General features: G+C 68.4%; 50 protein-coding genes (2 of these 50 running past the window's edge). 22 read left to right on the top strand and 28 right to left on the bottom strand.

The annotated features are described in order from the left end of the window. Positions 1–448 carry the 3' portion of a S1 family peptidase gene (locus J2126_RS17145; protein ID WP_245327407.1) on the top strand. 299 nt of this gene lie to the left of the window's left edge, so 448 of the gene's 747 nt are visible here — the last part of the coding sequence; its start codon lies off the left edge, out of view; its stop codon occupies positions 446–448. A 37-nt stretch (positions 449–485) separates the two neighbouring features. Further along, on the top strand, positions 486–1313 hold the full coding sequence (locus J2126_RS17140; RefSeq protein WP_348634328.1) for a lytic transglycosylase domain-containing protein: 828 nt from the start codon (positions 486–488) through the stop codon (positions 1311–1313). Between the two features lie 239 nt (positions 1314–1552). On the opposite strand, the gene J2126_RS17135 is transcribed toward J2126_RS17140, so the two are convergent. Genes J2126_RS17135 through J2126_RS17120 form a run of 4 tightly spaced genes read right to left on the bottom strand, consistent with a single transcriptional unit; the run spans position 1553 to position 3804 of the window. Further along, the gene (locus J2126_RS17135) at positions 1553–2809 is read right to left on the bottom strand and encodes a phage major capsid protein (RefSeq protein ID WP_209488082.1); all 1257 of its coding nucleotides are present in this window, start codon (positions 2807–2809) and stop codon (positions 1553–1555) included. A gap of 26 nt (positions 2810–2835) precedes the next feature. Continuing rightward, positions 2836–3387 carry an HK97 family phage prohead protease gene (locus J2126_RS17130; protein ID WP_209488081.1) on the bottom strand — a complete coding sequence of 184 codons (552 nt, stop codon included), beginning with the start codon at positions 3385–3387 and terminating at the stop codon, positions 2836–2838. 3 nt (positions 3388–3390) lie between these two features. Beyond that, positions 3391–3588, bottom strand: coding sequence for a hypothetical protein (locus J2126_RS17125; RefSeq protein ID WP_168459202.1), 198 nt, complete (start codon positions 3586–3588; stop codon positions 3391–3393). A 27-nt stretch (positions 3589–3615) separates the two neighbouring features. Further along, positions 3616–3804 (bottom strand): hypothetical protein, encoded by a 189-nt coding sequence (locus J2126_RS17120; RefSeq protein ID WP_029555135.1) that lies wholly within the window; start codon positions 3802–3804, stop codon positions 3616–3618. Between the two features lie 99 nt (positions 3805–3903). Between J2126_RS17120 and J2126_RS17115 the strand changes: the two genes are divergently transcribed. Then, the gene (locus tag J2126_RS17115; RefSeq protein WP_209488080.1) at positions 3904–4401 is read left to right on the top strand and encodes a hypothetical protein; all 498 of its coding nucleotides are present in this window, start codon (positions 3904–3906) and stop codon (positions 4399–4401) included. Next, a complete protein-coding gene (locus J2126_RS17110) occupies positions 4398–5186 on the top strand; it encodes a hypothetical protein (protein WP_209488079.1) in 789 nt (262 codons plus the stop codon). Before J2126_RS17115 ends, J2126_RS17110 begins: the two co-directional genes overlap by 4 nt. A 6-nt stretch (positions 5187–5192) precedes the next feature. Here J2126_RS17110 and J2126_RS17105 read toward each other — a convergent pair whose 3' ends face one another. Both J2126_RS17105 and J2126_RS17100 read right to left on the bottom strand, forming a co-directional pair. Then, positions 5193–6356 carry a phage portal protein gene (locus J2126_RS17105; protein ID WP_209488078.1) on the bottom strand — a complete coding sequence of 388 codons (1164 nt, stop codon included), beginning with the start codon at positions 6354–6356 and terminating at the stop codon, positions 5193–5195. A gap of 184 nt (positions 6357–6540) precedes the next feature. Further along, on the bottom strand, positions 6541–6954 hold the full coding sequence (locus J2126_RS17100) for an HPP family protein (protein WP_348634327.1): 414 nt from the start codon (positions 6952–6954) through the stop codon (positions 6541–6543). Positions 6955–7260: 306 nt separating this feature from the next. Between J2126_RS17100 and J2126_RS17095 the strand changes: the two genes are divergently transcribed. Beyond that, positions 7261–7536 (top strand): hypothetical protein, encoded by a 276-nt coding sequence (locus J2126_RS17095; protein ID WP_029555138.1) that lies wholly within the window; start codon positions 7261–7263, stop codon positions 7534–7536. A 4-nt stretch (positions 7537–7540) separates the two neighbouring features. Here the strand turns inward: J2126_RS17095 and J2126_RS17090 are convergent, their stop codons facing one another. From J2126_RS17090 to J2126_RS17075, 4 genes are all read right to left on the bottom strand, one after another. Then, positions 7541–8911, bottom strand: coding sequence for a terminase large subunit domain-containing protein (locus J2126_RS17090; protein WP_209488076.1), 1371 nt, complete (start codon positions 8909–8911; stop codon positions 7541–7543). Further along, positions 8817–9401, bottom strand: coding sequence for a terminase gpP N-terminus-related DNA-binding protein (locus J2126_RS17085; protein WP_209488075.1), 585 nt, complete (start codon positions 9399–9401; stop codon positions 8817–8819). Before J2126_RS17085 ends, J2126_RS17090 begins: the two co-directional genes overlap by 95 nt. A gap of 307 nt (positions 9402–9708) precedes the next feature. Then, positions 9709–10644 (bottom strand): sensor domain-containing diguanylate cyclase, encoded by a 936-nt coding sequence (locus J2126_RS17080; RefSeq protein WP_209488074.1) that lies wholly within the window; start codon positions 10642–10644, stop codon positions 9709–9711. Positions 10645–10758: 114 nt separating this feature from the next. Beyond that, the gene (locus tag J2126_RS17075) at positions 10759–11685 is read right to left on the bottom strand and encodes a GGDEF domain-containing protein (RefSeq protein WP_209488073.1); all 927 of its coding nucleotides are present in this window, start codon (positions 11683–11685) and stop codon (positions 10759–10761) included. 111 nt (positions 11686–11796) lie between these two features. On the opposite strand from J2126_RS17075, the gene J2126_RS17070 reads away from it, so the two are divergent. Continuing rightward, the gene (locus J2126_RS17070; RefSeq protein ID WP_209488072.1) at positions 11797–12543 is read left to right on the top strand and encodes a hypothetical protein; all 747 of its coding nucleotides are present in this window, start codon (positions 11797–11799) and stop codon (positions 12541–12543) included. Positions 12544–12624: 81 nt separating this feature from the next. Here J2126_RS17070 and J2126_RS17065 read toward each other — a convergent pair whose 3' ends face one another. Beyond that, on the bottom strand, positions 12625–14904 hold the full coding sequence (locus J2126_RS17065) for an NADP-dependent malic enzyme (RefSeq protein WP_245327405.1): 2280 nt from the start codon (positions 14902–14904) through the stop codon (positions 12625–12627). Between the two features lie 264 nt (positions 14905–15168). On the opposite strand from J2126_RS17065, the gene J2126_RS17060 reads away from it, so the two are divergent. Then, complete coding sequence (locus J2126_RS17060; RefSeq protein ID WP_209488071.1) at positions 15169–17196, top strand: hypothetical protein; 2028 nt, start codon at positions 15169–15171, stop codon at positions 17194–17196. A gap of 12 nt (positions 17197–17208) precedes the next feature. Here the strand turns inward: J2126_RS17060 and J2126_RS17055 are convergent, their stop codons facing one another. Continuing rightward, a complete protein-coding gene (locus J2126_RS17055; RefSeq protein WP_209488070.1) occupies positions 17209–17655 on the bottom strand; it encodes a DUF2059 domain-containing protein in 447 nt (148 codons plus the stop codon). Positions 17656–17763: 108 nt separating this feature from the next. After that, a complete protein-coding gene (aspS, locus tag J2126_RS17050) occupies positions 17764–19536 on the bottom strand; it encodes an aspartate--tRNA ligase (RefSeq protein ID WP_209488069.1) in 1773 nt (590 codons plus the stop codon). 302 nt (positions 19537–19838) lie between these two features. Here aspS and J2126_RS17045 point away from each other — a divergent pair, with 302 nt between their 5' ends. Both J2126_RS17045 and rnd read left to right on the top strand, forming a co-directional pair. Beyond that, positions 19839–22142, top strand: coding sequence for a bifunctional diguanylate cyclase/phosphodiesterase (locus tag J2126_RS17045; RefSeq protein WP_209488068.1), 2304 nt, complete (start codon positions 19839–19841; stop codon positions 22140–22142). Between the two features lie 66 nt (positions 22143–22208). Next, positions 22209–23357, top strand: coding sequence for a ribonuclease D (gene rnd, locus J2126_RS17040; protein WP_209488067.1), 1149 nt, complete (start codon positions 22209–22211; stop codon positions 23355–23357). A gap of 14 nt (positions 23358–23371) precedes the next feature. Here the strand turns inward: rnd and gmk are convergent, their stop codons facing one another. The 5 genes from gmk to J2126_RS17015 form a co-directional block, all read right to left on the bottom strand. Then, entirely contained in the window at positions 23372–24067 is a 696-nt protein-coding gene (gene gmk / locus J2126_RS17035) for a guanylate kinase (protein WP_394028934.1), read from the bottom strand. 11 nt (positions 24068–24078) lie between these two features. Further along, positions 24079–24948 (bottom strand): YicC/YloC family endoribonuclease, encoded by an 870-nt coding sequence (locus J2126_RS17030; RefSeq protein ID WP_209490257.1) that lies wholly within the window; start codon positions 24946–24948, stop codon positions 24079–24081. Positions 24949–25041: 93 nt separating this feature from the next. Continuing rightward, positions 25042–26394 carry an endolytic transglycosylase MltG gene (gene mltG / locus J2126_RS17025; protein ID WP_245327403.1) on the bottom strand — a complete coding sequence of 451 codons (1353 nt, stop codon included), beginning with the start codon at positions 26392–26394 and terminating at the stop codon, positions 25042–25044. Positions 26395–26543: 149 nt separating this feature from the next. Next, positions 26544–27806, bottom strand: coding sequence for a beta-ketoacyl-ACP synthase II (fabF, locus tag J2126_RS17020; protein ID WP_209488066.1), 1263 nt, complete (start codon positions 27804–27806; stop codon positions 26544–26546). 109 nt (positions 27807–27915) lie between these two features. Then, positions 27916–28152 (bottom strand): acyl carrier protein, encoded by a 237-nt coding sequence (locus tag J2126_RS17015; protein ID WP_012115109.1) that lies wholly within the window; start codon positions 28150–28152, stop codon positions 27916–27918. A 596-nt stretch (positions 28153–28748) separates the two neighbouring features. Here J2126_RS17015 and murA point away from each other — a divergent pair. From murA to J2126_RS16980, 7 genes are all read left to right on the top strand, one after another. After that, positions 28749–30038: a UDP-N-acetylglucosamine 1-carboxyvinyltransferase gene (murA, locus tag J2126_RS17010; RefSeq protein ID WP_209488065.1), complete on the top strand. Its 1290-nt coding sequence runs from the start codon at positions 28749–28751 to the stop codon at positions 30036–30038. 74 nt (positions 30039–30112) lie between these two features. Further along, complete coding sequence (locus J2126_RS17005; RefSeq protein ID WP_209488064.1) at positions 30113–30643, top strand: CDP-alcohol phosphatidyltransferase family protein; 531 nt, start codon at positions 30113–30115, stop codon at positions 30641–30643. A gap of 57 nt (positions 30644–30700) precedes the next feature. Then, the gene (locus J2126_RS17000; RefSeq protein WP_245327401.1) at positions 30701–31915 is read left to right on the top strand and encodes an AI-2E family transporter; all 1215 of its coding nucleotides are present in this window, start codon (positions 30701–30703) and stop codon (positions 31913–31915) included. 4 nt (positions 31916–31919) lie between these two features. Continuing rightward, complete coding sequence (locus J2126_RS16995; RefSeq protein WP_245327399.1) at positions 31920–32672, top strand: HdaA/DnaA family protein; 753 nt, start codon at positions 31920–31922, stop codon at positions 32670–32672. 106 nt (positions 32673–32778) lie between these two features. Further along, positions 32779–34965: an RNA degradosome polyphosphate kinase gene (locus J2126_RS16990; protein WP_209488063.1), complete on the top strand. Its 2187-nt coding sequence runs from the start codon at positions 32779–32781 to the stop codon at positions 34963–34965. 1 nt (position 34966) lies between these two features. Further along, the gene (gene ppx / locus J2126_RS16985) at positions 34967–36493 is read left to right on the top strand and encodes an exopolyphosphatase (RefSeq protein ID WP_209488062.1); all 1527 of its coding nucleotides are present in this window, start codon (positions 34967–34969) and stop codon (positions 36491–36493) included. Positions 36494–36601: 108 nt separating this feature from the next. Further along, on the top strand, positions 36602–36901 hold the full coding sequence (locus J2126_RS16980; protein WP_209488061.1) for a hypothetical protein: 300 nt from the start codon (positions 36602–36604) through the stop codon (positions 36899–36901). Here the strand turns inward: J2126_RS16980 and J2126_RS16975 are convergent. Then, positions 36832–37683: a sulfotransferase family protein gene (locus J2126_RS16975; protein WP_209488060.1), complete on the bottom strand. Its 852-nt coding sequence runs from the start codon at positions 37681–37683 to the stop codon at positions 36832–36834. The two genes, J2126_RS16980 and J2126_RS16975, sit on opposite strands and share 70 nt — an antisense overlap. 270 nt (positions 37684–37953) lie before the next feature. Here J2126_RS16975 and J2126_RS16970 point away from each other — a divergent pair, with 270 nt between their 5' ends. After that, on the top strand, positions 37954–38415 hold the full coding sequence (locus J2126_RS16970; RefSeq protein ID WP_209488059.1) for an ion channel: 462 nt from the start codon (positions 37954–37956) through the stop codon (positions 38413–38415). A gap of 29 nt (positions 38416–38444) precedes the next feature. On the opposite strand, the gene guaB is transcribed toward J2126_RS16970, so the two are convergent. Further along, positions 38445–39971 carry an IMP dehydrogenase gene (guaB, locus tag J2126_RS16965; RefSeq protein WP_209488058.1) on the bottom strand — a complete coding sequence of 509 codons (1527 nt, stop codon included), beginning with the start codon at positions 39969–39971 and terminating at the stop codon, positions 38445–38447. A gap of 219 nt (positions 39972–40190) precedes the next feature. Further along, the gene (locus J2126_RS16960; RefSeq protein WP_348634326.1) at positions 40191–40694 is read right to left on the bottom strand and encodes a L,D-transpeptidase; all 504 of its coding nucleotides are present in this window, start codon (positions 40692–40694) and stop codon (positions 40191–40193) included. Between the two features lie 176 nt (positions 40695–40870). Here J2126_RS16960 and J2126_RS16955 point away from each other — a divergent pair, with 176 nt between their 5' ends. The 4 genes from J2126_RS16955 to J2126_RS16940 all read left to right on the top strand — a co-directional run bounded on the left by J2126_RS16955 (position 40871) and on the right by J2126_RS16940 (position 44443). Continuing rightward, positions 40871–41437: an NnrU family protein gene (locus J2126_RS16955; protein WP_209488057.1), complete on the top strand. Its 567-nt coding sequence runs from the start codon at positions 40871–40873 to the stop codon at positions 41435–41437. 124 nt (positions 41438–41561) lie between these two features. After that, positions 41562–42404 (top strand): 3-methyl-2-oxobutanoate hydroxymethyltransferase, encoded by an 843-nt coding sequence (gene panB, locus J2126_RS16950; RefSeq protein WP_209488056.1) that lies wholly within the window; start codon positions 41562–41564, stop codon positions 42402–42404. Then, positions 42404–43252 (top strand): class D beta-lactamase, encoded by an 849-nt coding sequence (locus J2126_RS16945; RefSeq protein WP_209488055.1) that lies wholly within the window; start codon positions 42404–42406, stop codon positions 43250–43252. The genes panB and J2126_RS16945 overlap by 1 nt, the downstream gene beginning before the upstream one ends. A gap of 45 nt (positions 43253–43297) precedes the next feature. Next, on the top strand, positions 43298–44443 hold the full coding sequence (locus tag J2126_RS16940) for a benzoate/H(+) symporter BenE family transporter (protein ID WP_209488054.1): 1146 nt from the start codon (positions 43298–43300) through the stop codon (positions 44441–44443). A gap of 223 nt (positions 44444–44666) precedes the next feature. Here the strand turns inward: J2126_RS16940 and J2126_RS16935 are convergent, their stop codons facing one another. From J2126_RS16935 to J2126_RS16910, 6 genes are all read right to left on the bottom strand, one after another. Beyond that, positions 44667–45656, bottom strand: coding sequence for a branched-chain amino acid ABC transporter permease (locus J2126_RS16935; RefSeq protein ID WP_209488053.1), 990 nt, complete (start codon positions 45654–45656; stop codon positions 44667–44669). Positions 45657–45666: 10 nt separating this feature from the next. Then, on the bottom strand, positions 45667–46548 hold the full coding sequence (locus J2126_RS16930; RefSeq protein ID WP_209488052.1) for a branched-chain amino acid ABC transporter permease: 882 nt from the start codon (positions 46546–46548) through the stop codon (positions 45667–45669). Positions 46549–46667: 119 nt separating this feature from the next. Continuing rightward, complete coding sequence (locus J2126_RS16925) at positions 46668–47876, bottom strand: ABC transporter substrate-binding protein (protein ID WP_209488051.1); 1209 nt, start codon at positions 47874–47876, stop codon at positions 46668–46670. A gap of 55 nt (positions 47877–47931) precedes the next feature. After that, entirely contained in the window at positions 47932–48645 is a 714-nt protein-coding gene (locus J2126_RS16920; RefSeq protein WP_209488050.1) for an ABC transporter ATP-binding protein, read from the bottom strand. Between the two features lies 1 nt (position 48646). After that, positions 48647–49417: an ABC transporter ATP-binding protein gene (locus tag J2126_RS16915; RefSeq protein ID WP_209488049.1), complete on the bottom strand. Its 771-nt coding sequence runs from the start codon at positions 49415–49417 to the stop codon at positions 48647–48649. 330 nt (positions 49418–49747) lie between these two features. Continuing rightward, positions 49748–50308 (bottom strand): peroxidase-related enzyme, encoded by a 561-nt coding sequence (locus tag J2126_RS16910; protein WP_209490251.1) that lies wholly within the window; start codon positions 50306–50308, stop codon positions 49748–49750. A 300-nt stretch (positions 50309–50608) separates the two neighbouring features. Here J2126_RS16910 and J2126_RS16905 point away from each other — a divergent pair, with 300 nt between their 5' ends. Then, positions 50609–55435, top strand: coding sequence for an NAD-glutamate dehydrogenase (locus tag J2126_RS16905; protein WP_209488048.1), 4827 nt, complete (start codon positions 50609–50611; stop codon positions 55433–55435). 30 nt (positions 55436–55465) lie between these two features. On the opposite strand, the gene J2126_RS16900 is transcribed toward J2126_RS16905, so the two are convergent. Continuing rightward, positions 55466–56515 carry the 3' portion of an AI-2E family transporter gene (locus J2126_RS16900; RefSeq protein WP_209488047.1) on the bottom strand. Its footprint extends 804 nt past the window's final position, so the window shows 1050 of its 1854 coding nt (coding positions 805–1854); its start codon lies off the right edge, out of view; the stop codon is at positions 55466–55468.

Genomic DNA, 56515 nt, shown 5'->3' with positions numbered 1-56515 from the left:
GACCCGCCGGCCGACGCCGGACCTCGCCCTGGTGAAGCTCGCCGAGCCTTTGCCCGCGCGCTTCCGCACGGCGCGGCTCAGCCCGGCCACGGGACTGCCGGAGAAGGGCGCCACCTTCCGGATCGCCGGCTATGGCGTGACCGCCGATGGCGCCATGAAGAGCGCGGGCACGCTGCGCAGCGTCGCCCTGCCCTCCATCGGCAGCACCGGGGGCATCATGGTGCGGCTGTCCGCGCCAGAGGGCGCGGCCGGGGCCTGCACCGGGGATTCCGGCGGGCCGGCCTTCCTCGACGGCGCGGTGGCCGGCGTGGTCGGCTGGGCGACCGCCGCGGGCGGCGCGCGCGGCTGCGGCGGCGTCACAGGCGTCACCCTGGTGTCGCTGCATCGCGACTGGATCACCAGCACCGCCAAGATGCTGGGGAGCCCCCTCCCCGCGACCGGGCTCTGACGTGCGCGCCGCCCTGCAGCATGCATGGCGCGGCTTCGTGGTCCTTCTCGCGCTCGCGGCCCCCGCGCACGCCCAATCCCCCGGCGGCGAGACCGTCGATCACGCCATTTGCCGGCTCATCGACGGGGCAGCGGCGAAGGAGGGGCTGCCCGCCTCCTTCCTCACCCGCCTCATCTGGCAGGAAAGCTCGTTCCGCCCGGACGTGGTGAGCCGCGCGGGCGCGCAGGGCATCGCCCAATTCATGCCGGGCACGGCGAAGGAGCGCGGGCTCACAGATCCGTTCGATCCGGAGGCGGCGATCCCCGCCTCTGCCGCCTTGATCGCCGATCTCAACCGGCGGTTCGGCAATCTCGGCCTCGCGGCAGCCGCCTACAATGCCGGGCCGGGGCGGGTGAACGGGTTCCTCGGCGGCGGCGGACTGCCCAACGAGACGCGCGCCTATGTGCGCATCATCACCGGCCGCACGGCGGAGGATTGGGCCGGGCTGAAGAAGCAGGGCACGGCCGCCTTCGGCCCGGCGGATTTTCCGCCCGAGCCGTGCCTCGCCACTGTCGCGAGCCTGCGCAAGGGTGCGCCGGCGCCGGCGGCGGGCCAGCCGGCGAATGCGCTGTTCGCGCCCTGGGGCGTGCAGATCTCCGGCAATTATTCGCGCGACATTGCGCTGGCCTCCTTCCGGCGCGAGGCGCAGCGCGCGCCGCAGGTGTTCGCGGACCTCGTGCCGGTCATCATCTCCACGCGGGTGGGCGGGCGCGGCCCGCGCACCTTCTATCGCGTGCGCCTGCCGGCCCAGTCCAAGGCCGAGGGCATGAAGATGTGCGAGCGCCTCCGCAAGGCCGGCGGCGCCTGCCTGGTGCTGCCGAACTGAGGGGGTCATTTTTCCCTCTCCCCTTTGCGGGAGAGGGTGGATCGCGGCGCAGCCGCGAGACGGGTGAGGGGGCTGGTGCCGCGCAAGGCCGCAGCCGGACGGTTGGCGCTGAACACCCCTCACCCCCGGCCCCTCTCCCGCAAGGGGAGAGGGGAGAGCGCGCCCGCTTCGCGGCACTTTTGCGCTGGCCCCCGGATCGGCGCGCCGGCTTTCGCCGTCGCTGGTCCGGGGAACAGCCCTCAGCTCGCGGCGAACTTCATGAGCTTCGCGGCGTCGAAGTCCTGCACGCCGCCGCCCACGCGCTTGGTGGTGTAGAACAGCACGTAAGGCTTGGCCGAATACGGGTCGCGCAGCACCCGCACCCCGGCGCGGTCCACCACCAGATAGAAGCGGCGGAAGTCGCCGAAGGCGATGGCGTGGGCGTCCGCAGCGATGTCCGGCATGGCCTCGCTCTCGGCGACCGGGAAGCCGAGGAGGCTCGCCGGCTGGCCGACGCCTGCGGGGGGCGCCCAGAGATAATTGCCGTTCTCGTCCTTCAGCTTGCGCACGGCGCCTTGCGTCTTGCGGTTCATCACGAAGGTGGCGTTCTGGCGGTAGCCGCCCTTCAGCGCATAGACGAGATCGAGGAGCGGATCAGCCGGCGTCGCGGAGGGGAAGGCGCCGGCCGCGCCGGTGGCAACAAACCCCACCTTGTCCCAGGTCCAGGCGCTCTCGGCGACCTTGGTATAGGCCAGGAAGCCCTTGGGCTTGGCCACCCCGTCGCCGGTGACGAAGGCGGTGCCCTCCTGCTCGGCGAAGGCGGCGTCCACCTCCTGCGCCAGCCAGTCCTCGATGTTCACCTGCGCATCGTCGAGCAGCGCCTGCGTCGCCGCCGGCATGGCGTAAAGCTCCATGGCGGGGAAGGCGAGCTCGGCGAGGACCGGACTGTCCGTCTGCGGGCGGGCCGCCGTCTCGGCCGCCCAGCCGGAGGCGGGGCCTGAGGTCATGAAGGGCTTGCGATAGGTGCCGGCGCCGATCACCCGCACCGTGGCGAGCGCGCGGATGGGCGACAGGGCGGCGAGCCGCCGGCCGATCTCCTGCTCCGCCTCGTAGGGCACGAGATAGCCGCCGTCCGCGCCGGTGCCGGCGGAGAGGGCCTTCGCCTCCAGCGCCTTCAGGCCGCCGGCCTCGCCATGGCGGGCATAGGTGTCGAACGCCGCGCCGTGCTGGGAGGCATCCGCGGTGCGCTCGGGCGCCGCGCCCAGCGCCGGGCGGCGGGCCTTGGTGGCGAGGGCATCGAGCCGCGCCTGGTGGGCGTCGAGGGCCGCATCGATGCGGGCCAGCTGCTCGGTGGTGAGCACGTCCGCGCCGCGGCGCTCCATCTGGGCAAGGCGCGCGTCGTTGGTTTCCTTGTAGGCCTCGAAGGCGGACAGGAAATCGGCGACCGCGATGCGCTGCTCGGCGCCGGCCACCTTGGTTTCGGGCGCACCCTCGTGAGTGCCAGTATTCAGCGACATGGGAAGAACCTTCTGTTGAGCGGAGATCAGGCGCTGGCGGCGGCGCGCAGGCGGGCGGCCGCGGCGGTGAGCAAAGCGGCCGGGGACGGGGCCGGGCGCCGGATGCGGGCGTCGTCGGTTTTGCGCGCAATGCGGGCGTCGTCGGTTTTGCGCGCAATGCGCGCTTGCGGCTGCATGGGAAAGGTGACGACGGACACCTCCCACAGATCGATGCGGGCGATGCGGCGCAGGCGCGTGCGCGGATCGGTGCGGGCCGTCACCGCCTTGAAGCCGATGGAGAGGCCGTCCAGCGCGCCGTCGCGGACCAGCGCCGCCACCTCCCGTGCGCGGGCGACGAAGGGCGAGAGCCGGCCGCGCACATAGAGGCCGCGCCCGTCCTCGATCACATCGGTCCACACGCCGATGGGCTCGGCCGGATCGTGCTGGTAGAGCATGCGCACGCCGCCCGCGCCCTGGCGGGCGAGGCTCGCCGCGAAGGCGCCGCGCTCGACGAGATCGCGGCCGAGGTCCGGCACGTCGAACAGGCAGGCATAGCCCTCGATGGCGTAGCCGTCGGTTGGGGGGTCAGAGGCCGCCATGGCTCAGGCGCCCCCTGCGGGCGGGGCCGGCTTCTTGCGGCGGCGGCTCTTCTCGATGCGCTCCAGCGTCGCCACGAACTCGCGGAAGACCGTGCCGGCAGCGGCGGGAGGGGCCGGCGGCGTGGCGCGGGCCTTGGTTTTGGGCCCGCCGGTGAGCGCGCGGATGCGCGGCGCGGACGCCTTCTGGAATGGCGATCGCATGGGTGTCTCCGAGGATGTGTTGGGGGGTCAGGAGAGGTCGTCGAAACGCGCGTTGAAGCGGGCCAGCTCGCGCACCAGCGCGTCCATCCGCGCATTGGCACGGGCCAGCTCGGTGAGCGTCCGCCACAGGCCGGCGGTGGCCGCCAGCGCCCACAGCAGCAGCGCCAGATGCGCGAGATCGCCCCGCTCGGCGAAGGTGCGGATGAGGGTATCCATGGGGGGCTCGCGAAGGGGGAGCGAAAGCGGAGCAGGTTGTTGCCCGCAGATGAATTATCGTTTAAGTTGTATTTTGACGCGATACACGCTTAAGCCCATATGCCGACCAACCAGGACGAGGCATTGATTTCGCTGCCCCTTTCTTTGTCCGATAACCTGAAAAAGAATAAGAGCATCATCCACGCGTTGATAAGATGCGGCAGGAACCGTGCGAATGGCGCCCTCCGGCGCGGCGAGGTCGTTTACCTCATCCAGTCGCCAGAGCGAGAACGTCGCCGGAAGATCATCGGCTTCGTTCGCGACATTAGCGACCACGGCTCCGCCTACCTGAATATCTACGACGATCATACGGATAGTTGCCCTATCGACGAACTCTACAGAATTCGGCTTACCAACGTGTCGGACTGGACGATCGTGCCCTCCATGCGGTCGCGGGATTTTGAGCACGAGATCTACGAGTGGGATCCTCTCACCGGCCGTGCCCTTGCCCCCCGGGGGCGCCTGCTGACGAAGCAATGGGAGCCCCTGGATGCCAAGGGGCATCCCCACAAAGCCCAAGATCGCACCGCCAGCATCATTCGCGTCGAAGTGCCGTGACCGAAGACGTCCCTGAGGATGAGGCAAAGACCTACGATGATCGCTTCCTTTGCTTTATCGACATCTTAGGCTTCTCAGCCTACGTGATGCAACATGCAGAAAATGCCAAGTCCGTCATCTCAAACGTCAAAAAAATACACCAGACTTCAAAGGACAAGATAACAAATATACATGGCGGCGAACTGGAACTGTCCGTGTTTTCGGACAGCATCATCATATCCACCGCTGCATGTTCCCATGCCGAAGACAATATGAGTCGATTGTGCGATCTTGCATGGAGCGTCAACAGTATCTGCATCGCGTTGCTGCGGGCGGGCTTTCTGACGCGCGGCGCTCTTGTACGCGGCGATCTCCTTCACCGCGATGGCACCGTGCTCGGCCCAGCGCTCGTACGCGCGTATCAGCTGGAGACTCAGTCTGCCATCTTCCCCCGCATCATCGTACAGAAGCCCGCACGGGTGCTCCTCGAGGCGAGCGGCACCCGGTGGGTCATCCCTGCCGGGGACGGCCCCTATTTTATCCATACCCTTAAAGACTTCGAGGAACGTGCAAAGGCGAGCCATACCATCGGATGGGCCAAATTTTCGACATCAGAGCCATTCCGATACATACGCGCATGCCGTGACATCATCGCACAGCTCTTAGAAGACTCGCGGGAAAACCATAAACACTATTCGTACAACAAATGGTTTGCCAAATATTTCGATCGCTACGTTACCAGATTTGGCCCTGCGAACGAGGCGGGCTGGATCAGTCCCATCGTCGAAAGCGACGAACTGACCTGAGTCGCCCTACCCCTGATACCCCACCGCCGCCCGCTTCTCCGCGTCGCTCAGGAAGTCCGCCGCGCCCACCCGCGCCCACAGTTCCGAGCGCTCGGCGGAAAGCGCCTCGATCTGGTCGAGGTCGGGCACCAGGGTGAGGCCGCCGCCATAGGCCGGGGCGAGCCACAGAGCGAGGGCGTCGCACACGCGGCGCACCAGTGGCACGACGCTCTGGCGCCAGAGCGCGCGGTTCGCCTCGGCGTAGTTGGCATAGGTGTTGTCGCCGGGGATGCCGAGCAGCATGGGCGGCACGCCAACGGCCAGCGCGATCTCCCGCGCGGCGGAATTGCGGGCGGCCTCGAAGTCCATGTCCTTGGGCGAGAGGGAGAGCGGGCGCCAGTCGAGCCCGCCTTCCAGCAGCAGCGGGCGGCCGGCATTCACCGCGCCCTGGAAGGAGGCTTCCAGCTCGCCCTTCAGCCGCTCGAACTGCTCCTCCGTCAACGCGCCCGTGCCGCCATAGACGAGGGCGCCGGAGGGCCGGGCGGCATTGTCGATGAGCGCCTTGTTCCAGGCGCTGGCGGCGTTGTGGAGATCGAGCGCCTGCTGCGCGGCCGCCAGCGGGGCGAAGCCGTAATGGTCGTCCAGCGGGTTGAAGGCGGAGAGATGCAGGATGGGCGGCACGTCGGCGCCGGGCACCAAAGTGTCCTGCGCGATGCGCACGGTCTCGCTGCCCAGCGTGTAGTCGAATGCCTCGGGCCAGCCGTCCGGCCCCGGCACCACGCGCACCCGGTCGGGGCGCAGCAGATGCAGCTCGCGCGGCGCGCCATCGAGCGCCACCGCCTCCACATAGGCGTTGCCGGCCACCAGCAAATGGCAGCAGATGGCCTCGAACAAGGCCGCCCGGGTGAGGCGCGGGTTGGGCCGGGCGAGGAGATCGAGGAAGGGGTGGGTGTCGTGCTCGCGCCCGTTCACCGTGAGCACCAAGGGCACGGTCGCCGCCGCCTCACCGATGAGCCGCACGGCGCGGTAGGCGATGGCGTTGCGGGCATAGCCCTCGCGGGCCAGCGAAGCGTAATCGCGCGGGGTCCAGCGCGGCCTGCCGGCGGAGAGGAGTGCGATGAGGCGCCCGGTGCGGCTCGCCTTGGCCTCCTCGGGCGCGCGGCGGAAGGGGGCGAGGAAGCTTGCCAGCATGCGGGGGCTCCGAAATGAAATCGGCCGCCCCCTGAGGCCGTTCCTTCGCGCAGCTCGGGGCGTCTGCGGAAGGATCGGATCAAGGAGCGGCCGGAGGTTGCACACCGGCGAACCGGCTGCAGGCCACAGGGGCGCCGGCGCGGCGGCCGGCGTTAAAGCGTGCGGAACGGGTGACGGCTCGGTTTCAGCCCGCCCGACGTGGGTACTCGTGGTGACGCGGCGGCAGCCGGTGGTAGAGGCTCGCCACCGCCACGAGGCAGACGGCACCGGCGATGACGATGCCGGACAGTTCAAACGGGTCGATGGGCGAGGCCGCCATCAGCACCGGCACGGCGCCGGCGGGCGGATGCGACACGCGCAAGAGCAGCATGGCGAGGATGGCGAGGCCCACCCCCAGCGCCGCCGCCCACCAGGCGCCGGGAAACAGCAGGGTGAAGACGATGCCCACCGTGACCGACAGGGCATAGCCGCCGATGACATTGGCCGGCTGCGCCAGCGGCGAGGAGGGATGGCCGAACAGCAGCACCGCGCTCGCGCCGAACGGCGCGATGAGCAGCGGAAGGCTGGTGAAGGCCGCGGCGCCACCGACAAGGCCCATGCCCAGCATCCCGCCCGCGCCGGACTTCAGCCCGACCTGGACGGAGCCGCAATGGGGCTCATGACGTGCGAAAAATGCTTTCCAATGATGTCTCATGGCTCCAGACGGGGCAGAGAGGGCCAAGGGAAGGCAAATGTCTGCACACAACGCTGTCATGCAGCCTCATTTGTAGGCACATGATGGACGTATTCTGGATGCCACGCAAGCGTCGTCGCCAAAAACGCGCCAACAAACCGGTTCGCGCTGGGGCAGCACAGGCGTAGAATGATTGCGGGTCGTGGGTTGGGAGCAGATCGGGAGGGCGTCATGCTCTATGCCCTGGTCCTCATCGTCACGACCACCACGGTCCAGCCCGCAGCGACGTCCGCCATGGGCTATGCGGGCGGCCCCTATGCCGGCGCCCGGTTCGTCACCACCGAGACCTCGCAGCAGATCGTCGGCTATTTCCGCAGCGAACGCGGCTGTCTCGGCGCCAGCCTGAAACGCAACGAAAGATGGCCGGACTTCGCGCCCGGACAGAGCGTCACCGGCCTGTGCGTGCAGGTGGAGATTCCCGTGGGCGGCGTCGTGGTCGGCAGCTGACGGCCTAAAGCCCCCGCACCCGCGGCGCGCCGGCCTTCGCGCCCAGCGCCAGCGCCGTCACCGCCCACACCAGCGCGTCGAGGCGGTCGGGCGAGCGGCCGGAGGAGAGGCCATCGGTGCCGAAGTCGCACATCTCGTCTTCCAGCTCCGGGAAGGCGCCGGCGTGGCGGACGCGGGCCTGTTCGTAGAGGGCGGCCACCGGCTCGGCGCGCAGGAATTTGCCGCGCGTGGCGCGCACCTGCTCCACCGGAACGGCGGGGTCCACCTCGGCGATGACGGCGCGCACCATCTCGCCGCCCTGGTTCACCTCGGCGACGATGCGGTCGGCGGAAAAGCGGTGGAACAGCGCCACCGCCTTGGCCGCCCATTGCGCCGGGCGCAGGCCCTGCTCGGTGGCATCCGCCAGCACATGCACCACCCCCGCCGCGTCGATGCCCGCCGCCACCAGCCCGCATGAGTCGGCGCCGGCGCGGGAGGAGGCGGGCGGGTCCACCGCCACCACGATGCGGGCGAGCGGCGGGGCCTCTTGCTCGCGCAGCGCCTCCAATTGGGGGCGGGAGAAGAGCGCGTCCGGCCGGTCCTCGATGATCTCGCCGTCCAGCTCCTGCCGGCCGAGGCGGGTGCCGCCATAGCGCGACATCACCTGCCCGAGGAAGGTGGGCGCGAGGTGAAAGGCATTGTCCGCCGTCTTCGCCCGGCTCACCGCCGTGGCGGGATCGGCGAGCAGACGACGCAGCAGCGCGGTGGGGCGCGGCGTGGTCGTCACCATCTGGCGCGGCTGGGCGCCGAGGCGCAGCGCGAATTGCAGCATGTCGAAGGTGGCCTCCGCACGCTTCCACTTGGCGAGTTCGTCCAGCCAGGCGGCGGCGAATTGCGGGCCGCGCAGGCTTTCGGGGTCTTCCGCCGAAAAGCCCTGCGCCACCGCGCCATTGGGCCAGACGATGCGGCGGCGGGTCGGCTCCCAGCGCGGACGCTCGCCGCGCGGATGGACGGCGAGGACGCCGGAGACGCCCTCCACCATCACCTCGCGCACATCGGCCATGGTCTCGGCGATGAGCGCGATGGGACTCACCGGGGCCGCCGCGAAGGGGGCCGCGCCGGAGGCGAGGCCCCGCACCCATTCGGCGCCGGCCCGCGTCTTGCCGGCCCCGCGCCCGCCCAGCACCAGCCAGGTGGACCACGGCCCGCCGCCTTGCGCCTCGGCGGGGGGAAGCTGGTCCGGCCGCGCCCACAGCGCCCAGTCGGCGAGGAGGCGGCCGGCGTCCTCCTCGGGCAGAGCCTCAAGGAACGCCCGCGCCGTCCCCGCCTTCGCGCAGGCGATCAAGGCGGCGCGCAAGCTCGCGGCGGAAGGTGTCGAGGTCGCGGACGGTTCCATCTTGGTCCTTCGCCTTGCGCCGCTTGCGGGTCTCCGCCTCGAGCGCAGTCAGCTCCCGCAGGGTGCGCGCCAGCACCGCCAGCGCCCGGGCGTCCTTCTCGGGCTCGGGGCGGGGCGCCTCGTCGCCGGGTTCGGCGGTGCGGGCGAGGCGGCCCTCAATCTCGTCGATCTGCCGCTCCGCCGCCCGCCACAGCCGCTTGAGCAGGCCGCGCCGGTCCGGCTTGCCGGGGGCGTTCGCGGGGACCTTGGCGTCGCGCGCCTTCGCCGGCCGGCCGCCCACGGGATGGGCGGTGCGGCGCGGGACGGGATTGAAGAGGAAGGTGCCGTCCGGCCCCCTCTCGCGGTCGATCCAGTAATAGACGGTGGCGCTGGAGAGGCCGGTCTGCCGGCGGATCTCCGCCATGCTGGCCCCCTCCAGATAAAGCCGCCGCGCCAGCGCCCCCCGCGCCGGACGCGCGGACGGCACGGCGCTGCCGTGAGGCTGATCCATGGGCGGACCTCTGCGGTGAGGAGGAAACGAAAGGCGCGGGGCCAAGAAGAGCACCCCCTGCCCCCGCACCGCCGTCGCCCTCCGGCTCGACCGGAGGGCCCATGCTGCCGCGAGCGAAGGCCTTGGGCGGCCGGTGCGAATGGTGCCATGGGTGGTCCGGTCAAGCCGGACCACGACGACGGTTCCTTGAGGAAGAGCGCTCGCTCGCGGCGTTTCGGCCTCGGCCGTCAGGCACACGTCTCGAACATGGGGAAAAGATACCCAGGCAGCGCACCGCTGTCAAGGACTAAAATCCCAAAATCCCCCATCACCCCAACATCACCCGGTCCCGCCCCGCCAGCTTCGCCAGATAGAGCGCGCGGTCGGCGCGGCCGTAGGCTTCGGAGAAGGTGTCGCCGGGGGGTGTGAAGGTGAGCCCGGCGGAGAAGGTGTAGGTGAAGTCCGGCAAGGCGGGCAGCGGACGGGAGGCGCGCACGCGGGCGAGGAGGTCGCAAACGCGGCGCTCGGCGGCCACGAGGTCGGTCTGCGGCAGCACCAGCATGAACTCCTCGCCCCCCACCCGGCCGAAGCAGTCGGCGCGGCCGATGGCGGCGGCCATCAGGGCGCAATAGGCGCGCAGCAAATCGTCGCCGGTCTGGTGGCCGAAGCGGTCGTTCACAGGCTTGAAATTGTCGAGATCGATGACGCAGAGCGCGCCGCCGGGGCCGTCGGGTGCCATCATCTCGTTGGCGCGGTGGATGGCGAAGCGGCGGTTGGCGACGCCGGTCAGCTCGTCCGTGTGGGCGGCGCGGAGCGCGTGGTCGCGGGCCTGCCGGATGTCGCGGGTGTCGACGCGGAAGGAGGTGACATCCACTCCCACGGTGAGCATCCAGCCGTCCGCATCCAGGGTCTCGTTCACCAACAGCCAGCGGCCGTCCCTGAGATCGCTCTCGAAGCTGCGGAAGCGCACCTTGCCGCGACGCGACTTGGCGGAGGCGAGCCAGGTCTCGAAATCCGGTGCCGTGATGATGATGCCGGTCCCCGCCGCATGACTGCGCCGGACCAGTTCCTCCCAGGTGGGGAGATCGCCCTCCGGAATGCCGAAGGTGGCCCGCAGGGCCGGGTTGGCATAACGCAGCCGGTCGGTGGGATCGTAAAGGCCGACAAGCAGCGGCGTCGCCTCGTAGAGGGCGCGGATGCGGGTCAGGAGGCCGGGCGTGCCGTCTTCGGCGCCCGCGTTTCCGAAGTCACGGATGTCAAACATGGCCCGGTCGAGCATACCTCAAGTGGAGACCCGACGGGCACAGGATTTGTAACGCCCGCCTCCTGCTTTCGGAGGAGACGGGAGCGCGCGTTCCGTCCCCCGCCCCGTGCTGCCCTAGCCGCGTGCCGCCATCACCGCGGGCGGCGCCTCGCCGTCCACCTGGATGCGGTTGCGGCCGCTCATCTTGGCCATGTAGAGCGCGCGGTCGGCCCGGCCGAACAGATCGGAGAAGGTGGTGCCCGGCCCGCCCGTGGCGATGCCGGCGGAGAAGGTGTAGGCGAAGTCCGGCCATTGCGGCAGCGGTCGCGACTGGCGCACCACCGACAGCATCCGCTCGACGATGAGCACCGCCTCCTCCGGCGAGGTCTGCGGCAGCACCAGCACGAACTCCTCGCCACCCACGCGGCCGAAGCAATCCTTGCGGCGGATCAGGCCGTTGATGCGCGCGGCGAAGTCGCGGAGCACCGTGTCGCCCGCGAGGTGGCCGACGAGGTCATTGATATATTTGAAGTTATCGAGATCCAGAACGCACAGTGTTCCGCCCAGCGCACCCGGCGCGAGCATGTCGTCCACCCGCGCGGTGATGAAGCGGCGGTTGGCGATGCCGGTGAGGTCGTCGGTCTGCGCCTCCCTGATGGCGCGGTCGCGGGCCTGCCGCACATCCCGGCCGTCCGCCTTGAGGGCGGTGATGTCGCTGGCGATGCAGAGCATCCACCCCGCCGCCGAGACACTCTCGGTCATCAGCAGCCAGCGGCCGTCGTAGAGGTCGGTCTCAAACGAGCGGTAGGGCACCTTGCCACGGCGCGAAAGGGTGGAGACGAGCCAGGCGTCGAAATCGGCGGCTGTGATGATGGTGCCCCGCCGCGCGGCATGGTTGCGCCGCATGATCTCCGCCCAGGTGAGTTCCTCGCCCGGCCCGAGGACAAAGGCGGCCCGGAACGCGGGGTTGGCATAGCGCAGCCGGTCGAAGCAATCATAAGCCGCCACTAGCACTTGCGTGCTGTCGTAGAGGTCGGCGAGGTGGTCGGGCAGGAAGGTCATTCGTCGTGCATCATAGCCCATTTGCCTGCGTTTTCGCATGTCTGGTCGCGGGTTTTGCTGCGTGCTGCTGTCTCAGGGCCTGAGCGTGGCGGGACCGGGCGGATGCCCGCCATGGCAAGCGGCTTCGCGCTGCGGTATGGAGTGGGGCGGCGCGCTGGCGCGTCGCTCTGGAGGGTGCGCGATCCCATGTTTCCGCCCGGCTTCCCGTCTGGCCTGCCGATGCTGGTGCCGCTGATGCTGGCCGCCTGCCTCATGGTGCCGGCCCACGCGCTGGAGACCCGGTGGCCGGACACTCCCGCCGCCCGGCAGCAGGCCCAGGAACTGGTCGAGGCGCTGAACGCCGATCTCCTCGCCCATGCGAGCGCCACCGCGACCCTGGAACGCTGGTGCGCCACCCGTGGCATCTCCGATCCCTCCCGGGTGGTGGCCGAGCGGGTCTACGAGCGGGAGGGCGCCGCCCCCCCGGAGGTGCGCGCGCTGCTCGGCGCCGGACCCGACACGCCGGTGCGGCATCGCCGGGTGCGCCTCGTGTGCGGACCCACGGTTTTGTCGGAGGCGGATAACTTTTATCTGCCGGAAAAGCTGACAGCCGACATGAACCAGGTGCTGGACAGCACCGATACCCCGTTCGGCAAGGTGGTGCGACCGCTCGATTTCCGGCGGAAAACCCTCGACTCGACAGTGCTGTGGATGCCGGCGGACGAGACCGGGTTCAAGCCGGCCCCCGGCGCCGCGCTCCCCCTGCCCGCCTTCGTGCTGAGCCACCGGGCGGCGCTCACCCTGCCCGACGGCACCCCCTTCAGCGCCCTGATCGAGCGCTACACGGCAGGCATCCTCGGCCCCCCGCCGTCGCGCTGAGACCGGGGCGGCAAAGGCGGTTGGCGAAGGCCTCCCTCTCCCGCGCGGGGAGAGGGACTATTCCGTGTTTCCAGAGACTTGTCAGTCCGTCTGCGCCTCGGCGACGGCAACGGCTGTCATGTTGACGACGCCGCGCGTCGTCACCGACGGGCCGAGGATATGGGCGGGCTTGGCGGTGCCCATCAGGATGGGACCGACCGGCAGGGCATCGCCCAGCACCTTGATCATGTTGAAGGCGATATCGGCCGCGTCGAGGTCCGGCATCACCAGCACGTTGGCCACCCCGGAGAGGCTGGAGTGGGGGAAGGACTTGCGGCGCACATCTTCCATAAGTGCCGCATCCGCCTGCATTTCTCCGTCGACCTGAAGGTTCGGGTCGCGCTCGCGGATGATGGCGAGGGCGGAGCGGACGCGCTTGGCCGAGAGCGTCTCGTGGCTGCCGAAATTGGAGTGCGACAGCAGCGCCACCCGGGGCTCCAGACCGAAGCGGCGGACGTGGGCGGCGGCCAGCACCGTCATCTCGGCGAGGTCGGCGGCGGTGGGCTCGGTCTGGATCTGCGTGTCGCAGATGAAGAAATTGCCCTTGGAGGTGATGAGCAGCGAGAGCGCCGCCAGTTCCTTGACGCCGGGGGCGAGGCCGATGATGTCGCGCACCTGCCTGAGGTGGCGCACGAACCGCCCCTCGATGCCGCAGAGCATCGCATCCGCCTCGCCACGATGGACGGCAAGGGCCGCGATCACCGTGGGATGGGTGCGGACCAGCGTGCGCGCGGCGTCCGGCGTCACGCCCCGGCGGCCGGCCACCTCGACGTAATCGCGCACGTAGTCGCGGTAGCGCGGATCATCCTCGGGATTGATGAGGTCGAAGTCGCGGCCGGGCTGGATGGAGAGGCCGAAGCGCTTCAAGCGGGTGTCCACCACGCTCGGGCGGGCGACGATGATGGGCCGGGCGATGCCTTCCTCGACCACCGCCTGAACGGCGCGCAGAACGCGCTCGTCCTCGCCCTCGGCATAGATCACCCGCTTGATGGACTGCTTCGCCTTGGCGAACAGCGGCCGCATGATGAAGCCGGAGCGGAACACGAAGGTGTCCAGCCGGTCGATATAGGCGTCCATGTCGGCGATGGGACGCGTCGCGACGCCGGTGTCCATGGCCGCCTTCGCCACCGCCGGCGCGATGCGCAGGATGAGGCGCGGATCGAACGGCGAGGGGATGAGCGAGTCGGCGCCGAAGGTGCGGCTTTCACCGCCATAGGCGCGGGCCACCACGTCCGACGGAGTCTCGCGGGCAAGCGCGGCGAGGGCTTCCACCGCCGCCATCTTCATCTCGGCGTTGATGTCGGTGGCACCGACATCCAGCGCGCCGCGGAAGATGTAGGGGAAGCACAGGACGTTGTTGACCTGGTTCGGGAAGTCCGAACGACCGGTGCAGATCATGGCATCCGGGCGCGCCTCGCGGGCGGCCTCTGGCATGATCTCCGGCATGGGATTGGCGAGGGCGAGGATGAGCGGCTTGTCCGCCATCTTCTTCACCATCTCCGGCTTCAGCACGCCGCCGGCCGACAGGCCGAGGAAGATGTGCGCGCCGTCGATCACCTCGTCGAGGGTGCGCTTGTCGGTCTTCTGGGCATAGATCTCCTTGTAGGGATCCATGAGGGTGTTGCGGCCGTCATAGACCACGCCCTCGATGTCGGTGACCCAGATGTTCTCCTTCTTCGCGCCGAGCGTGACGAGGAGGCCGAGGCAGGCGAGCGCGGCAGCGCCGGCGCCCGAAGTGACGATCTTGAGATCCTCGATCTTGCGATTGCCGATCTCCAGCGCGTTGCGCACCGCCGCAGCGACGATGATGGCCGTGCCGTGCTGGTCGTCGTGGAAGACCGGGATCTTCATGCGCTGGCGCAGCTGGGCTTCCACCTCGAAGCACTCGGGCGCCTTGATGTCTTCCAGATTGATGCCGCCGAAGGTGGGCTCCAGCGCGCTCACCACGTCCACCATGCGCTCGACGGTGAGCGCATCGATCTCGATGTCGAACACGTCAATGCCAGCGAACTTCTTGAACAGGACGGCCTTGCCTTCCATCACCGGCTTGCCGGCGAGGGGACCGATGTTGCCGAGGCCCAGCACGGCTGTGCCGTTCGAGACGACGCCCACGAGATTCGAACGGATGGTCAGCTCAGCTGCCTGCAGGGGATCGGCGGCTATGGCCTCGCACGCGGCGGCGACGCCGGGAGAATAAGCGAGGGCGAGATCGCGCTGGTTCCCGAGGGGTTTGGTGGCCTGGATCTCAAGCTTTCCCGGCCGCGGCGTGCGATGGTAATAGAGCGCGCCCGAACGCAGATCCTCGGAAATGTTGGACGCCATACCCCTTCCCCCTTGGTGAATAACAAACGCCGCAGAAAATCGGCCGGCAACCTAGCGGCCACGCATGCTTATGTCACGGTGGACCGCGCAAATTAGGTTATGTTGCGCCCGCCTGAATGCATTAAGGCGGCGCATGTGGCGCGATCGTGGGCGCGTTTGAGTGGGCGCCCAGAATCTGGGCGAGCGATTGGGGCGAATCTGCTGCGGCCGATCGGCTGCATGCTGGGCGGATCTGATGCGGGCGGAGGCCCGGAAGGAATGACCATGAGCGAGGGGAAGGCGAAGCGTGGGCTTTGGACGAAGGTTGCCGTAGCGGTCGGCATCGTGGCCGTTCTGGCCGTGGGCGGCTGGTTCGGCTTCGCCTCCTGGTCGCGGGGCAAGGTGAGGGCCGAGGTGGAGCAGGCCTTCGCCGGCATCCGTGCCGCCGGCAGCAAGGCATCCTTCACCGATGCCGGCTTCGATCCCGCCGACCGCGCCGTGACCGTGTCCGGTATCGCCATCGCCTCGGCCGACGGCAGCGCCGCGGTGAAGATTGCGCGACTGGTCGCGCGGGGCAGCGAAAAGCCCATCGACCGGCGGGTGACCCTCGACGCGCTCGACCTCGACGGCGTGGAAGTGACGCTCTCCGGCGACGCCGCGCAGGGCGGCACCATCACCTATGCCATGCCGCAGGTGATGATCGACCGGTACAACGGCCCCATGACGCTGATCGCCGCCGGCGAGGGTGGCGGCGCCTATGGCGCTTTGCGTGTGGCCCTGCGCCAGCTCGCGGCGACGACCGCCGCCAAGGTGACCATTCCCGAGACCCGCGTCCGCATGGCACCGGCCGGCGCGCCGGCCATGGAAGCCACCTACACCAATTTTGCCGCCGAGGGCATCAACGCCGGCGGCGTGCGTAGCCTGATCATCGATCGCTCGACCGCCTCCTACGTGCTGCCCGCCGAGGGGCAGGCCCCGCCGGCGCGGTTCACTCTGCGCATCGAGGGACTGGTGGCCGCGCAGATCGACACGGCGCCCATCCTGCTGATGACCCAGCCCGGTGGTCCTACGGGCAAGGCCGCGGACGCGTACGGACGCATTTACGGCAAGGTGGTGACCGGCCCCTATGTCATCTCGCAGGAGGGCGGCCCCACCCAGGGCGGCGCCTCCATGCTGATGGAGAATTTCGCCATCCGTCCCTCGGCCTTCGATGCGGCCCGGCTGGCCAAGTTCCAGGCCCTGGTGACGAAGCCGCCGCTCAATCCTTCGGCCGAGGAGAGCCGCCGCGCGGCCGAGCTGGTGCGCGACACCATCGCCGGCCTCTCCTTCACGACGGTCGCGATCACGGACGCCTACACAAAGGACAAGGGCGAGACGGGGCACATCGGCCTGATGCGCATGGATGGCCTTGCCAATGGCGTGCTCGATGGCTTCACGCTTGAGCGGGCGGACGGCACGACGCCCGACGGCGGGACCGGCAAGATCGGTCGCATCGCCGTGCGCCAGCTGGATTTCAATCAGCTCGCAGCGCTCGCCGCCGAGGCGCAGAGCCCCTCCCCCACGACCGCGCTGGTGCTGTTCCGGGTGATCTCGGGCATCGAGGTCAAGAATCTGGAAGTGCCTTATGGCGAAGGCGACGCGAAGAACGAGCCGGTGAAGATCGGCAATTTCTCTCTGTCGTGGGGCGGCTCGCTCGGGGTCTTGCCCTCCTACGTGGACTTCGCGCTGACCGATGTCTCCGGCCCGATCCGGCCGGAGGATGGCGAGCCCTTCACCTATCTCATCAACGCCGGCATGAAGCGGGCCACCGTCTCGCTGGGTGCCAAGGCGTTCTACGACGTCAACGAGAGCACCCTGACGCTGGCGCCCATCACGACCGAGGTGAAGGACGCCTTCCGTGTCGTCATCGAGACCAAGCTGTCCGACGTGCCCCAATCCGCCTTCGCGGACGCCGGCGGGTTCGTCAACGGACTGCCGGCCATCGGCGCCGGACCGGTGACGGTGACGCTGACGGACCTGGGGCTCGCCAAGCTGATGTATGCCCAGTTCGCCAAGGCGGCCGGTGTGAGCGAGGCGGATTATCGCGAGCAGGTCGTGGCGCTGGCCGAGGGCTTCGCCGCCGAGATGGAGGAAGGCATGCCCGAGATGGCGCCCGTCGGCGCCGCCCTGGTGTCCTTCCTGCGCAATCCGGGAACGCTGAAGGTGACGGTGAAACCCAAGGGCTTCGTGCCACTCGTCGCCCTCGCAGCAGCCGGCGATCCGACCGTTCTGCTGGAGACCTTCAGCTTCGAGGCGACCGCCTCCGCCCCGTGATCCGGCGGGCCGCTATTTCGGCCCGTTGATCAGCACCACCAGCTTGATGATGTACTGCTGAATGGCGGCATTCACCTCGGCGGGCTTGGCTTCCTCGACCTGCACCAGCTTGCGACCGGCGGGGCTGGAATAGAAGCCGTGGATGTCCTTCAGCTCCGCAAGGCTGAGGGCAGAGGCGTAATAGGTCGCGAACTCGCCGAGCAGGTCGGCGCGGATGGGCGCCGCCGCCTTTTCGGCATCTGCGCGGAAGGGGGCCTGCCTGTCGGCCGGCTGCTTCGCGGCGGCCTCGGCGATCATGCGCGCCACGCGGCCGTCGATACCGGGCGCGACGGCCAGGTCCACCACCTGCCGCGCGAGGGCGACCTTGTCGGACGCCTCGTCGGCTGCGGCGGCGGCCGGAAAGGTGAGCGTGTGGACCGCCAGGGCGGCGGCCATGAGCATTGGATAGGCGAACCGCATCTGTTTCCTCCCCGGGAGCGCCCGCAGCTTGGGCGCGCGGCAGCGTCCCGGAGAGAATCTATATCGGCTTCGGCATGGTCGCGCTGCTCCCCCAACTGGGGGAATGCGTCATTTCTGCTGTGGCGCCGGCCGGATGTGCAGCTCGCGCAGCTGCTTCGGGCTTGCCTCGTTGGGGGCGCCCATGAGCAGGTCGAGGGCCTGCTGGTTCATGGGGAAGATGGAGATCTCGCGCAGGTTGGTGGTGCCGCACAGGAGCATGACGATGCGGTCCACGCCCGCCGCCATGCCACCATGGGGCGGCGCGCCATACTGGAACGCGCGATACATGCCGCCGAAGCGCTCCACCACGGTCGCCTCGTCATAGCCGGCCAGCTCGAACGCCTTCACCATGGCCTCGGGGCGATGGTTACGGATGCCGCCGGAGGCGATCTCGTAGCCATTGCAGGCGATGTCGTACTGGAACGCCTTGATGGTCAGCGGGTCCTGCGTGTTCAGCGCCTCGAGCCCGCCCTGCGGCATGGAGAAGGGATTGTGGGAGAAGTCGATCTTCTTCTCCTCCTCCGAATATTCGTAGAAGGGGAAGTCCACGATCCAGGCCAGCTCGAAGCGGTCCTTGTCGATGAGGTTCAGTTCCTCACCCACCTTGGTGCGGGCGAGGCCGGCGAACTTCACGAACTTGTCGGGGTCGCCCGCGACGAAGAAGGCGGCATCGCCGGCCTTGAGGCCGAGCTGGGCGCGGATCGCCTCGGTGCGCTCGGGGCCGATGTTGTTCGCGAGCGGGCCGGCGCCCTCGCCCCCTTCGCGCCACATGATGTAGCCGAGGCCAGGCTGGCCCTCGCCCTGGGCCCAGGAGTTCATGCGGTCGCAGAAGGCGCGGGAGCCGCCGCCGGGGGCGGGGATGGCCCACACCTCGTTCTTCTCCACCTCCAGCATGCGGGCGAACACCTTGAAGCCCGAGCCGCGGAAGTGGTCGGAGACGTTCTGCATGACGAGCGGATTGCGCAGGTCCGGCTTGTCGGTGCCGTACTTGCGCAGGGATTCCGCATAGGGGATGCGCGGCCAGTTCTTCGTCACCGGCTTGCCGCCGGAAAACTCCTCGAACACGCCGGTGATGACCGGCTCCATGGCGGCGAACACGTCTTCCTGCTCGACGAAGCTCATCTCCAGGTCGAGCTGGTAGAACTCGCCGGGCAGGCGGTCGGCGCGGGGGTCCTCGTCGCGGAAGCAGGGGGCGATCTGGAAGTAGCGGTCGAAGCCGCTCATCATGATGAGCTGCTTGTACTGCTGGGGCGCCTGCGGCAGCGCGTAGAACTTCCCGGGATGCAGGCGCGAGGGCACGAGGAAGTCGCGCGCGCCTTCCGGCGAGGAGGCGGTGAGGATGGGCGTCTGGAACTCGAAGAAGCCCTGATCCTTCATGCGCCGGCGCATGGCGTCGATGATGGCGCCGCGAGTCATGATGTTGCGGTGGAGCTTCTCGCGGCGCAGGTCGAGGAAGCGGTACTTGAGCCGCGTCTCTTCCGGATACTCCACGTCGCCGAACACCGGCAGCGGCAGCTCGGCGGCCGGGCCGAGCACTTCGAGCTCGGTGGCATAGACCTCTATGGCGCCGGTGGTGAGGTCCGCATTCTCCGTGCCCTCGGGGCGCAGGCGGACCTTGCCATCGATGCGGATGACCCACTCGGACCGCGCCTTCTCGGCGTCCTTGAAGGCCGGGCTGTCGGGGTCCACCACCACCTGGGTGAGGCCGTAATGGTCGCGCAGGTCGATGAAGAGCACGCCGCCATGGTCGCGGATGCGGTGGCACCAGCCGGACAGGCGGACGATCTGGCCCACCTCGGCGGTCGAAAGCGCGCCGCAGGTATGTGAGCGGTAACGGTGCATGGGGTCGCCCTTTCAAGGCTGATCAGGGAAGACACGGGGCGAAAGGCCCTGCTGCCCGGGCGTCCGCGCGCAGGCCGTTGGCGCGCACCGGACGCCCAAGGCGCCGCTTGCGCGCCGGGCGCCGCGTCACCGCGCGCCACGGCTCGAAAGTCCGCGTCTGAGGCGGGGCGAAGGTGCATGCGTTCCGCCGCGTGTCAAGCACGCAGTCTTGTTGAGCCCTGCGCGAAGGTTGTAGGTTCGGGTTAGCCGTGTCTCCATCGACAGGTCTTTCGGGTGAGAGCGTGACAAGGAGCGAGGCCGGCATGGAGACGCCGAACGGGCGCGAAACCGGACCGCTGGACGCGAACCGCCCCGGCGCGCGAGGGCCCCTCTGGCTGGCCTTCGTCGCAGCGACGCTCATCGTCTGCGTCATCTGCGCGGCCACCCTACTGGTGAGAAGCCTCTGGCAGGACGGTGCCGCGGACCGCGCGCGCGAGCTCGAGAACATGGCGGTCACGCTGTCCGAGCAGACGGCCCGCGCCTTCCAGAGCGTCGGCCTCATCCAGGACGACCTCATTGGACACGTGCGCGAGAAGGGTATCCAGACACGGATCCAGCTCGTCGATGCCATGTCGACGGAGGACGTCCATTCCCGGCTGCGGGAGAAAATCTCCGGCCTGCCCTTCATCGATGCCATCACCGTCATCGATGAGACGGGGCAATTGCTCAACTTTTCACGCTATTGGCCTATCCCTAACGTGAACGTGTCCGACCGCGATTATTTCCTGGCGCTCGAAGGCATGCGGGGACCGGACATATTTCTGGGCGAGCCGGTGCCAAACCGCGGGAGCGGCACCGTCACCATCTATCTCGCCAAGCGGTTCGCCAACAGCTCTGGGCGCTTCCTCGGCCTTGTGCTCGGCGCCATGGAGCAATCCTATTTCGAGCGCTTCTACAGCGGGCTCCGGCTCGGACGCGACGGGATGATCGCGCTGATCCGTTCGGACGGCGCGCTGCTCGCCCGCCATCCCGGCTCAGCCGGCCAGTCGCCACGCGATTCCGCGGTTCGGGCACGCACAGCGGCGGCGGTGTTCGCGACCGGGCAGATGCCGCAACTCCCCGCCGGGACGCTGGACGAGAAAGCCCGCATCGCCGCCGTCCATCGGGTGGGCGATCTGCCGGTGGCGGTGGTGGTCAGCGAAAGCATCGCCGCCCTGGACGCCCTGATGTGGCAGCGGGCGACGCCGCTGATCGTCGCCGCCGGGCTGCTTTGCCTCACCATCGCGCTCGTAGCCTGGGGCGTCGGCCGGCATCTGCGGGACGAGCGTGCCTTCGCCGTGGCCCAGCACGGCATGGCGCGGATCGACGTGCTGACGGGCCTGCCCAACCGCCTTGCCTTCGCCGAGCGTCTGAATGCGCTCCTGAAAGCCCGCGGCGGGGGAACACCGCTCGCCCTGCTCTATCTCGACCTCGATTACTTCAAGGCCGTCAACGACACACTCGGCCACGACGCCGGCGACACCATGCTGATCGAACTGGCCGAGCGCATCCGGGCCCTCGTTGGGCCGGATGATTTCGCCGCACGTCTCGGTGGCGACGAATTCGCCGTTGTGGTGTCGGGTGTGAATCACGAGAGCGAGGCCGCCGAATTCGCGCAGCGCCTGATCCATACCCTGCGGTCGCCGTTGCATCTCGGCCTGCACAGGATCGTCAGCGGCTGCAGCATCGGCATCGTCATGGCACCACGCGATGGCACCGGTGTTGCGGAACTGCTCAAGAACGCGGACCTCGCCCTCTACCGCGCCAAGGCCGACGGCCGCGGCATCGCCCGGGTTTTCGTCGAGGAGATGGAGCGCCTCGTGCGCGAGCGCCGCGAGATGGAGGTCGCCCTTCAAACCGCATGGCGGGAGAAACAGTTCTTCCTGCTCTACCAGCCCATCGTGGAAGCCGAATCGGGCCGCGTCGCCGGCTTCGAGGCCCTGCTTCGCTGGCAGCATCCCGAGCGCGGGCTGGTCAACCCGACCAGTTTCATCCCGATCGCGGAGGAAACCGGCCTCATCCTGCCGCTGGGCGCATGGGTGCTGGCCGAGGCGTGCGCCGCGGCCACAACATGGCCCGAGGACCTGTTCGTCTCGGTCAACCTCTCCCCCGTTCAGTTCCGCGGCGCGGAAGCCTTCCGGCAAGTGCGGAACGCGCTGGAAAGCTCGGGCCTTGCCCCGTCGCGTCTGGAGGTGGAGATCACCGAAAGCACCCTGCTGCAGGAAGGCCCCATGGTGCGGGCCACGCTGGAACAGTTCAGCGAGGAGGGAATCACGGTCGCGCTCGATGATTTCGGCACGGGCTATTCCTCCCTTGGGTATCTGAGGACCCTCAGCATCGGCCGGATCAAGATGGACCGCTCGTTTATCGATCAGGTCGAGACCTCGCCGCAGAGCCTCGCCATCGTGCGGGCTGTCGTCGGCCTCGCCCGCACGCTGGGGCTGCGCTGCACGGCCGAAGGCGTTGAGACGGAAGGCCAGAGACGGCTGCTCACGGCGGAGGGCTGCTCCCATCTTCAGGGCTACCTGCTAGGCCGCCCAGGCTCCGCTGAGGAAGCCCTTCGGCGCACCCGCACCTCGGCCGCCTGACGCCTTTCCGACAAGATCGCGCCACATTCCCTTTGCCGAACGCATCGGCGTGGGTATGTTTGAAGCATGGATCCCATCACCTCGACTGAGGCGCTGGCAGCTGCCTGCGAGCGTCTTGCGCGACACCCCTTCGTCACTGTCGACACCGAATTCCTGCGAGAAAGCACCTTCTGGCCGAAGCTGTGCGTGGTGCAGGTCGCATCGCCCGAGGAAGCCATCCTCATCGATGCGCTTTCGGAAGGCCTGGACCTCGCGCCCTTCTATCGGCTCATGGGCAATGAGCGGGTGATGAAGGTGTTCCATGCCGGGCGGCAGGACATCGAGATCATCTGGCATCAGGCCCGGCTGATTCCCCACCCCGTGTTCGACACGCAGGTGGCGGCCATGGTGCTGGGATACGGCGACAGCATCTCGTACGACCAGTTGGTCCAGCGCACGGTGGGCCACAGCCTGGACAAGTCCTCGCGCTTCACCGACTGGTCGCGGCGGCCGCTGAGCCAGGCGCAGATCGCCTACGCCATCGCCGACGTCACCCACCTGCGGGACATCTACATCAAGCTGACGGCGGATCTCGATGCCCGCGGCCGCGGCGAGTGGGTCGGCGAGGAGATGCACGTCCTCACCTCACCCGCCACCTATGAGCAGCATCCCGAACAGGCGTGGGAGCGGCTGAAGTCCCGCGTGCGCAAGCCGCGCGAGCTGGCGGTTCTCGTGGAGGTCGCTGCCTGGCGCGAGCGCGAGGCCCAGACGCGCGACCTGCCGCGCGGCCGCGTCATCAAGGATGAAGTGATCGGCGAGATCGCGGTGCAGCAGCCGCAGACGCCCGAGAAGCTGGCCGAGTTGCGCTCGCTGCCCAAGGGTTTCGAGCGCTCACGCTATGGCGAAGCGGTTCTGGAAGCCGTGAAGCGCGGCGTCGCCCGCGACCCGAAGACGCTGCCCCGCATCGAGCGGGACAAGCCCCTGCCCAATGGCGCCAATGCAACGGTTGAGCTTCTGAAGGTGTTGCTGCGCATGACAGCGGAGCAGAACGCGGTCGCCGCCAAGGTGATCGCCACGACCGAGGATTTGGAGCGCATCGCGGTGAGCGACGAGGCCGACGTGCCAGCGCTGAAGGGCTGGCGGCGCGAGCTGTTCGGGGTCCACGCCCTCGCGCTCAAGGCCGGGCAGCTCGCCCTAGCCGTGGACAAGGGCAAGGTAGTAGCGGTCCAGAAATAGCAGGACCGCATCCTTCAGAGGTTGTCGCGCAGGCCCTTCACGAAGCTGGACAATCCGGTCAGCCGGCGCCGCTTCAGCCGCTCGGCCTGCAGGATGGCGGTGAGCTTGGCGAGGCTGTCCTCCACGTCGTGATTGATGATGATGTAGTCGTATTCGGTGTAGTGGCTGATCTCGTCCGAGGCCTTGGCCATGCGCTGGTGAACGACCTCTTCCGAATCCTGCGCCCGTGACCGCAACCGCTGCTCCAGGTCGGCGGCGGACGGCGGCAGGATGAAGACCTTCACCAGATCCTGCTGCGCGCTCTCGCCCAACTGCTGGGTGCCCTGCCAATCGATATCGAACAGCACGTCCCGCCCGGCAGACAACGCCTGCTCCACGGCCCCGCGTGGCGTGCCATAGAGATTCTCGAACACGGTGGCATGTTCCAGAAGCTCACCCTCGTCGCGCATCCGGTGGAAGGTGTCGCGATCGACGAAGAAATAGTCCTTGCCGTGCTCCTCGCCCGGTCGCGGTGCGCGGGTGGTGACCGAGACCGACATGGTGATGCGGTCATCGCTCTTGAGCAGCAGGCGGGAGAGCGTGGTCTTGCCCGCCCCAGATGGCGAGGAGAGCACCAGCATCAGTCCGCGGCGGGCAAGCACACCGGCTCCCGGCTTCCAGCCCGGCAGCGCGAAGTGCGAGGACACGGAAGGGGGTGCTGAATTGGGCATCGCGGCGGACTTCACTCTAGGTTCTGAATCTGCTCGCGGAACTGATCCACGAGCAGCTTGAGGTCAAGCCCGATCTGCGTCAGCGCCACGGAATTGGACTTGGAGCACAGGGTATTCGCCTCGCGATTGAACTCCTGCGCGAGGAAATCGAGCCGCCGCCCGACAGGGCCGCCGGCGGCCATCAGGTCTCGCGCCTGAGCGATGTGGGCGACAAGGCGGTCCAGTTCCTCGCGCACGTCGGCCTTGGTGACGGCCAGAATCGCCTCCTGGTGGAGACGCTCGGGATCGAGGGAGGCGGCCTCCATCAGCACCCGGAGCTGATCGGCGATGCGTGCCCGCACCGCCTCCACGGACCGCTCCGGCAGGCGCTCGGCCCGGGAGACGAGGCCGGTGATGGCATCGAGGCGCTCTGTGAGGATGGCGTTGAGCGCGCTGCCTTCCCGCTCCCGCATGGCGCCGAGTTCGGCCAGCGCCCGGTCGAAGGCGTCGAGAACGGCAGCTATGAGCGCGCCGCGCTCCGCCTCGCTGTCCTCGGCCTCGGTGATCTCCACCATGCCCTTCACGGCGAGGAGCGAATCAAGGGTGGGCGCGGCGGCCCCGAGGCGGCGCGCGCTCTCGGACATGGCGCGGTAGAGGGCCTCCAGCGCCCCCTGGTTGACGCGGACGGCGGAGGCCTCGCCCTCGCGTGAGGCCGTCAGGTTGGCGGCGACGGAGCCCCGCGACAGCACCTGCCCGGTGCGGCTGCGCACGTCGGATTCAAGCGCCTCGAAGCCGGGCGGCAGGCGCAGGCGCAGATCGAGGCCCTTGCCGTTCACCGAACGCACCTCCCAGCCGAACCGCCACGGACCGTGCGAGCCCGAGACGCGCGCGAAGCCGGTCATGCTCGCGAGCGGCGTCCGCGGCTCCACCTTCCCAGCCGAGACGGCTGCGCGCTTGATGATCGGTCCCGCGGCCATGGCCGTCTCCGTGTTCGTTCAGCGGCCTGGGGGGGCCGCAGGTGTGGCGGCCGGGGCAGCGGGCGGCTGGCCGCCCTGCGCCGGGGGGGCGCCCTGTTCGATCGCCCGCCAGCGGGCGACGTTCTTGTTGTGGTCGGCCAGCGTCTCGGCGAAGGCGTGGCCGCCGGTGCCGTCGGCGACGAAGAAGAGATCCTTCGTCTTTGGCGGGTTGGCCGCCGCCATCAGAGCGTCCTTGCCCGGATTGCAGATGGGGCCGGGGGGCAGTCCGTCGATGGCATAGGTGTTGTAGGCGGTTGCTGTGGCGATGTCCGTGCGCGAGATCGGCCGGCCGAGCGAGCCTCGTCCGCCGACGATGCCGTAGATGATGGTCGGGTCGGACTGCAGCCGCATCTTCCGCGCCAGGCGGTTGACGAACACGGCGGCGACCTTGGGTCGCTCGTCGGCCTGCCCGGTCTCCTTTTCGACGATGGAGGCGAGGGTTACCAGTTCCTGCGGGCTCTTGAGCGGCACGTCCGGCGCGCGCTTCGCCCAGATGGTGGCCAGCAACTTCTTCTGCGCGTCCGCCATCTCCTGGAGCACGGCATCACGGGTCATGCCGCGATGGATGCGGTAGGTCTCGGGCAGCAGCGTGCCCTCCTGGGGCACGGCGGGGGTGCCGGTGAGAAGGTCATTGTCCATCAGGCGCTTGACCACCTGCTGGCTGGTCAGCCCTTCGGGAATGGTCACCTGGTGCAGCACGACCTTGCCGGACGCGATGGTGTCGATCACGCTCGCCACCGACTGGCCGGGCTTGAAAACGTATTCGCCTGCCTTCAGCGAGGCATCCGGGCGGGAAATCTTCTGTCCGGCCACGAACAGCACCCAGCTCTGGATGACGCCCTCGCGCTCGAGAATCTCGGCCATGTCGCGCACGCCGGCGCCGCGCGGAATGTTGACGACCTTGTCGGCGGTGAGCGGTCCAGGCTCGGTGAAGGCGCGCTGGCCATACCAGCCGGCAAGCCCCACGGCGACGAAGGCGAACAGCAGAAAGGTGAAGATGCCGCTGCCGATGGTGACGGCGGGATGCCGCGCGCTGCGCGACGGCCGGGGCGGCTTCGGCGGCGGCCTGCGCGGAGGCGCCTTGCGCTGCTTGGTGTTGCGGGTGGGACCTGTCGGCATGGGCGGAGCGGCAGGCGGGCGCGGCGGAGCCGAGGCGATGGCCTCGGGCGGGCGGACCTGCCCTTTCGGCAGGAGCGGTGAATCCTCACCGGGACCGGACTGCACTGGCGAAGCGGCCTGGTCGGAAGACGGGGGATATGACGAAGCCGCGTCGCGCGGTGCGTCCTTCTCCGGCTCCTCGCGCGTCGATGATCCGTCGTTGGACTGGGCCATCCCGGGCTCCCTTGTCGTCGGCCTAAGCTCTCGCGTTGCGCGGAGCAGTCAGCCACCTTTTGGCGGCTTGCTAAAGGGACATTCGGGCGTGACGGGGGCAGGCTGTCCCAGCGTCGTGCGGCCGGGCTCCCGCCCGACCGCAGGCCGTATCAGGCGTCGTAGCGGCGGAAGATCAGCGACGCATTGGTGCCGCCGAAGCCGAAGGAATTGGAGAGCACGGCGTCGATCTTGCGCGGCTTGGGCGTCAGCGGCACCAGATCGATCGGCGTCTCCACCGACGGATTGTCGAGATTGAGCGTCGCCGGGGCAATCTGGTCGCGGATGGCGAGGATGGAGAAGATCGCCTCCACCGAGCCCGCGGCCCCGAGCAGATGGCCGATGGACGACTTGGTCGACGACATGGCGGTCTTGGCCGCCGCATTGCCGAGCAGCCGCTCCACCGCCTTGAGCTCGATCTCGTCGGCCATGGTGGAGGTGCCGTGGGCGTTGATGTAGTCGATGTCGTCCGCCGTCAGGCCCGCCCGCTTCAGCGCCGCCGACATGCAGCGGTAGGCGCCGTCGCCGTCCATGGACGGGGCGGTGATGTGGAAGGCATCGCCCGACAGGCCGTAGCCGACCAGCTCGGCATAGATCTTGGCGCCGCGCGCCTTCGCGTGCTCCAGCTCTTCCAGCACCACGACGCCGGCGCCCTCGCCCATGACGAAGCCGTCCCGGTCCTTGTCGTAGGGGCGCGAGGCGTGAATGGGGTCGTCATTGAACGCGGTGCAGAGCGCCTTGCACGCGGCGAAGCCGGCGATGGAGAGCCGGTTGACCGGCGATTCGGTGCCGCCCGCGACCATCACGTCGGCGTCGCCGAGAGCGATCAGCCGGCCGGCGTCGCCGATGGCATGGGCGCCGGTGGAGCAGGCCGTGACCACCGCGTGGTTCGGCCCCTTGAGGCCGTGCGTGATGGAGACGTAGCCGCCGGCGAGATTGATGAGCCGGCCGGGGATGAAGAAGGGCGAGATGCGGCGCGGGCCGCGATCCTTCAGGAGCAGGGACGCTTCCGCTATGCCCTCGATACCGCCGATGCCGGAGCCGATCAGCACGCCCGAGGCAATCTGGTCCTCGTACTCCGTGGGATGCCAGCCGGCGTCGTCCAGCGCCTGGGTGGCCGCGGCCATGGCGAAGACGATGAATTCATCGACCTTGCGCTGCTCCTTCGGCTCCATCCACTGGTCGGGATTGTAGGTGCCGTCGGACCCGTCGCCGCGCGGGATGTTCGCCGCGATCTTGCACGCGAGGTCGGACACCTCGAAATGGCTGATCGCCTTGACACCGCTTTCGCCGGCAAGCAGCCGCCGCCAGGTCGGCTCGACGCCGCAGGCGAGCGGCGTCACCATGCCGAGGCCGGTGACGACAACACGTCTCATGGGAAAAACTCCGGGAGGCGGGCGAACGGCGCCCCTGGCGCGCGGCCCGGTGCAACAACGGCCGCGGGCGCCGAGCGCCACGCGACCGCCAGATGGACACGCGTATGGATCAAGCCGCGTTCTTTTCCAGGAACTTGATCGCGTCGCCCACAGTCAGGATGGTCTCGGCGGCATCGTCCGGGATCTCGCAGTTGAAGGCCTCCTCGAAGGCCATCACGAGTTCCACGGTGTCGAGGCTGTCGGCGCCGAGATCGTCGATGAAGGAGGCGCTCTCCGTGACCTTCTCGGGCTCAACTCCCAAGTGCTCCGCGACAATCTTCTTCACCCGCTCGGCGATGTCACTCATAGATCGAACCCTCGGTTGTTCGGATAATCCCGTTGCCGTTCGGCGGCTGGAGGAGGGCATAATGCCTTTTTTCCGCCGTGCCCAGTCCCCCTCCGTCGCGAAGGAGACGAGATTTCAGCGGTTCGTCCTCGCGCCGCGCGCGGATGGTGCAGCGCCCGTACGCACGCTTTCCCCCGGCCCAGCAATTGGGCTCGTTAGCACACTCCCCGCGGCAAGGCCAGCAATGCACGCAAAGGTAAGGAGAAAGGGTGCCCTTGCGCCGGCTCGGCACCCCCTCTAATGGGACGAAAAGGGAACATCATGGCCTCTGACACGGATCGATCGGACCGCCTCGCCGCCGCCTTGCGCGCCAATCTCCAGCGTCGCAAGTCGCAGGCTCGTGCGCGCCGCGCACCACAGGAGAGCGATGCTCCCTCCGCGCCGACCGCCTCTTCCACCGAGGCTTCCGGTGGAAATCCCGCAACGGGTGGTAGCAGCGCCCCGTCGGAGGGGAAGCCCGCGATTGTGCCAGAGGGCGAGCCGGGCTAGAGCTTTCCTCTTACATCCGCTTACGGCCGGCTCAGGGGGCGCCGCTCGCAAGGCAAGGACAGGACGGCATGGACAAGATTCGCATCGTCGGCGGCAACGAGCTGAAGGGCACCATCCCCATCTCGGGCGCGAAGAACGCAGCCCTGCCGCTGATGATCGCCAGCCTCCTGACCGAGGAGAAGCTGATTCTGGAAAACGTCCCCCGTCTTGCGGACGTGGCCCTGCTGCAGCGCATCCTCGGCAATCACGGCGTGGATATCACCACCAACGGCAAGCGCAACGGCGACGACCCCTACGCCGGCCAGACGCTGGAGATCGATGCCCGCGTCATCGTGGACACGGTCGCGCCCTACGAGCTGGTGTCGAAGATGCGTGCCTCCTTCTGGGTGGTGGGGCCGCTGCTCGCCCGCATGGGCGTCGCCAAGGTCTCGCTGCCGGGCGGTTGCGCCATCGGCACGCGGCCGGTGGATTTCCACCTCGACGCCCTGCGCGCGCTGGGCGCGGACATCGAGATCGACGCCGGCTACGTGCTGGCCAAGGCCCCGCGCGGGCTCACCGGCGCCCGGATCGTCTTCCCCAAGGTGTCCGTGGGCGCGACCCATACCGCGCTGATGGCCGCCGCCCTCGCCCGCGGCGAGAGCGTGATCGAGAATGCCGCGCGCGAGCCCGAGATCGTCGATGTCGCCGACTGCCTCATCAAGATGGGCGCGCGCATCGAGGGGGCCGGCACGTCAACCATCCGCATCGAGGGCGTGCCGCGCCTCAAGGCGGCCCGCCACGCGGTGCTGCCCGACCGCATCGAGACCGGTACCTATGCCATGGCCACCGCCATGACCGGCGGTGACGTGATGCTCGCCGGCGCCCGGCCGGACCTCCTGGAGGACGCGCTGGAGACCCTGCGCCACGCCGGCGCGGAGATCGACGCCACCAACGAGGGCATTCGTGTCCGCCGCAACGGCGCCGGCATCCTGCCGGTGGACGTCTCCACCGCCCCCTATCCCGGCTTCCCGACCGACCTGCAGGCCCAGTTCATGGCCCTGATGACCAAGGCGAAGGGCCGCTCACGCATCACAGAGACCATCTTCGAGAACCGCTTCATGCATGTTCAGGAGTTGGCGCGCCTCGGTGCCCGTATCCACCTCGACGGCGACACCGCCGTCGTGGAGGGCGTGGAGCGGCTGACAGGCGCACCGGTGATGGCCACCGACCTGCGCGCCTCGGTCTCCCTCGTCATCGCCGGCCTCGCCGCCGAGGGCGAGACCATGGTGCAGCGCGTCTATCACCTCGATCGCGGCTTCGAAAAGCTGGAAGAGAAGCTGTCGCGCTGCGGCGCGGAGATCGAGCGCATCAGCGCCTGAGGGCGGAGCGCGGAGCGCCCGCGCTCTTCTCGCAACGGCTGGCCTTTCAACGCTATCAGGGTGGCGGAAGAGCCTTGAGCATCCCCAACATCATCACCTTGCTGCGCATCTTCCTGGTGCCGGCCGTGGTGTGGGCCATCGCCTCGGGCGAGCCGCTCCTCGCCTTCTGGTTGTTCCTTGCTGCGGGGGTATCGGACGCGCTCGACGGTTTCATCGCCAAGCGCTTCCAGATGCAGACCGAGCTTGGCTCCTATCTCGACCCGGTCGCGGACAAGGCGCTGCTCGTCTCGATCTACGTGACGCTGGCGGTGGTGGGGCTCATTCCGCGCTGGGTCGCCATCGCGGTCGTCTCGCGGGATGTCATGATCATTGGCGCGGTGGTGCTCTCGCTGGTGATGGCGAAGCCGGTGACGATCAGCCCCCTGCTGATTTCCAAGGTGAACACGGCAGCGCAGATCAGCTTCGCGGCCGTCGTGCTGGCCAGCGCGGGCTTCGGCGTGGCCGTGCCGGGGCTGTACGATCTCGGGCTGGTGCTGGTCGGCCTCTTGACGGGCCTTTCCGCCGCTGCCTATCTCGCCGCATGGACGCGCCATATGGCAAGCTGAGGGGCGACGGTTCAGGATCGGCTCTCCTTCGGGCGGCCGGTTGAAAGGCGCAAGGTGATGGACGGCGACCGCACGCGCATGCCGGAACTCCGCAGCGACCCGACGTCGCCGGCGCGGCGCAGCGCAGCTTTCGCCCGCCTGCCCCGCATGCCCGTGCCGATCCATCCGGGAATGGAGGGGACATCGGTGCGCATTCAGGCCCGCTTCTGGGTGGGCGCGCTACTGCTCACCGCCCTTATCCTCTGGCTGCTGTCCGGCATCCTCCTGCCCTTCGTGGCAGGCATCGTGCTCGCCTATTTCCTCAATCCGGTGGTCGCCCGCCTGGAGCACATCGGCGTCGCACGCACCCTCTCCGCCCTCGTGGTGGTGGGGATCATGCTGCTGCTGGTGATGCTGTTCTTCCTGCTGGCGCTGCCGATCCTGTCGTCGCAGCTGTTCGAGTTCATCCAGCGCCTGCCCTCCTATGTGACGCGCCTTCAGGGCCTTCTGACCGAAGAGAACCGGGAATGGCTGAGCGGCATCGTCGGCGACCGACTGCCGGACATGCAGCGCTCCATCTCGGACCTGATGACCCAGGGCGTCAGCCATGTGCTGACCCTGCTCTCCTCGGTCTGGTCCGGCGGACAGGCACTCGTCGCCCTGTTCGCGCTGCTGGTGGTGACGCCGGTGGTTGTGTTCTACATCCTGTGCGACTGGAACGAGATGGTTGGGCTGGTGGACCGGCTGGTGCCTGTTCCGCATCGCCCGGTGGTGCGCGGCCTCGCCCGCGCCATGGACAATGCGGTGGCCGGCTTCGTGCGCGGCCAGGCCACGGTCTGCCTGCTGCTGGGCGGCTTCTACGCCATCTCCCTGTCCATGGTGGGGCTCAACTTCGGGCTGCTCATCGGCATCGTCTCGGGGGTCATCACCTTCATCCCCTATGTGGGATCGCTCACCGGCTTCGTGCTGGCCATGGGCGTGGCCATCGTCCAGTTCTTTCCCGACTGGGGCATGATCGGCACCGTGCTCGCCATCTTCGTCGCCGGCCAGACCATCGAGGGCTACGTGCTCGCGCCCAAACTGGTGGGCGACAGCATCGGCGTGCATCCGGTGTGGCTGATGTTCGCCTTGTTCGCCTTCGGCTACCTGTTCGGCTTCGTCGGCCTTCTGCTGGCGGTGCCGCTGACGGCGGTGGCCGGGGTGCTCGTGCGCTTCGCCATCGCCAGGTACATGCAATCCTCGCTCTACCAGGGCGCCGCGGATGAGGAAGATCCGCCGGCCGAGGCGCGCTGACATCATGCCCCGTCTCCCGGCCGGACCGCCGCGACAGCTTGCCCTCGACCTGCCCAACCAGCCGGCGCTCCGCCGCGAGGATTTCCTTGCGGCCCCCGGCAACGCGGCAGCGCTCGCGCTCATCGATGCGTTTCCGGACTGGCCCTCGCGCGTCGCTTGCCTTGTCGGGCCGGACGGCTCGGGCAAGAGCCACCTCGCCGCCATCTTCGCCGAACGGTCGGGCGCCCTGACGCTCGCTGCCCGTGACCTCGTGCGCGAGTCGGTGCCGGCCGCCCTCGCCCACGATGCCCTGGTGCTCGAGGATCTCGACCCGGCGACCTTCAGCGAGCCGGCCCTCTTCCACCTGCTCAATCTCGCCCGCGAGCAGCAGGCCTACCTGCTGATGACCGCGCGCACGCTGCCCTCCGGCTTCGCGCTCGCCACCGCGGACCTCGCTTCCCGTCTGCGTGCCATTCCGGTGTTCGAGATCGCCCCGGCGGACGATGCGCTGCTGGCCGCGGTGCTGGTGAAGCTGTTCGCCGACCGCCAGCTCGCTGTGGACGAGGCGACCGTACAATATCTCCTGCTGCGGATTCCGCGTTCAGTGGCCGGCGCGCAGCGCATTGTCGAGGCGCTGGACCAGGCGGCGCTGGCCGCCCGGCGGCCGGTGACGCGCGCCCTCGCGGCCCAGGTGCTGGCGTCCGCGCTCGACGCCGAGGCATTCGGCGACCATCCAGACGATGCGCCCGGCGGCGCCGGTCCGGTGGGCGATGATTGAGGAACGCGCAAGGCCGGCGCAATGTCATAGAGTGGTCATGCAAGCCGGCCATGGTCCGGCCGGTTTCCGCCATTGAGGCGTTGAGGGAGCGACGGAGCGAATGGGCATGAACGAGGCTGTAGCTCTCTCCGACACCGAGATCGTCGCCGAAGTGGAAAGCCCGCTCGCGCAATCCCCGCAGCGGTTCATCAACCGCGAGATTTCCTGGCTCGGCTTCAACCGCCGCGTGCTGGAGGAAGCGGAGAACCGCAATCACCCGCTGCTGGAGCAACTGCGCTTCCTCTCCATTTCCGCCAACAACCTCGACGAATTCTTCATGGTCCGCGTGGCGGGCCTGAAGGAACAGGTGCGAGAAGGCGTCCAGACCCCGAGCCCGGACGGGCTCACCCCCTCCGAGCAACTGAACACCATTCTCGCGGCCGCCGCGCAATTGATCGCCGACCAGCAGGGCCGCTGGCGCGAACTGCGGCGAGACCTCGCCGGCGCCGGTATCGTGCTGGTGGACGGCACGGACGGGACTCCCGAGGACATGGACGTGCTGGAGCGGCACTTCCTCAACCATGTCTTCCCGGTGCTGACCCCCCTCGCCATCGATCCGGCCCACCCCTTCCCCTTCATTCCCAACCTCGGCTTCTCGCTGGCGCTCCAGCTGGTGCGCCAGTCGGACGGGCGGGGGATGAACGCGCTTATCCGCATTCCGGCCAAGGTCGACCGCTTCATCCGCCTGCCGGACCAGGGCGCCGGCACGCTGCGCTTCATGACGCTCGAGCAGATGATCGGCCTGTTCATCGCCCGCCTCTTCCCCGGCTACGCCGTGAAGGGACAGGGCGTCTTTCGCGTCATCCGCGACAGCGACCTCGAAATCGAGGAAGAGGCGGAAGACCTCGTGCGCCTGTTCGAGACCGCGCTGAAGCAGCGCCGGTACGGCGAGGTGATCCGCATGGAGGCCGACGCCGCCATGCCGGACGAACTGCGCATCTTCGTCGCCCGCGAGCTTGGGGTGAACGACGACGAGATCTTCGTGGTGGACGGCGTGCTCGCGCTGAACGAATTTTCGCAGCTCGTGTCGGTGGACAGGCCGGACCTGAAGTTCCAGGCCTACAACGCCCGATTTCCCGAGCGCATCCGCGACCACGGCGGAGACTGCTTTCTCGCTATTCGCGAGAAGGACATTCTGGTTCACCACCCTTATGAATCCTTTGACGTGGTGGTTCAGTTTCTGCGCCAGGCCGCCCGCGACCCCAATGTCGTCGCCATCAAGCAGACCTTGTACCGCACCTCATCCGACAGCCCCATCGTGAAGGCGCTCGCCGAGGCGGCCGAAGCCGGCAAGTCGGTGACGGCGCTGGTGGAGCTGAAGGCGCGCTTCGACGAGGAGGCCAACATCCGTTGGGCGCGTGACCTGGAGCGCGCCGGCGTGCAGGTGGTCTTCGGCTTCATCGAGCTGAAGACCCACGGCAAGCTTTCCATGGCGGTGCGCCGCGAGGGCTCGCAGCTCGCCACCTACGTGCATGTGGGCACCGGAAACTACCACCCCATTACCGCGCGCATCTACACCGACCTGTCCTTCTTCACCGCCGATCCGGTGATCGCCCAAGACGTGGCGCGCATCTTCAACTTCATCACCGGCTATGCGACGCCTGATGAGCTCGACGCGATGGCCGTGTCGCCGTCCTTCCTCAAGCCGCGGCTGATGAAGCACATCGCGGACGAGATCGAGTTCGCGCGGGCGGGCCGTCCGGCGGCGATCTGGCTGAAGTGCAATTCGCTTGTGGACCCCGAGATCATCGACGCGCTCTATGCCGCGAGCGCGGCCGGGGTGCAGGTGGATTGCGTCATCCGCGGCATCTGCTGCCTCAGGCCGGGCATCCCCGGCCTGAGCGAGAACATCCGGGTGAAGTCCATCGTCGGGCGCTTCCTGGAGCACTCGCGCATCTACTGCTTCGGCGGCGGCCATGGCCTGCCCAGCCCGAACGCCATCGTCTACATCTCCTCGGCGGACCTGATGCCGCGCAACCTCGACCGCCGGGTTGAGACCCTGTGCCCCATCACCAACCCGACCGTGCACGAGCAGGTGCTCGACCAGATCATGGTCGCGAACCTTATCGACAACCAGCAGAGCTGGCGTGTCTTGCCGGATGGCTCCTCCGAACGCATAGTCCCGGCGCCGGGCGAGGAGCCGTTCAACGCCCATCAGTATTTCATGACCAATCCGAGCTTGTCCGGACGTGGAAAGTCTCTCAAGGATTCTTCGCCGCGCAGCCTCTTCGTCCGCCGGGGAGGCGGGCGCTGAGTTGACGCAGGCGCCCGGCCGGCTGTCCCTTGGGGCGCCGGTCGCAGTCATTGATATCGGCTCCAACTCGGTGCGCCTCGTCGTGTACGAGGGGCTCAACCGTGCCCTGACGCCGATCTTCAACGAGAAGGCCCTGTGTGGGCTCGGCCGGGAGGTCCTCTCCACCGGCCGGCTCCCGCAGGATGCGGTCGATCGCGCCTTCGCCGCGCTGAAGCGCTTCCGCGCGCTCTGCGACGCCATGCAGGTGGGCGAGATCCATGCGCTCGCCACCGCCGCCGCGCGTGATGCCCAGAACGGCCCCGCCTTCATCGCCGAGTGCGAGGCCATCTGCGGTACCCGCATCGAGCTGCTGACGGGCAAGCGCGAGGCGGAACTCGCGGCCTATGGCATCGTCGCCGGCGTGCACGCGCCGGACGGCATCGTCGGCGATCTGGGCGGCGGCTCGCTGGAGCTGGTGGACGTGAAAGCCGGCTGCGTCGGCACGGGCGTGACCTTGCCGCTGGGCGGCCTCGCCCTTCAGGATCGCTCGTCGCGCTCGACGCGCAAGGCGGAGAAGATCGTCCGCGACACCATCCCCGAGGCGCAGGTTCTGGACGGCCTCGCCGGCCGGACCTTCTATGCGGTGGGTGGCACATGGCGGGCCCTTGCGCGTCTGCACATGTTCACGAAGGGCTATCCGCTGCATGTGATGCACGGCTATGTGATACCGGCCCGCGAGGCGCTGGACTTCACCCGCATCGTCCATCGTGCCGACACCGAAGCGCTGGCCCATATCGACGTGATCTCCGACGCGCGGCGCCCGCTGCTCGCCTATGGCGCGCTGGTGCTGGAGAACATCGTGCGGCAGGGGCGCCCGTCCGAGGTGGTCATTTCGGCCCTCGGCGTGCGCGAGGGCCTGCTCTATTCGCTGCTGCCCGAGGCCGAGCGGGCCGGTGACCCGCTGCTCATCGCGGCGGCGGAGATGAATGTCCTGCGCTCCCGCTCGCCCTTGCACGGTGAGGAACTTGTGGCCTGGACCGACGGCTTCTTCGCCTCTGCCCCGGTGCTGGAGGAAGCGGACGAGGAGCGCCGCCTGCGCCGCGCGGCCTGCCTGCTCGCGGATGTGGGCTGGCGCGCCCATCCCGACTATCGCGGCGAGCAGAGCCTCAACATGATCGCCCATGCCGCCTTCGCCGGCATCGATCATCCCGGCCGGGCTTACGTGGCGCTGTCGGTCTATTTCCGTCACGTGGGCCTCGGCGCCGACGAAAGCGACACCCGCATCCTTGAGCTTGTCACCACCGGAATGCTGGACCGCGCCCGCATCCTCGGGGCGGCCATGCGGGTCGGCTATGTGCTGTCCGCCGCGATGCCGGGCATCCTGCCCCGCATGCCGCTGAAGGTGCGCGGCGACCAGCTGGTGCTGAGCGTGCCGAAGACGTTGGTGTCGCTCGTCAACGAACGCGTGCAGAACCGCCTGCGCCAGCTCGCCCGGCTCATTGGACGTGAGCCCGCGCTGGAGCAATATGAGGAGGGGGCGGCGGACTGAGCCGCCCTTCCCTTTCGGTCAGGCCAAGGCCGCGATCACGCAAAGGTTGCTGGTGCCCCGGTGTCTCCGCTCGGAATTCCGCCCGAATTGGCCGACACCCTTTCAGTCATGAAACAGCTCGTGAACATCTTCGGCGGTATCGCCGGCCTTGTGGTGGCGGGTCTCGTGGGCCTCGCCCTGTTTACGCTTGTCGGCGGCCTCATCCTGGTGGCCGGCATCGTCATCACCGCCCTGGTTCTTGGCGGCGGCGTCTATGCGCTCGTCACCGGCCGCGCGCCGGGCATGAAGCGCGACGGCGGCTTTTCATTCCGCGTCATCGACCTGCGCGAGACCCGCGGCTACGGCACGCCGGACGAGAGCGGAATGATCGATGTGACGCCGCCGAAAGACTCCCGCCGAAACGTCTGACACCCGTCCGGCGCGATGATGCGCCGGTCCGGGTCGGCGCTCGGCCAGCGGGATACGTCGAGCCGGCTGAGCGCGGAAAAGCGTTCGAGGTCCGCGGCATAGGCGTTCGCAAGAAAGGCCTCGTCCGCGGCGCTGACCGGCAGGTCGGCGGCGCCATCGAAGATCCGATCCGGCGCGACGTACTCCCTCTCAAGTCCGCGAAAATCGAACACGCGCGAGAGGGTTTCCCCGTGGTGCTGCGCCAGATCGTCCTGGCGGAGCATCAGAACCTGGCTGCGTGGGAAGATGGACAGGAGGCGCTCCACCTGAGCGCCGTAAAAGCCGCGCTCCACATAGGAATAGTGCCGTCGCCCATCGTCGGCAGTGCCGGCCGGGAGCCGGCCCCGCTCTGCCCGGATGGCGCTGGAAAAATCGAGGGGCTCCCTGCCGTTCGCCCGACTCATGCGCCAGTGGGCATGGGCCCTGGCCACCGGATCGCGGAACAGGGCGATGATCCGGACATGGGGATTATGCAACCACAGCCGCTCAAGCGCGTTCGGCCACCAGATGTAGGAGGGCGTCGCCTCGCCACGGATCGCGCCCCGCCGCCGGGGAAAACGTGAGAGGTAGTCGCGATAGTCTGGGCGCGCCCAGCACCGGCGGTCGTCGTCGAAGAAGTGCAGTTCCTTGTCGCCCGGCATCGCGATGCGGGAATGCTGGGACAGGAAATGGAAAAGTGCGGTCGTTCCTGCCTTCTGAACGCCGACGACGGCAAAATCCAAGCGAGGCTGAGAGGCGAACATTGGAGCGGCTCCGGCGCGAGAGGCCCGGACGGCTCCGCCTCGCGGAGCCTGTCGGTCCCCTCGTGTGCCACCCTTGGAATCCAAATTACCCCAGGGGTATTCCGCTGCGGAAGAAGGAAATGGATACCGTTTGTAAACATCCGTTTCGTGGCGTTTCCGCCGCGTGCCGCCCCGCTCACGCTCGGGGACATCTTGCCTCGACGCGTGAGATCCCACCGGCCGGTGCTAAGCTCACACGTGGTGTGTCACGTGACGGAGCGAAAACGGGATATGGACGGGACGATTGGTTCGGGCGCGATGCTGGCGGTGGCGATGGTCTGCATCGTGCTGGCGATGCTCACGGTGTGCACCCACGCCATCGGCCTGGCGATCATCCGCCGGAGGCTGAGCCATCGGATCAGCGGCAAGGTCTATGCGGACCATGTATTCGTGGAAGCCGTCATCATCAGCGCCACGGTGCTCAGCCTCAGCCTCGTGCATCTCGCGGAGGTGTGCATCTGGGCCGGCGCCTATGTGCTGCTCGACGCCATCGGCGACCCGCGCGACGCCATCTATTATTCTCTCTCCACTTACACCACGCTCGGTCCCGATGGCGTGAGCATCAAAAGGGCCTTTCGGGCCGTGGCCGGTTTCGAATCGCTCATCGGCCCCATGATGGTGGCCTGGTCCACGGCCTTCCTGGTGGAATTCGTGGTGCGCATGCGTGGCGGGGGTGCCGCCGGCGCGGGCTGAGCCGCGCCGGTGTGAACACTCAAACAGCGTCAGACGCTGGTCGGATAGTTGGGGCTCTCGCGGGTGATGGTCACGTCATGGACGTGGCTCTCGCGCAGGCCGGCCGAGGAGATGCGCACGAAGCGGGCGCGCTCGCGGAACTCCTGGAGATTGGACCCGCCCACATAGCCCATGGCCGCCCGCAGGCCGCCGGCGAGCTGGTGCAGCACGGCACCGACCGGCCCCTTGTAGGCCACCTGCCCCTCGATGCCTTCCGGCACCAGCTTCAGGGTGTCGCGCACCTCGGCCTGGAAGTAGCGGTCGGCCGAGCCGCGGGCCATGGCGCCCACCGAGCCCATGCCGCGATAGGACTTGTAGGAGCGGCCCTGGAACAGGAAGACCTCGCCCGGGCTCTCGTCGGTGCCGGCGAGGAGCGAGCCCACCATGGCGGCGGAGGCGCCCGCCGCCAGTGCCTTGGCGAGGTCGCCGGAGAACTTGATGCCGCCGTCGGCAACCACCGGCGTCCCCGTGGCGAGCGCCGCCTCCACCGCGTCCATGACGGCGGTGAGCTGGGGCACGCCGACGCCGGCGACAATGCGAGTGGTGCAGATGGAGCCGGGGCCGATGCCGACCTTCACCGCATCCGCGCCCGCATCGATGAGCGCCTTGGCGCCGTCGGAAGTGGCGATGTTGCCGGCAAGGATCTGGGTGCGGTTGGAGAGCTTCTTGATGCGCTCCACCTGGTCCAGCACCTTGCGCGAATGGCCGTGGGCGGTGTCCACCACCACGAGATCCACGCCCGCGTCGATCAGACGCTCGGTGCGCTCGAAGCCGTCCTCGCCAACGGTGGTCGCGGCGGCGACGCGCAGGCGGCCCTGCTCGTCCTTGGCGGCGCTGGGATAGGCCACCGCCTTCTCGATGTCCTTCACGGTGATGAGGCCGACGCAGCGGTCGTCAGCATCCACCACCAGCAGTTTCTCGATGCGGTACTGGTGCAGGAGGCGCTTGGCCTCGTCCTGATTCACCTGCCCCTCGCGGACGGTGACCAGACGGTCCTTGGTCATCAGTTCGGCGACCCGCTGGCCGGGATCGCGGGCGAAGCGCACGTCGCGGTTGGTGAGGATGCCGACCAGGCGGCCGGCGATGCCGCCGGTGCCCCGCTCCACCACCGGAATGCCGGAGATGGAATAGCGCTTCATCAGGTCCAGCGCGTCGGAAAGCGGCTGGTCGGGATGGATGGTGACGGGGTTCACCACCATGCCCGATTCGTACTTCTTCACCTGCCGCACATGCTCGGCCTGCATCTCCGGCGAGAGATTGCGGTGGATCACGCCGATACCGCCAGCCTGCGCCATGGCGATGGCGAGACGCGATTCGGTCACGGTGTCCATCGCCGCGGAGATGATCGGCATGTTGAGGCTGATGGTCTTGGTGAGCTGGGTGGAGATATCCACCTGGCCGGGCATCACCTCGGAGGCGCCGGGCGTCAGCAGCACGTCGTCGAAGGTCAGCGCCTCGCGGAAGCGCGAGCGGCTGTCGATCGCGGACGAATGCGCAGTCCCATTGGGGGTTGTCATGGCCAACTCCTGGTGGCGGCGCGGAACGCGACCGCTGGATCGGGGCCGGAACGAGAGACTGAGCCTGGACCAGACCTTTGGGCTGGCCGCGGGGCTCCGGCACCTCGCTACGAGTTGGCAGTGGCCGATACCATGGGTGCGCGACGAATAGAAGACCTGTTGCGAGGGATTCGCCGCAGGGCACGCATGCGCCGCACGAGGGGCCGGAAAAGCCGCGCCTCAGCGGGTGATGAGAATCAGCGTGTTGCCCGCCCCGTAGGTCTGCACCAGGGAATAGAGGGTCGCGGCATTCGAGGGGTGCAGCCGCACGCAGCCGTGGGAGGCCGGCGCGCCGAGGCGGCTCACCTCATAGCTGCCGTGGATGGCATACCCGCCATTGAAGAAGATCGAGTAGGGCATGGGCGAGTTGTAATACTTGCGCGAGAAATAGCTGCGGTACATGCGCTGGGGTCGGTAAGCCCCGGTGGGCGTGACATAGCCCCGGCGGGCGGTGGAAACCGGCCAGGAATAGTGCGGCATCCCGTTGACGCTCACGGTCATGGTCTGTCGCGACAGGTCGATCCGCGCCACCACGGCCGCTGCGGCGGAGGCCGGCCCGGCCAGAGCGAAACTCACGAGCATGGCCGCGAGGAGCGCGGCGGCCAGCCAGATCAAAAGGCGGGACTTGCGCAGAACCGCCCCCACCTTGCCGACGCGCGGTGGCACAACCAGCGCTTCGAACATGTTCGTTGACCTCCCGTCAGCCATAGTGCCACGCTTGGGGACGCGTGCAAGATGTCGCTGGCCCGGGCGACGCCCACCGGTTGCCAGAAACCGCCGCCCCGTTTCCAACCGGCTCCGTCATCACTAATGTCCGCGCGTCGGCGGCGGATGCGCCCCCGCCTCAGGAGACCCGTTCCATGGTGATGATGCTGTTCGGCCTCGTCGTCTTCCTCGGCATCCATCTGGTGACGACGGTCAGGGGCCTGCGCGCCAGCCTCATCGGCACGCTGGGGGAAGGCCCCTACAAGGGCTTTTATTCCCTGCTCGCGGCGTCCGGCCTGCTGCTCACGGCCTATGGCTATGCGCTGTGGCGCGCCTCCGGCCCCATGCAGGTGTGGAACCCGCCTGTGGGCATGCGCCATCTGACGCTGCTCTTGATGCTGTTCGCCGCCATCGCCATCGTCGCCGCTTATGTCCCGAGCCATGTGAAGGCTTGGCTCAAGCACCCCATGCTGGTGGGCGTGAAGACCTGGGCCGTGGCACACCTTCTCGCCAATGGCGACATCGCCTCCATCGTGCTGTTCGGCGCGGTGCTGGCCTGGGCGGTGTTCGACCGCATCTCGGTGAAGCGGCGCAACCTGCCCGTGCCCGTCGCTCCGAAAAACTGGGCGGGCGACGCGCTGGTGGTCGGCGGGGGGCTGGTGCTCTATCTCGCCCTCGCCTACCTATTTCATCCCTACGTCGTCGGCGTGCCGGTGATGTGAGAGCAGCGCGGCCGTCCAGAGACACGAACAAGAACAACAGCCAGGAGAGGACGGCTCCCGCGGGAGCCGGAAATGCCCCCGGCCGTGCCGCCGCCCCGGCGCCGGCCAAGCCAAGAGGAACGCCATGTCCATTCAGGCCGACGCCCGCCGCGTCACCGCGCCCGAGATCCAGGCCCGCAAGGGGGGCGAGCCCATCGTGTCGCTCACCTCCTACCATGCCCACACGGCCCGCCTGCTCGACCGCCACGTCGATGTGATCCTCGTTGGCGACAGCCTCGGCATGGTGATGCATGGGCTGGAGACCACTGTCCCGGTGACCGTGGAGATGATGATCGTGCATGGCCGCGCCGTGGTGCGCGGCACGCAGCGTGCGCTCATCGTCGTGGACCTGCCCTTCGGCAGCTACGAGGCGAGCCCGACCGAAGCCTTCCACACCGCTGCCCGCGTGCTCAAGGAGACCGGCGCCGGCGCGGTAAAGCTCGAGGGTGGCCGGCGCATGGCCGACACCGTGCGCTTCCTGGTGGATCGCGGCGTGCCGGTGATGGGCCATGTGGGCCTTACCCCGCAGGCCATCAACACGCTCGGCTCGTTCAAGGCGCGCGGCCGCGACGATGCCGAGGCCTCCATCATCCTCGACGACGCCCGCGCGGTGGCCGAGGCCGGTGCCTTCTCCATCGTGCTGGAGGCCATCGCCGAGCCGCTCGCGCGCCGCATCACGGAGGAAGTGCCCTGCCCCACCATCGGCATCGGCGGCTCGCCGGCCTGCGACGGGCAGATCCTCGTGCTGGAGGACATGCTGGGCCTCGGCGACCGGGTGCCGAAGTTTGTGAAGAAGTACGCCAATCTCGGCCCGGCCATCGAGACGGCGGTGGCGACCTATGCCGAGGAGGTGCGCGCCCGCACCTTCCCGGCCAAGGAGCACACCTACGCCCCTCGGCTGGTGGACAAGCCGGCCAAGGCCTCCTGATGGGGCAGCCGCGCTCGGCGGTGGGACGGCCCATCGCCCGCCTCGCTTTCCTCCTGTCTCTCGCGCTCGCCCCGGCGCTCCTCGGCGTGCGCCCGGCGGCCGCGGCGGAGGATTGCCTGCTGGTGACCGACCTCGACAGTGGCCGGGTGCTGGCAAAACAGGGGCTGTGCGCCGCGCGCCATCCCCCCAACTCCACCTTCAAGGTGGTGCTGGCGCTGATGGGCTATGACGCCGGCATCCTCAAGAGCGACAGCAAGCCCGTCCACGAGCCGCCACCTGGCGCGGACCTCGAACGGGAGGTCACGCGCGGCCCGCAGACGCCCCGATCATGGATGAAGAATTCCGTGGTCTGGTATTCCGAGGTGCTCGCCGCGGAACTCGGACGCGAGCGGATGGCCCAGTACCTCAAGGCCTTCGCCTACGGCAACGAGAACATGGGCGGCGTGAAGGGCGAGGCGGAGCCCGGCAAGCGCTACTGGATCTCCTCCTCCCTCGTCATCTCCCCGCGCGAGCAGATCGACTTCCTGCGCCGCATGCTCAAGGGCGAACTGCCGGTCTCGGCCGAGGCCGTGGACGAGACCATCCGCATCATGGCCATCGATGAGCAGCCCGCCGGGTGGGTCACCTTCGGCAAGACCGGCTCGGGCTTCGGCCGCTTCCCGGATGGGCAGATCGACCGGTCGCGGCCGTTCGGATGGTTCATCGGCTTTGCGAAGAAGGACGGCCGCACCGCCGTGTTCGTGCGCTACACCTCCCTCGACATAGCCTCTCCCGAATCGCTCGGGCTGGTGGCGCGCCGGCAGACGCTGGCGGCGCTCGTCCCGGTGCTGTCGGCGCAGGCCCCCTGAGCCCGCGGGCGGAGGTCCACACCAAGACGCCCCGAGGAGTTTCGCGTGCCCGTCTCCGCCATCGTGTCGGCCTTCGTTGCGGCTCTCGTGGGCTTCGGCGGCACCCTCGCCCTCATCCTCTCCGCCGCCGCGGCGGTAGGGGCAAGCCCAGCGCAGGCGTCCTCCTGGGTGGCGGCGCTCTGCCTCGCCATCGCGGGATCGAGCGCATTCCTCTCCGTCCGGCACCGCATGCCCATCATCACCGCCTGGTCCACGCCGGGCGCGGCCCTGCTTGCCGCCTTCGGGGCGGGGATCGGCATGGAGCGGGCGGCGGGCGCCTTCCTTGTGGCGGGACTGCTGATGGTGGCCTGCGCGGCGGTGAAGCCGCTCGGCACGCTGGTGTCGCGCATTCCCGTGGCGGTGGCGGCGGCGATGCTCGCGGGCGTGCTGGTGCGCTTCGTCACCGCCCTCGCCGAGCACGCCGCGAAGAGCCCACTGCTGGTACTGCCGGTTGTGGCGGCCTTCTTCCTGACACGCCGGCTGGCGCCCAGTTGGTCCGTTCCGGCGGCGCTGGTGGCCGGAATCGGCGCGGCGCTGGGGTCCGGCGCCGTGGGTCAGATGCCGGCGCTCGAACTCTCGGCGCTGGTGTGGGTGACGCCGGAATTCGACGGCGGCGTGCTCATCAGCATCGCCCTGCCGCTTTTCCTCGTGACCATGGCGTCGCAGAACCTGCCCGGCTTCGCCGTGCTCACCGCCAGCGGCTATGTGCCGCCGGTGCGCTCCATCCTCGCCACCACCGGCATCGCCTCACTGCTGACGGCGCCGTTCGGTGCCCACGCGTCGAATCTTGCGGCCATCACGGCGGCGCTCTGCACGGGGCCGGAGTGCGATCCCGATCCCCGGGCGCGGTGGAAGGCGGGGCCCGTCTATGCCCTGTTCTACCTGCTGCTGGCGGCGGCCGGCGCCTCGCTCGTCGCGGTTTTCGCGGCGCTGCCGCCGGCTCTGGTCGCCACCATCGCCGGGCTGGCGCTGATCGCTCCCCTCACCGGCTCGCTCACGGCGGCGCTCGGCGTGGAGAAGCACCGCACGGCCGCCATCGTGACGTTCGCCACGACCGCCTCGGGCGTGAGCGCGCTTGGCCTCGGCGCCCCGGTGTGGGGGCTCGTCGCCGGCCTCGCGGTCTTCGCCATGGATACGGTTCGCCGCCGCTGACCCCAGGGCACGCGCCGATCTGATTGCATCGCAATCAGATCGGATCACGCGTTCTCTTACTCAGGGTTAGAGGGCGATTCACCGAGCGGATTGATTCAATCCGCTCGGATCGCGCTCTAGGGAATCGCGACAAGAAAAACCCCGCAGACGACGGGCGCCCGCGGGGTGGGAGGATGTCCGGCCGGCCCGCAGGCCGGCGGCTGACGCTTTAGGAATTGCGCCTTCAGCTGTTGGCCTTGCGGGCCTTCATCTGCTGCCAGATGGCGATGACCTCGCCGACGAAGCCGCGGCGGAACAGCGAGACGGCGAGGACGAAGATGACGCCCTGGATCACCAGCACCCACTCGCCGAGGCCGGCGAGATAGTTCTGCATGGTCACGATCACGGCCGCGCCGACCACGGGGCCGAGCACGGTGCCCATGCCGCCCACCAGCGTCATCAGCACCACTTCACCCGACATCTGCCAGGCGACGTCGGTGAGCGAGGCGAGCTGGAACACCAGCACCTTGGTGGAGCCGGCGAGACCCGCGAGGGCCGCCGAAAGCACGAAGGCGAGCAGCTTGTACTGGTTCGCCCGGTAGCCGAGCGAAATGGCGCGCGGCTCGTTCTCGCGGATCGCCTTCAGCACCTGCCCGAAGGGGGAGTAGATGGTGCGGTAGATGACGAAGAAGCCGAACAGGAAGATCGCCAGCACGAAATAATAGAGGTGGATGTCCTGGCTGATGTCGATGAGGCCGAACAGCGGGCGCCGCGGTACCGCCTGGAGGCCGTCCTCACCGCCGGTGAACTTCGCCTGCAGGCAGAAGAAGAAGAACATCTGCGCCAGGGCCAGCGTGACCATGGCGAAGTAGATGCCCTGCCGGCGGATGGCGAGCAGGCCCGCCAGCAGCCCCAGCACCACCGAGAATGCGACACCCGCGAGGATGGCAAGCTCCGGGGTGAAGCCCAGCACCTTGGTGGTGTGGGCGCAGACGTAGGCCGACCCGCCGAAGAACATGGCGTGGCCGAACGACAGGAGGCCCGTGTAGCCGAGCAGCAGGTTGAAGGCGCACGCGAACAGCGCGAAGCACATCACCTTCATCAGGAACACGGGATAGACGCCGAACGGTGCCACCAGCAGCACGGCCACCGCGGCGACGGCGAACACGATCATGGTGCTGGAGCTGCCGCCGGACGTGGCGGGGGCGGAAGCGGAATGGGTCGCGGAGCTCATGTAGCAGCCCTCACTTGGCCGTGCCGAACAGGCCGGCGGGCTTCACCATGAGCACGATGGCCATGATGACGAAGATCACGGTGGACGAGGCCTCGGGATAGAAGACCTTGGTCAGGCCCTCGATGACGCCGAGGCCGAAGCCGGTGACGATGGCGCCCATGATCGAGCCCATGCCGCCGATCACCACCACGGCGAACACCACGATGATCAGGTTCGAGCCCATGGTGGGGCTCACCTGATAGGCCGGGGCGGCGAGCACGCCGGCGAGCGCGGCGAGGCCGACGCCGAAGCCGTAGGTGAGCGTGATCATGCGCGGCACGTCTATGCCGAAGGCCTGCACCAGATCCGGCCGCTCGGTGGCGGCGCGCAGGTAGGAGCCGAGCTTGGTGCGCTCGATCACGTACCAGGTGGCGATGCACACCACGAGGGAGGCCACCACGACGAAGGCGCGGTAGTTGGGCAGGAACATGAAGCCGAGATTGGTGCCGCCCGGCAGGGGATTATTGTAGGGCAGGCCCGAGGAGCCGTACTGCCGCCGGAACAGGCCCTCGAGGATGAGGGCGAGGCCGAAGGTGAGCAGGAGGCCGTAGAGATGATCGAGATGGTATAGCCGTTTGAGCAGCGTCTTCTCGATGAGCATGCCGATGATCGCGACGATGATCGGCGAGAGCACCAGCGCCCCCCAGAAGGGGATGCCGGCATAATTGAGCAGCATCCACGCCCCGAACGCGCCCATCATGTACTGGGCGCCGTGCGTGAAGTTGATGACGTTCAGAAGGCCGAAGATCACCGCGAGCCCGAGGCTCAGCATGGCGTAGAACGCGCCGTTAATCAGGCCCAGCAGCAATTGCCCGAACAGGGCCTGGGGGGGAATGCCGAGAAGCTCGAACATCGAAGACCCGTCTCGTCAGGAGGAAACGGCGGAAACCGCAAGTGACAACCGGAACACAGGAACCGGACTTGGTGGAGGCCCGGGCAGGCCCTGAGAGCCTGCCCGGTCCGGGTGCTGGATCAGCCCTTCTTGACGAGGGGGCAGTCGCCCTCGCCGATGGGGCGGAAAGCCTCGTTGGCCGGGATGGTGCCCTTGAGGGTGTAGTAGTCGTAGGGGCCCTTGGACTCCGACGGCTTCTTCACCTCATAGAGATACATGGGGTGAATCTGCCGGCCGTCGGCCCGCACTTCGCCCTTGCCGAACAGCGGATCGTCGGTGGGGATCTTCTTCATCTCCGCCACCACGGCCGCGCCGTCCTTGGCGGACTTCAGCGCCTCGACCGCCTTGAGATAGTGCAGCACGCCCGAATAGACGCCGGCCTGCACCATGGTCGGACGCTTGCCGCCGTTGGCCGCTGCGAAGGCATCGGCGAACTTCCGGTTGGCGTCGGTCTGATCCCAGTACCAGGCGGAGGTCAGGTTCAGACCCTGCGCCACCTTGAGGCCGAGGGAATGCACGTCGGTGAGGAAGATGAGGAGGCCGGCGAGCTTCTGGCCGCCCTCGACGATGCCGTATTCCGACGCCTGCTTGATGGAATTGATGGTGTCGCCACCGGCATTGGCGAGGCCGATGATCTTGGCCTTGGACGACTGCGCCTGCAGCAGGAACGAGGAGAAGTCGGAATTGTTCAGCGGCACCTTCACAGCGCCGACCACCTTGCCCCCGTTGGCCTTCACCACCTCGGAGGTATCCCGCTCGAGCGCATGGCCGAAGGCATAGTCTGCAGTGAGGAAGAACCAGGTGTCGCCGCCGTTCTTCACGATGGCCTTGCCGGTGCCGTTGGCCAGCGCCCAGGTGTCGTAGGTCCAGTGCACCGTGTTCGGCGTGCAGGCCTTGCCGGTGAGGTCCGAGGTGGCCGCGCCGGAATTGATGAAGACCTTGTTCTTTTCCTTGGTGACGGTGTTCACCGCGAGAGCGACGCCGGAATTCGGAGTGTCGACGATCACGTCCACGCCATCCACGTCATACCACTGGCGGGCGATGGAGGTGCCGACGTCGGCCTTGTTCTGGTGATCGGCGAAGATCACGTCCACCTTGAGGCCCTTGGCGGCGGCGCCGAAGTCCTCGACCGCCTTCTTGGCGGCCCAGACGGAGCCCTGGCCGCCGAGGTCGGCATAAAGGCCAGACTGGTCGTTGAGCACGCCAATCTTGACCGGAACCTGGGCCTTGGCGGCGCCAGCGGCAACGACGACGCTGGCTGCGGCCAGCAATACGGCTGCAAGACGCATAATGTGTCCTCCCCTCCGGCTGGAACCGGATTTTCTCGCTGTCAGGAACCCGGCGTCAGACGCCGAGAAAGGCTTCGAGACGTGCCGCGTTTTCCGCGATCTTGTCATTTTCCACCATGTCCACCACGCGACCGTGCTCCACAACATAGTGGCGGTCGGCGACAGTGGAAGCGAAGTGGAAATTCTGTTCCACGAGCAGCACCGTGAACCCCTTCTTCTTGAGGTTCCGGATGATCTCGCCGATGTGCTGCACGATCACCGGCGCAAGACCCTCGGAGGGCTCGTCGAGCAGCAGGAGCTTCGCCCCGGTGCGTAGAATGCGGGCGATGGCCAGCATCTGCTGCTCGCCGCCCGAAAGCTTGGTGCCCTGGCTGTTGCGGCGCTCTTCGAGCCGCGGGAACAGCTCGTGAACCTCGTCGACGGTCAGGCCGCCGGGCAGCACCACGGGGGGCAGCAGCAGGTTTTCGCGCACGGAGAGCGAGGAAAAGATGCCCCGCTCCTCCGGGCAGATGGCGATGCCGAGCCGGGCGATCTTGTTGGGCGCCAATCCAACCGTTTCAGTGCCCTGATAACGGATGGAACCGGCGCGCTTGCGCAGCAGGCCCATGATGGCGCGCATGGTGGTGGTCTTGCCGGCGCCGTTGCGGCCCAGCAGCGTCACCACCTCGCCCGGATGGACGTCGAAGGTCATGCCGTGCAGCACATGGCTCTCGCCATAATGGCCGTGCAGGTCCTTCACCTCGAGGAGGGGCGTTCCATTCGCGGCCATCTCAATGCGCTCCACCGGTGCCCATGTAGGCCTCGATCACCTGCGGGTTCTTCGACACTTCGGAATAGGGGCCTTCGGTGAGGATCTCGCCGCGCGCCAGCACGGTGATCCGGTCCGAGAGATTGGCCACGACCGAAAGGTTGTGCTCCACCATGAGGATGGTGCGGTTGGTGGAGACGCGCTTGATGAGATCCGCCGTGCGGGCGATGTCCTCGCGGCCCATGCCGGAGGTGGGCTCGTCCAGCAGCAGCATTTCCGGCTCGAGCGCGAGCGTGGTGGCGATTTCCAGCGCGCGCTTGCGGCCGTAGGGCAGTTCCACCGCCAGGTGCCTGGCGTATTGCGTCAGGTCCACGTCGGCGATCAGCTCCATGGCGCGGTCGTTGAGCGCATCGAGGCTCTTCTCCGACTGCCAGAAATGGAACGAGTTGCCGATGGGCCGCTGCAGCGCGATCCGCACGTTCTCAAGCACCGTGAGGTGCGGGAAGGTGGCCGAGATCTGGAACGAGCGGACCATGCCCAGCCGCGCCACATCCGCCGGCGGCGTGCGCGTGATGTCGCGGCCGTTCAGCTTGATGGTGCCGCGTGTCGGCTCCAGGAATTTGGTAATCAGGTTGAAGCAGGTGGTCTTGCCGGCACCGTTCGGCCCGATGAGGGCGTGAATGGTGTGCCGACGGATCCTGAGGTCAACATTCTTGACCGCAGCGAACCCTTTGAATTCCTTCGTGAGACCCGATGCTTCAACGATGTAGGGCACGTCTGAGACGCTGTCCATGATCGTAAGGCGCCCTCGCTGTTCCCCGGCCGCACGTCGCACGCGACGCACTCCAGCCGACCTCCACACAAAAGGCACCTTGTCCGGTGCGCTTGATCTTGGGCGCAAGCTATCATGCTCCGCCGCGAGTGCGTCAATAGACCGGGCGGGCGCCGAATGTCTAGCTCGATCTTACCGCTATTGCCTGACCGACGCTGCGTAAGACGGTATCCACAGGCTCCGCCCGCGAAGGTTGAGAATAAGCACTCCACTCGACCTAATCTCTTCATGGCGCGACGGCGTGACCGCCGCCGCGCTCCTCAAGATCTGTTCCGCGGGCCGGCGCGGGCGTCACGCTTTCGGCGTGCGGGCCTGGGCGTGGTATTCTTCGTTCGGGCGCATGTCGGTCGCCGAGGCGATGCGGTTCGACATGTTGAAGAAGCCGACCACGGCGCCGATGTCCCAGATGTCGCGCTCGGAAAAGCCGACCCGGCGCAAACCCTCGCGGTCCTCTTCCTCGACCGCATGCGGGCTCTCCGTGAGCTTGGCGGCGAAGTCGAGCATCGCCCTGCGGCGCGGGTCGAGGCGGGCGGCGCGATAGTTCATCACCATCTGCTCGCCGAGGATAGGATCGCCGGAGAGCTGGCGCACCGCCGCGCCGTGCGCCGTGAGGCAGTAATAGCAGCGGTTGATGCTGGACACGACCACGGCGATCATCTCCCGCTCCAGCTTCGACAGGCCGGAGGGGGCGAGCATCAGGTCGTTATACATGCCGGCGAAGGCATTGAGCTTCGCCATGTCCAGCGTATAGGCCTGCAGCACGTTCGGAACGAAGCCGATCTTCTCGACGCATTTGTCGAAATACGCCTGGTTGGCCGCATCCAGCTCGGCGGGAGGAATGGCGAGGGCGATGGCGGGAAGATCGTCACGCCTGCGCGCGGGTTCGGTCGCAGGAACTGGCGCCTGCGGTGCGGGTTTTCTTGCGGAAGACTTTTTCTCCGAAGACTTGGACTTCTGCGGCGCCGCCTTCGTTTCGGGCCTGCCTTTATTTGTGGCAGTCGCGCTTTTGCCCTTTTCCACGCCCACCGCTGCCTTCACTTTCGATGCCATAGGGTCGCCTCGTCATTCCAGCGTCGCCGCTCCGGGCCACAAGGTCATGCTCGCCGGACGGCTGAACCAGCGCAACCCGCGGCAACACAGTGAGGAAAGGCCATGAACGTCATGGGATTTCAAGCCGGTGCGCACGGACTCCACGACGAGACGGCTCTGGCCGCGGTAAAGGCGCTCATCGAGCGCGAGGCGCCTCACCTGCCGGCGGGCTTCGCCGACATCTTCCTCGCCGCCGTGGCGCCGGAAGATCTGGCGCCCCTCCCCCCGGCCTGCGTCGTGCTGCTGTTGCGCGAGGCGTGGGCCCATGTGGCCGGCCGCCCCAAGGGTCAGCCGAGCGTGCGGGTGTTCAATCCCCCGCTGCCGGGGCCGGCCATGACCGTCATCGAGGCGGTGAACGACGACATGGCCTTCCTGTTTGACTCGGTCGCCGGCGAACTCGCCGACCGGGGGCTGGTGGTGAAGCTCGCGGCCCATCCCATCCTGCATGTGGAGCGGGACGGCGACGGCGCGGTGCGCGGGCTTGAGGCGCCCGGCCCCCACGGCCTGTCCGAGGGAAACCGCGAAAGCCTCATCCATATCCATGTCACGGCCATCGACGACAGCGCAGTGGGTGAGCTGAAGGCCGGTCTGGAGCGGACGCTCGCCGATGTCCGCGCCGCCAATCTCGATTTCTCCGCCATGCGCAAGCAGGTCCGGAGCCTCTCAAAGGGATACCGGCGCGAGAAGCGGCCCTACGGCGACGAGGCCCGCGAGGAGGCCGCCGACGTTCTGGAATGGCTGACCGAGGAGAATTTCATCTTCCTCGGCTTGCGCCATTACGAATTGACCGAGGACGGCCTGAAGGCGGAGGAGAACAGCGGCCTCGGCATCCTGCGCGATCCCGATGTCCAAGAACTGCGCCTCGGCGACGCGCCAGTGGTGACCACGCCCGAGATCCGCGCCTTCCTCGAAGGCCCCACGCCGCTGCTCTTCACCAAGGCGAGCCTGCGCTCGCGCGTCCACCGGCGGGACGTGATGGACTATGTGGGCATCAAGGCCCACGACGAGAAGGGCCGGCTCATCGGCGAGGTGCGCCTCATCGGCCTGTTCGCCTCCACGGCCTACACCCACTCCTTGCGCGAAATTCCCTATCTGCGCCTCAAGGCGGCCTCGGTGATCCGCGGCGCGGGGCTTGAGCCGGACAGCCATTCGGCCCGCGCGCTCTCCACCGTGCTGGAGACCTACCCGCGCGACGACCTGTTCCAGATCGACGTGGCGACGCTGCTCGGCCACGCCCGCGAGATCCTCTCGCTCTATGACCGGCCGCGCCTGAAGGTGCTGGCGCGGGCAGACCGGTTCGACCGCTTCGTCTCCGTGCTCACCTTCCTGCCGCGCGAGCGCTTCGACGCGCAGGTGCGCGACCGCGTGGGCGCGATCCTTGAGACGTCCTACGGCGGCACGGTCACGGCCTTCGAGCAGGAATTCGTCGCCGGTCTTCCGCTGACCCGGGTGCATTACGACATCGGCCGCACCGAGGGGCGCATTCCCGAGGTGGACAAGGGCGAGCTGGAGCGGGCGGTGGCGGACGCCATCCTCACCTGGCGCGACCGTCTCTCCGCTGCCGTCACGACGACGCCCGGCATCGAAGCCGGGGACGCGGCCCGCCTCGCCCGCCGCTATGTGGAGGCGTTCGATCCCGGCTACCGCGCCGCCTACGGCGTGCCGCGCGCCCTGGCCGATATCGAGCTGCTGGAGCGCCTGTCGGAGGAGCGGCCCGTCGCCCTCGATTTCTACCGCCGGGAGGGCGACGACAACCGGCGCATCGCGCTGCGCCTCATCTCCTTCGGTGCCCCCCTGCCGCTGGCGGCGCGCGTGCCCATGCTGGAGAACATGGGCCTCAAGGCCATCAACGAGCGCACGTTCCGCATCGAGCCCGCCGGCGGCCCCAAGAGCTGGGTGCACGACATGTCGCTGGAGCGGGCGGACGGCGGCTCCATCTCGGTGGAGGGCTCCGCCGTGCGCCTCGAGGATTGCCTCAACGCCGTGCTGCGCGGCGCGGCGGAGAATGACGGCTACAACGCCCTCGTGCTCGATGCCGGCCTCAGCTTCCGCGAGGCGGCGCTGGTGCGCGCGCTCGGCCGCTACCTGCGGCAGGCGGGCATCCCCTTCTCGCAGGACTACATCTGGCAGACGCTGAACCGCCACGGCAGCCTCGCCCGCGCCATCGTCGGCCTGTTCCACGCCCGCTTCGACCCGGCTCTGGACACCGCCGCCGAAGCCCGCGCCGCCCGCGAGGCGCCCCTGCGCGCGACCATCGACGAAGCGCTAGCCGACGTCTCCAGCCTCGACGAGGACCGCATCCTGCGGCGCTTCGTGAACCTCGTGGATGCGGCGCTGCGCACCACCTATTACCAGAAGGATGCGCAGGGCCGCCTGCGCGAGCCCATCGCCATCAAGTTCGAGAGCGCGAAAGTGGAGGGGCTGCCTTTGCCCCGCCCGCTCTACGAGGTGTTCGTCTATTCGCCCCGTGTGGAGGGCGTTCATCTCAGGTTTGGCAAGGTGGCGCGCGGCGGCCTGCGCTGGTCCGACCGGCCGCAGGATTTCCGCACCGAGATCCTCGGCCTCGTGAAGGCGCAGCAGGTGAAGAACGCGGTCATCGTGCCAGTGGGCGCCAAGGGCGGCTTCGTGCCGAAGCGCCTGCCCGTGGGCGGCACGCGCGAGGCGGTCTTTGCCGAGGGTACGGCGGCCTATGAGGTGTTCGTCTCCTCGCTGCTCGACCTCACCGACAATCTGAAGGGCGGCGCCGTGGTGCCGCCGGCCGACACGGTGCGCCTCGACGGGGATGATCCCTACCTCGTGGTGGCGGCCGACAAGGGCACGGCCACCTTCTCCGACACCGCCAACGCCATCTCGGAGCGGCACGGCTTCTGGCTCGACGACGCATTCGCGTCCGGCGGCTCGGTCGGCTACGACCACAAGGCCATGGGCATCACCGCCCGCGGTGCCTGGGAAGCGGTGAAGCGCCACTTCCGCGAGATGGACATCGACATCCAGACGACGCCCGTCACCGTGGCCGGCGTGGGCGACATGTCCGGCGACGTGTTCGGCAACGGCATGCTCTTGTCCTCGGCGCTGAAGCTGGTGGCGGCGTTCGACCACCGCCACATCTTCCTCGATCCCGATCCGGACCCGGCCACCTCGTTCACCGAGCGGCGCCGCCTGTTCGATCTGCCCCGTTCTTCCTGGGCTGACTACAACGCCGGCCTCATCTCGAAGGGCGGCGGCATCTTCCCGCGCAGCGCCAAGAGCATCGACCTCTCCGAAGAGGTCCGCGCCCTGCTGCGCTTTCCGAAGGCCAGCGCCACGCCGGCGGAGCTGATCAACGCTATCCTCAAGGCGCCGGTGGACCTGCTCTTCTTCGGCGGCATCGGCACCTATGTGCGCGCCTCCACCGAGACCGACGCCCAGGCCGGCGACCGCGCCAACGACGCGGTGCGTATCACCGCCGCCGATCTCAATGCCAAGGTCATCGGCGAGGGCGCCAACCTCGGCATGACCCAGCGCGGGCGCATCGAGGCGGCGCGCAAGGGGGTGAGGCTCAATACCGACGCCATCGACAATTCGGCCGGCGTGAACACTTCCGACGTGGAGGTGAACATCAAGATCGCCCTCGCCAAGCCCCTGGAGATGGGCGACCTCAGCATGCCCGACCGCGCGGCGCTGCTGAAGCAGATGACGGACGAGGTGGCACGCCTCGTCCTCGTCAACAACTACGACCAGACCCTCGCCTTGTCCCTCGCCCAACTGAAGGGCGCGGATGACCTCGCCTTCCAGCAGCGCCTCATGCAGATGCTGGAGGCGCGGGGCGAACTCGACCGCGCGGTGGAGTTCCTGCCCTCCGACGCCGAGATCGCCGACCGGCGCTCGCGCGGCGAGCACCTCACCCGGCCCGAGCTGGCGGTGCTCCTCGCATATGCCAAGCTCGCCCTGAAGGACGATCTCCTCGGCTCCAGCGTGCCGGACGATGCCTATCTCTCCGGCGAGCTGGTGCATTACTTCCCGCACGAGCTGCAAGAGCGCTATCCCCACGCCATCGAGACCCACCGGCTCCACCGCGAGATCATCGCGACGGGCCTCGCCAACGCCATCGTCAACCAGGGCGGCCCCTCCGCCATGGCCCGCATCTCCGACCAGACCGGCGGGGATGCCGCTTCCATCGCCCGCGCCTTCGCGGCGGTGCGCGACAGCTATCACCTGCCGGAACTGACCGCCGCCATCGACGCGCTGGACAACAAGGTGGACGGGCACGTCCAGCTCCAGCTCTACGCGGCGGTGCAGGACCTGATGGTGGGGCGCACCATCTGGTTCATCGGCAACGTCTCCTTCGCGGACGGCATCGCCGGGGTGGTGGAGCGCTACCGCAGCGGCGTCGCGGCCGTCGCCGCCGCGCTCGACGAGAGCCTGCCGGACGTCTGGCGCAAGGACCGCGCCGCGCGCATCTCGGATCTCGTTGCCCAAAGCGTGCCGGAAGAGCTGGCCCGCCGCGTCGCCTCCATGCCGGCGCTCGCCGCCGCCTCGGACATCGCGCTGATCGCCGAGACCACGGGCAAGGCGATTCCCAGCGCCGCGAGCACCTTCTTCGCGGCGGGTCGCTACTTCGCCATCGACGACCTGCTCACCCAGTCGCGCAGCATCCTCGCGCCCGACTATTACGACCGGCTGGCGCTGGACCGCTCGCTGGCCCAGCTTGAGACCTTCCTGCGTCGCATCACTGAGGCGATGCTGGCCGAGGGCGTTTCCGGCGAGGCTGCCGTGGACGCCTATGTGGGCCGTCGCCGCGAGGAGGTGGAGCGCATGCGCCGCACGGTGCGCGACATCGCCCAGTCCGGCCTCAGCCTGTCCAAGCTGACGCTGGCCGCGAGTCTGCTGGGCGATCTGGTCAAGGGATGAGGCGACGGCTTTCGGGCCGCGCCAGTTCCTTCAGGCCGCCCCGGCCCGCGCCGGGACGGCCGTCGGGGCGGCCGCTTCAGGCGTTGCCTCGACCTGTGCAGCCTCCACTGCGCCCTTCACGGTGGAGACCGCAGCCGCCTCGCCCTGAAGCACGGGCGGCGGCCCCTCGGACATGAAATCCGCCACCATCACGCGGCGCCGGGCCGAATGGTCACGGTTCAGGCTGCGGATGGTGTAGCGGCGATGGGCGGGGGTGGCGGGGGACAGATAGGCGAGGATGATCGCCTCCGCCTGGCCCGAAGCCAGTCGCCGCGCGCCGCCGGGCGGGGCCGCCTCCGCCTGGATGCCGTCCGCCATCAGCCGGTAGACGAGCAGCAGCCCCGCCGCCTCGTCGAGAGCCGATCGGGCGGGCAGCACCAGCACGCGCGGGCCTTCGGGCCGGGGACCGGAGTCCTCCTCGGCATCTGCCTCCTGCGTCAGCCTCTCTTCCGGCTCCGGCAGATGGTCGAGCAGGTCGGCGAGGGTGTCACGGATGCGCTCCTGCCGGCCGGCGTCGAGCGCGCCGCGCGCGGCATCGCGCTGGGCGAGCTTGAGGGCCGGCAGCACCACGCCATCGCAATAGGCGTCGAGGTCCTTCTGCCGCAGCACCTCCTCGGCGGCGGCCGCCGCCTCCACGGGGTCGGCGGCCAGAAGGCGCTGGTAGAGCAGTTCACTGTCCGAGAGGGGCGGCCGGTCGCCCAGCGCCACGTCGATGAACTCAAGGCTTTCCACATGGCGCCCCAGCACAACCAGGCACAAGGTGAGCGGGGTGGAGAGCAAGAGGCCGATGGGGCCCCACAGCCAGGTCCAGAAGGTGGCGGCGGCGATCACCGCCACCGGCGAGAGGCCGGTGGAGCGGCCGTAGAGCAGCGGCTCGATGACGTGGCCCACCAGTGGCTCCACCACGATGAACAGGGCGGCCGCCGACAGCACCATGGTCCAGCCGGGATCGACCGCCAGCGCGAAGCCGATGGGCAGGGCCGCCGCCACGGCGGCGCCGATATAGGGCACGAAACGCAGCACCGCCGCGGCGATGCCCCA

Source organism: Xanthobacter flavus, assembly GCF_017875275.1.
GTDB classification, from domain to species: domain Bacteria; phylum Pseudomonadota; class Alphaproteobacteria; order Rhizobiales; family Xanthobacteraceae; genus Xanthobacter; species Xanthobacter flavus_A.
Note: the sequence above shows the minus strand (reverse complement) of the source record. Positions and strands in the feature narration are given on the sequence as shown.

Bases quoted from the DNA above. Each gene is read 5' to 3' on its own strand.
- J2126_RS17135 (WP_209488082.1), bottom strand. From the start codon at position 2,809: ATGTCGCTGAATACTGGCACTCACGAGGGTGCGCCCGAAACCAAGGTG.
- J2126_RS17130 (WP_209488081.1), bottom strand. From the start codon at position 3,387: ATGGCGGCCTCTGACCCCCCAACCGACGGCTACGCCATCGAGGGCTAT.
- J2126_RS17125 (WP_168459202.1), bottom strand. From the start codon at position 3,588: ATGCGATCGCCATTCCAGAAGGCGTCCGCGCCGCGCATCCGCGCGCTC.
- J2126_RS17120 (WP_029555135.1), bottom strand. From the start codon at position 3,804: ATGGATACCCTCATCCGCACCTTCGCCGAGCGGGGCGATCTCGCGCAT.
- J2126_RS17115 (WP_209488080.1), top strand. From the start codon at position 3,904: ATGCCGACCAACCAGGACGAGGCATTGATTTCGCTGCCCCTTTCTTTG.
- J2126_RS17105 (WP_209488078.1), bottom strand. From the start codon at position 6,356: ATGCTGGCAAGCTTCCTCGCCCCCTTCCGCCGCGCGCCCGAGGAGGCC.
- J2126_RS17100 (WP_348634327.1), bottom strand. From the start codon at position 6,954: ATGGGCCTTGTCGGTGGCGCCGCGGCCTTCACCAGCCTTCCGCTGCTC.
- J2126_RS17095 (WP_029555138.1), top strand. From the start codon at position 7,261: ATGCTCTATGCCCTGGTCCTCATCGTCACGACCACCACGGTCCAGCCC.
- J2126_RS17090 (WP_209488076.1), bottom strand. From the start codon at position 8,911: ATGGAACCGTCCGCGACCTCGACACCTTCCGCCGCGAGCTTGCGCGCC.
- J2126_RS17085 (WP_209488075.1), bottom strand. From the start codon at position 9,401: ATGGATCAGCCTCACGGCAGCGCCGTGCCGTCCGCGCGTCCGGCGCGG.
- J2126_RS17080 (WP_209488074.1), bottom strand. From the start codon at position 10,644: ATGTTTGACATCCGTGACTTCGGAAACGCGGGCGCCGAAGACGGCACG.
- J2126_RS17075 (WP_209488073.1), bottom strand. From the start codon at position 11,685: ATGACCTTCCTGCCCGACCACCTCGCCGACCTCTACGACAGCACGCAA.
- J2126_RS17070 (WP_209488072.1), top strand. From the start codon at position 11,797: ATGGCAAGCGGCTTCGCGCTGCGGTATGGAGTGGGGCGGCGCGCTGGC.
- J2126_RS17065 (WP_245327405.1), bottom strand. From the start codon at position 14,904: ATGGCGTCCAACATTTCCGAGGATCTGCGTTCGGGCGCGCTCTATTAC.
- J2126_RS17060 (WP_209488071.1), top strand. From the start codon at position 15,169: ATGAGCGAGGGGAAGGCGAAGCGTGGGCTTTGGACGAAGGTTGCCGTA.
- J2126_RS17055 (WP_209488070.1), bottom strand. From the start codon at position 17,655: ATGCGGTTCGCCTATCCAATGCTCATGGCCGCCGCCCTGGCGGTCCAC.
- aspS (WP_209488069.1), bottom strand. From the start codon at position 19,536: ATGCACCGTTACCGCTCACATACCTGCGGCGCGCTTTCGACCGCCGAG.
- J2126_RS17045 (WP_209488068.1), top strand. From the start codon at position 19,839: ATGGAGACGCCGAACGGGCGCGAAACCGGACCGCTGGACGCGAACCGC.
- rnd (WP_209488067.1), top strand. From the start codon at position 22,209: ATGGATCCCATCACCTCGACTGAGGCGCTGGCAGCTGCCTGCGAGCGT.
- gmk (WP_394028934.1), bottom strand. From the start codon at position 24,067: ATGCCCAATTCAGCACCCCCTTCCGTGTCCTCGCACTTCGCGCTGCCG.
- J2126_RS17030 (WP_209490257.1), bottom strand. From the start codon at position 24,948: ATGACCGGCTTCGCGCGCGTCTCGGGCTCGCACGGTCCGTGGCGGTTC.
- mltG (WP_245327403.1), bottom strand. From the start codon at position 26,394: ATGGCCCAGTCCAACGACGGATCATCGACGCGCGAGGAGCCGGAGAAG.
- fabF (WP_209488066.1), bottom strand. From the start codon at position 27,806: ATGAGACGTGTTGTCGTCACCGGCCTCGGCATGGTGACGCCGCTCGCC.
- J2126_RS17015 (WP_012115109.1), bottom strand. From the start codon at position 28,152: ATGAGTGACATCGCCGAGCGGGTGAAGAAGATTGTCGCGGAGCACTTG.
- murA (WP_209488065.1), top strand. From the start codon at position 28,749: ATGGACAAGATTCGCATCGTCGGCGGCAACGAGCTGAAGGGCACCATC.
- J2126_RS17000 (WP_245327401.1), top strand. From the start codon at position 30,701: ATGGACGGCGACCGCACGCGCATGCCGGAACTCCGCAGCGACCCGACG.
- J2126_RS16995 (WP_245327399.1), top strand. From the start codon at position 31,920: ATGCCCCGTCTCCCGGCCGGACCGCCGCGACAGCTTGCCCTCGACCTG.
- J2126_RS16990 (WP_209488063.1), top strand. From the start codon at position 32,779: ATGAACGAGGCTGTAGCTCTCTCCGACACCGAGATCGTCGCCGAAGTG.
- J2126_RS16980 (WP_209488061.1), top strand. From the start codon at position 36,602: ATGAAACAGCTCGTGAACATCTTCGGCGGTATCGCCGGCCTTGTGGTG.
- J2126_RS16975 (WP_209488060.1), bottom strand. From the start codon at position 37,683: ATGTTCGCCTCTCAGCCTCGCTTGGATTTTGCCGTCGTCGGCGTTCAG.
- J2126_RS16970 (WP_209488059.1), top strand. From the start codon at position 37,954: ATGGACGGGACGATTGGTTCGGGCGCGATGCTGGCGGTGGCGATGGTC.
- guaB (WP_209488058.1), bottom strand. From the start codon at position 39,971: ATGACAACCCCCAATGGGACTGCGCATTCGTCCGCGATCGACAGCCGC.
- J2126_RS16960 (WP_348634326.1), bottom strand. From the start codon at position 40,694: ATGTTCGAAGCGCTGGTTGTGCCACCGCGCGTCGGCAAGGTGGGGGCG.
- J2126_RS16955 (WP_209488057.1), top strand. From the start codon at position 40,871: ATGGTGATGATGCTGTTCGGCCTCGTCGTCTTCCTCGGCATCCATCTG.
- panB (WP_209488056.1), top strand. From the start codon at position 41,562: ATGTCCATTCAGGCCGACGCCCGCCGCGTCACCGCGCCCGAGATCCAG.
- J2126_RS16945 (WP_209488055.1), top strand. From the start codon at position 42,404: ATGGGGCAGCCGCGCTCGGCGGTGGGACGGCCCATCGCCCGCCTCGCT.
- J2126_RS16935 (WP_209488053.1), bottom strand. From the start codon at position 45,656: ATGAGCTCCGCGACCCATTCCGCTTCCGCCCCCGCCACGTCCGGCGGC.
- J2126_RS16930 (WP_209488052.1), bottom strand. From the start codon at position 46,548: ATGTTCGAGCTTCTCGGCATTCCCCCCCAGGCCCTGTTCGGGCAATTG.
- J2126_RS16925 (WP_209488051.1), bottom strand. From the start codon at position 47,876: ATGCGTCTTGCAGCCGTATTGCTGGCCGCAGCCAGCGTCGTCGTTGCC.
- J2126_RS16920 (WP_209488050.1), bottom strand. From the start codon at position 48,645: ATGGCCGCGAATGGAACGCCCCTCCTCGAGGTGAAGGACCTGCACGGC.
- J2126_RS16915 (WP_209488049.1), bottom strand. From the start codon at position 49,417: ATGGACAGCGTCTCAGACGTGCCCTACATCGTTGAAGCATCGGGTCTC.
- J2126_RS16905 (WP_209488048.1), top strand. From the start codon at position 50,609: ATGAACGTCATGGGATTTCAAGCCGGTGCGCACGGACTCCACGACGAG.